48 protein-coding genes (1 of these 48 only partly in view) are annotated in these 43,712 nt (G+C 56.4%); 15 read left to right on the top strand and 33 right to left on the bottom strand.

Annotated features, from left to right (window positions below; all coding sequences use genetic code 11):
• On the bottom strand, positions 1 to 449 hold a 449-nt coding region (locus tag RTU33_RS09745; protein ID WP_312626951.1), incomplete at its 3' end, for an aspartate-semialdehyde dehydrogenase.
• A 198-nt stretch (positions 450 to 647) separates the two neighbouring features.
• Between RTU33_RS09745 and RTU33_RS09740 the strand changes: the two genes are divergently transcribed.
• The 5 genes from RTU33_RS09740 to RTU33_RS09720 all read left to right on the top strand — a co-directional run bounded on the left by RTU33_RS09740 (position 648) and on the right by RTU33_RS09720 (position 4,898).
• Entirely contained in the window at positions 648 to 1,241 is a 594-nt protein-coding gene (locus RTU33_RS09740) for a YhgN family NAAT transporter (protein ID WP_312626949.1), read from the top strand.
• A 292-nt stretch (positions 1,242 to 1,533) separates the two neighbouring features.
• A complete protein-coding gene (locus RTU33_RS09735; protein WP_312626947.1) occupies positions 1,534 to 3,795 on the top strand; it encodes a pesticin C-terminus-like muramidase in 2,262 nt (753 codons plus the stop codon).
• Complete coding sequence (locus RTU33_RS09730; protein ID WP_312626945.1) at positions 3,792 to 4,181, top strand: lysozyme inhibitor LprI family protein; 390 nt, start codon at positions 3,792 to 3,794, stop codon at positions 4,179 to 4,181. Before RTU33_RS09735 ends, RTU33_RS09730 begins: the two co-directional genes overlap by 4 nt.
• 134 nt (positions 4,182 to 4,315) lie before the next feature.
• Positions 4,316 to 4,468, top strand: coding sequence for an N-acetylmuramidase domain-containing protein (locus tag RTU33_RS09725; RefSeq protein WP_312626943.1), 153 nt, complete (start codon positions 4,316 to 4,318; stop codon positions 4,466 to 4,468).
• On the top strand, positions 4,455 to 4,898 hold the full coding sequence (locus RTU33_RS09720) for a hypothetical protein (RefSeq protein WP_312626941.1): 444 nt from the start codon (positions 4,455 to 4,457) through the stop codon (positions 4,896 to 4,898). The genes RTU33_RS09725 and RTU33_RS09720 overlap by 14 nt, the downstream gene beginning before the upstream one ends.
• 132 nt (positions 4,899 to 5,030) lie before the next feature.
• On the opposite strand, the gene acpT is transcribed toward RTU33_RS09720, so the two are convergent.
• The 21 genes from acpT to RTU33_RS09615 all read right to left on the bottom strand — a co-directional run bounded on the left by acpT (position 5,031) and on the right by RTU33_RS09615 (position 22,683).
• On the bottom strand, positions 5,031 to 5,606 hold the full coding sequence (gene acpT / locus RTU33_RS09715) for a 4'-phosphopantetheinyl transferase AcpT (RefSeq protein ID WP_312626939.1): 576 nt from the start codon (positions 5,604 to 5,606) through the stop codon (positions 5,031 to 5,033).
• Between the two features lie 2 nt (positions 5,607 to 5,608).
• A complete protein-coding gene (locus RTU33_RS09710) occupies positions 5,609 to 6,838 on the bottom strand; it encodes a beta-ketoacyl-ACP synthase (RefSeq protein WP_312626937.1) in 1,230 nt (409 codons plus the stop codon).
• Positions 6,835 to 7,566 (bottom strand): 3-ketoacyl-ACP reductase FabG2, encoded by a 732-nt coding sequence (locus RTU33_RS09705; RefSeq protein ID WP_312626935.1) that lies wholly within the window; start codon positions 7,564 to 7,566, stop codon positions 6,835 to 6,837. Before RTU33_RS09705 ends, RTU33_RS09710 begins: the two co-directional genes overlap by 4 nt.
• Positions 7,563 to 8,039 (bottom strand): 3-hydroxy-fatty acyl-ACP dehydratase, encoded by a 477-nt coding sequence (locus RTU33_RS09700; RefSeq protein WP_312626933.1) that lies wholly within the window; start codon positions 8,037 to 8,039, stop codon positions 7,563 to 7,565. Before RTU33_RS09700 ends, RTU33_RS09705 begins: the two co-directional genes overlap by 4 nt.
• Complete coding sequence (locus RTU33_RS09695; protein ID WP_312626931.1) at positions 8,036 to 9,205, bottom strand: beta-ketoacyl-[acyl-carrier-protein] synthase family protein; 1,170 nt, start codon at positions 9,203 to 9,205, stop codon at positions 8,036 to 8,038. The genes RTU33_RS09700 and RTU33_RS09695 overlap by 4 nt, the downstream gene beginning before the upstream one ends.
• Before the next feature lies 1 nt (position 9,206).
• Positions 9,207 to 9,779 (bottom strand): DUF3261 domain-containing protein, encoded by a 573-nt coding sequence (locus tag RTU33_RS09690; protein ID WP_312626929.1) that lies wholly within the window; start codon positions 9,777 to 9,779, stop codon positions 9,207 to 9,209.
• A 122-nt stretch (positions 9,780 to 9,901) separates the two neighbouring features.
• Complete coding sequence (locus RTU33_RS09685) at positions 9,902 to 12,223, bottom strand: MMPL family transporter (RefSeq protein WP_312626927.1); 2,322 nt, start codon at positions 12,221 to 12,223, stop codon at positions 9,902 to 9,904.
• Entirely contained in the window at positions 12,192 to 12,797 is a 606-nt protein-coding gene (locus RTU33_RS09680; protein ID WP_312626925.1) for an outer membrane lipoprotein carrier protein LolA, read from the bottom strand. The genes RTU33_RS09685 and RTU33_RS09680 overlap by 32 nt, the downstream gene beginning before the upstream one ends.
• Positions 12,794 to 13,216, bottom strand: coding sequence for a thioesterase family protein (locus tag RTU33_RS09675; RefSeq protein WP_312626923.1), 423 nt, complete (start codon positions 13,214 to 13,216; stop codon positions 12,794 to 12,796). Before RTU33_RS09675 ends, RTU33_RS09680 begins: the two co-directional genes overlap by 4 nt.
• Before the next feature lie 3 nt (positions 13,217 to 13,219).
• The gene (locus RTU33_RS09670) at positions 13,220 to 14,899 is read right to left on the bottom strand and encodes a glycosyltransferase (RefSeq protein WP_312626921.1); all 1,680 of its coding nucleotides are present in this window, start codon (positions 14,897 to 14,899) and stop codon (positions 13,220 to 13,222) included.
• Entirely contained in the window at positions 14,890 to 15,243 is a 354-nt protein-coding gene (locus RTU33_RS09665) for a hydroxymyristoyl-ACP dehydratase (RefSeq protein ID WP_312626919.1), read from the bottom strand. The genes RTU33_RS09670 and RTU33_RS09665 overlap by 10 nt, the downstream gene beginning before the upstream one ends.
• Complete coding sequence (locus RTU33_RS09660; protein WP_312626917.1) at positions 15,240 to 16,589, bottom strand: AMP-binding protein; 1,350 nt, start codon at positions 16,587 to 16,589, stop codon at positions 15,240 to 15,242. The genes RTU33_RS09665 and RTU33_RS09660 overlap by 4 nt, the downstream gene beginning before the upstream one ends.
• A complete protein-coding gene (locus RTU33_RS09655) occupies positions 16,586 to 17,167 on the bottom strand; it encodes a hypothetical protein (protein WP_312626915.1) in 582 nt (193 codons plus the stop codon). Before RTU33_RS09655 ends, RTU33_RS09660 begins: the two co-directional genes overlap by 4 nt.
• A gap of 5 nt (positions 17,168 to 17,172) precedes the next feature.
• Positions 17,173 to 17,424 (bottom strand): acyl carrier protein, encoded by a 252-nt coding sequence (locus tag RTU33_RS09650; RefSeq protein WP_312626913.1) that lies wholly within the window; start codon positions 17,422 to 17,424, stop codon positions 17,173 to 17,175.
• Between the two features lie 13 nt (positions 17,425 to 17,437).
• Entirely contained in the window at positions 17,438 to 17,695 is a 258-nt protein-coding gene (locus RTU33_RS09645; RefSeq protein ID WP_312626963.1) for a phosphopantetheine-binding protein, read from the bottom strand.
• 32 nt (positions 17,696 to 17,727) lie between these two features.
• Entirely contained in the window at positions 17,728 to 18,531 is an 804-nt protein-coding gene (locus tag RTU33_RS09640) for a lysophospholipid acyltransferase family protein (protein WP_312626962.1), read from the bottom strand.
• Positions 18,510 to 19,232: a beta-ketoacyl synthase chain length factor gene (locus RTU33_RS09635; RefSeq protein ID WP_312626912.1), complete on the bottom strand. Its 723-nt coding sequence runs from the start codon at positions 19,230 to 19,232 to the stop codon at positions 18,510 to 18,512. Before RTU33_RS09635 ends, RTU33_RS09640 begins: the two co-directional genes overlap by 22 nt.
• A gap of 227 nt (positions 19,233 to 19,459) precedes the next feature.
• Positions 19,460 to 19,852: a hypothetical protein gene (locus RTU33_RS09630; RefSeq protein WP_312626911.1), complete on the bottom strand. Its 393-nt coding sequence runs from the start codon at positions 19,850 to 19,852 to the stop codon at positions 19,460 to 19,462.
• A 362-nt stretch (positions 19,853 to 20,214) separates the two neighbouring features.
• Positions 20,215 to 21,264, bottom strand: a complete 1,050-nt coding sequence (locus tag RTU33_RS09625) for an AI-2E family transporter (RefSeq protein ID WP_312626910.1) — start codon at positions 21,262 to 21,264, stop codon at positions 20,215 to 20,217.
• 122 nt (positions 21,265 to 21,386) lie between these two features.
• Positions 21,387 to 21,944 carry a DcrB family lipoprotein gene (locus tag RTU33_RS09620; RefSeq protein WP_312626908.1) on the bottom strand — a complete coding sequence of 186 codons (558 nt, stop codon included), beginning with the start codon at positions 21,942 to 21,944 and terminating at the stop codon, positions 21,387 to 21,389.
• 73 nt (positions 21,945 to 22,017) lie between these two features.
• The gene (locus tag RTU33_RS09615; RefSeq protein WP_312626906.1) at positions 22,018 to 22,683 is read right to left on the bottom strand and encodes a 7-cyano-7-deazaguanine/7-aminomethyl-7-deazaguanine transporter; all 666 of its coding nucleotides are present in this window, start codon (positions 22,681 to 22,683) and stop codon (positions 22,018 to 22,020) included.
• 167 nt (positions 22,684 to 22,850) lie between these two features.
• Between RTU33_RS09615 and tusA the strand changes: the two genes are divergently transcribed.
• The 4 genes from tusA (at position 22,851) to RTU33_RS09595 (ending at position 26,078) form a co-directional block, all read left to right on the top strand.
• Positions 22,851 to 23,096, top strand: coding sequence for a sulfurtransferase TusA (tusA, locus tag RTU33_RS09610; protein ID WP_097163379.1), 246 nt, complete (start codon positions 22,851 to 22,853; stop codon positions 23,094 to 23,096).
• Positions 23,097 to 23,268: 172 nt separating this feature from the next.
• A complete protein-coding gene (locus tag RTU33_RS09605) occupies positions 23,269 to 24,252 on the top strand; it encodes a TRAP transporter substrate-binding protein (RefSeq protein ID WP_312626904.1) in 984 nt (327 codons plus the stop codon).
• Between the two features lie 22 nt (positions 24,253 to 24,274).
• Positions 24,275 to 24,784 carry a TRAP transporter small permease gene (locus RTU33_RS09600; protein WP_312626902.1) on the top strand — a complete coding sequence of 170 codons (510 nt, stop codon included), beginning with the start codon at positions 24,275 to 24,277 and terminating at the stop codon, positions 24,782 to 24,784.
• A 10-nt stretch (positions 24,785 to 24,794) separates the two neighbouring features.
• The gene (locus RTU33_RS09595) at positions 24,795 to 26,078 is read left to right on the top strand and encodes a TRAP transporter large permease (RefSeq protein WP_312626901.1); all 1,284 of its coding nucleotides are present in this window, start codon (positions 24,795 to 24,797) and stop codon (positions 26,076 to 26,078) included.
• A gap of 41 nt (positions 26,079 to 26,119) precedes the next feature.
• Here the strand turns inward: RTU33_RS09595 and zntA are convergent, their stop codons facing one another.
• Both zntA and RTU33_RS09585 read right to left on the bottom strand, forming a co-directional pair.
• Positions 26,120 to 28,318, bottom strand: a complete 2,199-nt coding sequence (gene zntA, locus RTU33_RS09590) for a Zn(II)/Cd(II)/Pb(II) translocating P-type ATPase ZntA (RefSeq protein ID WP_312626900.1) — start codon at positions 28,316 to 28,318, stop codon at positions 26,120 to 26,122.
• 80 nt (positions 28,319 to 28,398) lie between these two features.
• Complete coding sequence (locus RTU33_RS09585; protein WP_312626899.1) at positions 28,399 to 29,025, bottom strand: lysoplasmalogenase; 627 nt, start codon at positions 29,023 to 29,025, stop codon at positions 28,399 to 28,401.
• Positions 29,026 to 29,147: 122 nt separating this feature from the next.
• Here RTU33_RS09585 and RTU33_RS09580 point away from each other — a divergent pair, with 122 nt between their 5' ends.
• Positions 29,148 to 29,501, top strand: a complete 354-nt coding sequence (locus RTU33_RS09580) for a DUF2500 domain-containing protein (RefSeq protein ID WP_312626898.1) — start codon at positions 29,148 to 29,150, stop codon at positions 29,499 to 29,501.
• A gap of 108 nt (positions 29,502 to 29,609) precedes the next feature.
• Here RTU33_RS09580 and RTU33_RS09575 read toward each other — a convergent pair whose 3' ends face one another.
• Positions 29,610 to 29,882 (bottom strand): DUF1145 family protein, encoded by a 273-nt coding sequence (locus RTU33_RS09575; protein ID WP_312626897.1) that lies wholly within the window; start codon positions 29,880 to 29,882, stop codon positions 29,610 to 29,612.
• Positions 29,872 to 30,468: a 16S rRNA (guanine(966)-N(2))-methyltransferase gene (gene rsmD / locus RTU33_RS09570; protein ID WP_312626896.1), complete on the bottom strand. Its 597-nt coding sequence runs from the start codon at positions 30,466 to 30,468 to the stop codon at positions 29,872 to 29,874. Before rsmD ends, RTU33_RS09575 begins: the two co-directional genes overlap by 11 nt.
• Before the next feature lie 146 nt (positions 30,469 to 30,614).
• Here rsmD and ftsY point away from each other — a divergent pair, with 146 nt between their 5' ends.
• From ftsY to rpoH, 4 genes are all read left to right on the top strand, one after another.
• Positions 30,615 to 32,150 (top strand): signal recognition particle-docking protein FtsY, encoded by a 1,536-nt coding sequence (gene ftsY, locus RTU33_RS09565; protein ID WP_312626894.1) that lies wholly within the window; start codon positions 30,615 to 30,617, stop codon positions 32,148 to 32,150.
• A gap of 2 nt (positions 32,151 to 32,152) precedes the next feature.
• Positions 32,153 to 32,818, top strand: coding sequence for a cell division ATP-binding protein FtsE (gene ftsE, locus RTU33_RS09560; protein ID WP_312626892.1), 666 nt, complete (start codon positions 32,153 to 32,155; stop codon positions 32,816 to 32,818).
• Entirely contained in the window at positions 32,811 to 33,869 is a 1,059-nt protein-coding gene (gene ftsX / locus RTU33_RS09555) for a permease-like cell division protein FtsX (RefSeq protein WP_312626891.1), read from the top strand. The genes ftsE and ftsX overlap by 8 nt, the downstream gene beginning before the upstream one ends.
• Before the next feature lie 268 nt (positions 33,870 to 34,137).
• On the top strand, positions 34,138 to 34,992 hold the full coding sequence (gene rpoH / locus RTU33_RS09550; protein WP_312626890.1) for an RNA polymerase sigma factor RpoH: 855 nt from the start codon (positions 34,138 to 34,140) through the stop codon (positions 34,990 to 34,992).
• A 64-nt stretch (positions 34,993 to 35,056) separates the two neighbouring features.
• Here the strand turns inward: rpoH and arnF are convergent, their stop codons facing one another.
• From arnF to arnB, 7 genes are read right to left on the bottom strand one after another with little or no spacing between them, the layout of a single operon-like run.
• Complete coding sequence (gene arnF / locus RTU33_RS09545; protein ID WP_312626889.1) at positions 35,057 to 35,428, bottom strand: 4-amino-4-deoxy-L-arabinose-phosphoundecaprenol flippase subunit ArnF; 372 nt, start codon at positions 35,426 to 35,428, stop codon at positions 35,057 to 35,059.
• On the bottom strand, positions 35,428 to 35,766 hold the full coding sequence (gene arnE / locus RTU33_RS09540) for a 4-amino-4-deoxy-L-arabinose-phosphoundecaprenol flippase subunit ArnE (RefSeq protein ID WP_312626888.1): 339 nt from the start codon (positions 35,764 to 35,766) through the stop codon (positions 35,428 to 35,430). The genes arnF and arnE overlap by 1 nt, the downstream gene beginning before the upstream one ends.
• On the bottom strand, positions 35,763 to 37,418 hold the full coding sequence (gene arnT, locus RTU33_RS09535; protein WP_312626887.1) for a lipid IV(A) 4-amino-4-deoxy-L-arabinosyltransferase: 1,656 nt from the start codon (positions 37,416 to 37,418) through the stop codon (positions 35,763 to 35,765). The genes arnE and arnT overlap by 4 nt, the downstream gene beginning before the upstream one ends.
• Before the next feature lie 6 nt (positions 37,419 to 37,424).
• The gene (gene arnD, locus RTU33_RS09530) at positions 37,425 to 38,318 is read right to left on the bottom strand and encodes a 4-deoxy-4-formamido-L-arabinose-phosphoundecaprenol deformylase (protein WP_312626960.1); all 894 of its coding nucleotides are present in this window, start codon (positions 38,316 to 38,318) and stop codon (positions 37,425 to 37,427) included.
• The gene (arnA, locus tag RTU33_RS09525; protein ID WP_312626886.1) at positions 38,318 to 40,300 is read right to left on the bottom strand and encodes a bifunctional UDP-4-amino-4-deoxy-L-arabinose formyltransferase/UDP-glucuronic acid oxidase ArnA; all 1,983 of its coding nucleotides are present in this window, start codon (positions 40,298 to 40,300) and stop codon (positions 38,318 to 38,320) included. Before arnA ends, arnD begins: the two co-directional genes overlap by 1 nt.
• Positions 40,297 to 41,280 carry an undecaprenyl-phosphate 4-deoxy-4-formamido-L-arabinose transferase gene (gene arnC, locus RTU33_RS09520; RefSeq protein ID WP_312626959.1) on the bottom strand — a complete coding sequence of 328 codons (984 nt, stop codon included), beginning with the start codon at positions 41,278 to 41,280 and terminating at the stop codon, positions 40,297 to 40,299. Before arnC ends, arnA begins: the two co-directional genes overlap by 4 nt.
• A gap of 1 nt (position 41,281) precedes the next feature.
• Positions 41,282 to 42,421 (bottom strand): UDP-4-amino-4-deoxy-L-arabinose aminotransferase, encoded by a 1,140-nt coding sequence (gene arnB / locus RTU33_RS09515; protein WP_312626885.1) that lies wholly within the window; start codon positions 42,419 to 42,421, stop codon positions 41,282 to 41,284.
• Between the two features lie 830 nt (positions 42,422 to 43,251).
• On the opposite strand from arnB, the gene RTU33_RS09510 reads away from it, so the two are divergent.
• On the top strand, positions 43,252 to 43,712 hold the 5' portion of the coding sequence (locus RTU33_RS09510; protein WP_312626883.1) for an NlpC/P60 family protein. 61 nt of this gene lie beyond the right edge of the window; the window shows 461 of its 522 coding nt (coding positions 1-461); its start codon is at positions 43,252 to 43,254; the stop codon falls past the right edge of the window.

Genomic DNA, 43,712 nt, shown 5'->3' with positions numbered 1-43,712 from the left:
GCGAACAGGCCGCCCAGCGACATCAGCATCAGGCTGACGGTGCAGTTGCCGCCGACGAAGGTTTTGACGCCTTTGTTGAGACCGTCGGTAATGACAGCCTGGTTCACCGGATCCAGAATGATGATGGCATCATCTTTCATGCGCAGCGACGAGGCCGCATCAATCCAGTAACCCTGCCAGCCGCTTTCACGCAGCTTTGGATAGATTTCGTTGGTATAATCGCCGCCCTGGCAGGTGACAATAATGTCGAGTGCCTTTAACGCCTCCAGATCGAAGGCGTCCTGCAATGTGCCACCGCTATGGGTGCCAAACGCGGGCGCAGCCTGACCAAGCTGGGAGGTGGAGAAGAAGACCGGGCGGATAGCGTCGAAATCGCGCTCTTCTACCATGCGTTGCATGAGTACAGAGCCGACCATTCCGCGCCAGCCGATAAAACCAACATTTTTCATAACGTGTTTTCCTGCAGAGGTGTGTGCTGTTGTGCTGACCCCGTTTTCCGTCACTGGACGCAGGGGCCTCACCACATTACAAAATGCAGCCAAAGTCGCAAGTGAAAAAATTCAATGATTCGTCATCATTAAGTAAAGCAGCTTATTTAACACGCTCATTATTCGGAGCGTGAAAAGTCATTATCAGGGAACAATGTCATGAGTGAAATTCTTTCTGCCGCGGTTTTATTGATCCTGATTATGGATCCGCTGGGAAATTTGCCGATTTTTATGTCGGTGCTGAAACACACGGAACCCAGGCGCCGCAGGGCGATCATGATACGTGAGCTATTGATCGCACTGGTGATAATGCTCATTTTCCTCTTCGCCGGAGAGAAAATTCTCGCCTTCCTGAATCTGAGCGCGGAGACCGTTTCTATCTCCGGAGGCATTATTCTGTTCCTGATTGCCATAAAGATGATTTTTCCCGGCAATGAGGGCGGCAGCAATGGGTTACCCGCCGGTGAAGAACCTTTTATCGTTCCGCTGGCCATTCCCCTGGTGGCCGGGCCGTCATTGCTGGCAACGTTAATGCTGCTGTCGCACCAGTATCCGAACCAGATGGGGCATTTGATTATCGCGCTGATGCTCGCCTGGGGCGGCACGTTTGTGATACTGCTGCAGTCGGGGCTGTTTTTGCGCCTGCTCGGCGAGAAAGGCGTGAACGCGCTGGAGCGCCTGATGGGGCTGATTCTGGTCATGCTCGCCACCCAGATGTTCCTGGACGGCATTCGGGTGTGGATGAAGGGTTAAGTAAAAGCAAAACGGCAACCTTCTGGTTGCCGTTTTTGTGTCAGACCTCGCATCCTTTTGGAAGATGCTTGTCGATCTCACCCTACCCGCTCAATCACCGCTGTACTCACCGTAAACGGCGTTGGCGTGCATACCGTAAGGTGTAGTTGTCGCATTATCCCAACACCGCTTCTCTGCTCATCCAGATGCGCTAATGGTTTTATCTGTAAATTCAACTACCAGGAACAGTTCCGGTTATCTTCTGTACAGTATATGATGCGCAAATAGCCATCATAAATTCAGGGAGAACAGGATGAAAATGGTGCTGCCGGTTGACGGGTACCGTTCGGCAAAGGAATTCATGGCAGCCATGCAGGGAAGCGAAGGCGATACCCACTGGCTAATGAAGCAGGCAGAGCACTGGCATGGTGGTATTCATCTGTACGGCGACTTTGCCAGAGATGCTGTCTTTAACGCTGACAGCCATGGCCTGAAATGCATGACGGATGGTCAGGTGGTGGCCTGGCGGCTCAATGACGATTATCAGACGGCAGCGTTCGGAAAAAGGATGCTGAAATTCAGCTCCACCTTCGTCCTCATCAAATCCACCTGCACTCCGGATAAAGCCAGCCCTGATAACGCGCTGGATTTTTACACGCTGTGGATGCAGATAGCCCCTCTCGCCGAATACGGCATTACAGACAAATCAACCGCCACAGTGACAGCCCGTGCGCTGAAAATCCGCCAGGACAACACCTCTCCCGGCTGGATACGTAGCGGACTGAGTGAAGGGGTCAACGTTCCCCGAGATGCGCTGCGTCACTATGAGGTGCCGCAGGATACGAAGACCACGCTACCACGCGGTGCAGTGGTTGAAATTAAGCAGGAGGCTTCATTCCTGCTGAACGGCAGGCCAGCTCCGTTTATTTTCGTGTCAGTGATATCGCTACCTGATGGTGCTAAAAGCGGATTATCCGTCGGGGAATCGGGCTGGATCTCCGGACTGGATAAATTTGTGAAGCGGCATGGCAATGCGCTGCCAGCGTGGATGCAGACTGCTCGTGAGCGTGGTGTGTTTAATCAGGTGGTAACGGTTTCCGGCGAGAATTCACCCACGGTGAAAGCCGGGGAGATTATCGGTCACCTGAGCCTGATCGAACGTCCGTCTGGCGGGCCACAACACTTCTGCCATCTGGAGGTGTTCAGCCAGGATGCCCGGATGAAGGATTTTCTGGCAAATAAGGCCGGGGTGACGATCGGTGCGGCAGAGCTGCACACGCTGGCGGATAAAACCCGCTGGAAGCACCGGGAGCAGGATAATACGTTTGTGGTGGCCGGCGTCGGGGGAGACCCTTCCCCCACAACTGCAGAGCGATACACCCCGGAAAGCGAATGCCGCCGTCTGGAAGCTGACGGGAAGACCTGGTACTACATTCCCGACGAGCTGGCTTGGATGGCTGCGGCGGATGTGGAGAGAGCGAACCAGTTCGATCTCGAAAAGCGGGGGTTTATGCCACTGGAGCAGGAAGATGCGCCGCAAAGCATTTTCCAGACGCCGAAAGAGAGCTGGCTGCGGCAGGTGTATGAACAGCTGGAAGCGCTGGCCCGGAGCGAAACGCGGGATATGTATTCATCGAGCTACACCGAGCAGTATCAGAAGCTGCTAAAGCAGATGGATCTGAACCAGGATGGCGTGATTGATGCAGGCGAACTGTGGCGGTTTCTGCATAACAGGCAGCCGCACATTCAGCATCAGGTGCAGCGCTTTGTGGTGAAACACCATAGTGAATGGCTGAAGGATGGCATGTCAGCCCTGTGGCAAGCTGCGCTGGATGAACAGGCGAAGAAATACCCGGCCATGGCGCTGTATAACCGTGACTTCATCAATAAACTGGTGTGGATGAAGGATGTACCGGAGATCCGCAGCAGTGAAGCGCTGTGGCATATGCATCCGATTGTGTTTCTTGATGCTATTAGGTCTCAAAAGAAAAGCTTAGAAGGAAGACTGACCTACAATGCTGAAGGTAATGATATTTCATCGTCTATTTATTATAGCCGGGTAATTCATTGGCCTGGTAATGACCTTTCAGGGGTGACGCTTGGACGAGGTTATGATATGGGAGATCGTTCGGAAGCGAATGTATATAGTGACATGGTCGCATCAGGAATACCTAGTGAGCAAGCGGCTAAAATATCGAAAGGCGCAGGATTAAAAGGAAGTTCAGCGCGTGATTTTGTACTTTCAAATAAGAGTGACGTAGGCGAAATTACATTGCAGCAGCAAAAGTCACTTTTTGCTATCATCTACCCAAAATATGTTGAGCGAGCAATTTCAAACTATATCAAATGGACTAATGGTGTCTCTGGTACTAAACCATGGGAAGAGTTAGACTCTACGATTCAGGAAGTACTGGTTGATTTTGTTTATCAGGGCTTTACGAAAGGACCCAAGCCTATGCTCGCTGGTTCGAATAACAATAAACAAGAACTGATTAGCTATATAAGAAATAGCCCTTCAATTTCTCAGTATGAACCTGGAAGGCATAGAGCGAATTATTTGGAGGATAGTGAATGAAACATGTTATAGCGGTCTTTTTATTCTATTCGGCATTCTCACATGGTGCGGATGTTTGTAACGATATAAAAAATTCTGATCAAGTATATTTGTGTGCCGAAAGCAAAAAGAGTGACGCAGATAAATATTTAAACAAACAATACTCAGAGTTACTAGCTAAAATAAATTCTGACTATATGAATGATGATGCGTTGAAAAAAGAGCTGGTAGATAATGTTAAGACCTCTCAGCGAGATTGGATTAAATTCCGGGACTCTAATTGCAAGTTATATTCTTTCCCAATTGATAGTAACAGCCCAGCACACCAAGCAGCTATTAATGAATGTGTCGCGAGAATGTCAGAAAGTAGAGGAAAGGAGTTAGCTACATTTTCTAATGACATATAGCGATAGTTGGCAGTTTTGAAAGGATCTTCTTAAGATCCTTTCTACCCATAATTTCTCTTCCGAAAACGATAAAACGCTGTGAATGGTTATGAAATTAATTAAGTTAACAAGTATTTTTCTGTTATTCATGCCACTTGCTGTTATGTCAAAATTTCATTGAGGCTGATAGTGTTTTCTTACGCTCCATTCGTGATAAAGACTGGCTCTCATTCGCAAAAAGGTATAACGGACCAAGTCAGAAGGGGTATGATTTAAAAATGGAGAACAATTACAATGCGTCATTATAATCTCTTGTTGTTATTTGTAATGTTTCTGTGCGGTTCATCGTTTGCGAGCGATGAATATTTTTTGTGCAATACTGCAAAAGGAATAATTAAGCTGGACGAAAATAAAGGTGTACTACGTTACACCTTAACGAAAGATCGTAAAATTGAATTTAAATATGAGTCAAAAGGGGATGGTTTTTCAGGGTTTAAATACAATCATTATTCGCGATTTCAAACAGACTACTTCAATGTGTCATTTGTGAATGCAGGATATAAATACACTATATTTAGCTATTATGAATATGAGAATGAAAACCGTGGGGTTAGTGTTACGAATCTAAATAGCAAAAAGGAATCTATTTACAATTGTAAGTCCGTTGGCATCGACTCCCTTAGTAATTTGTCGGAAAAATTGGCCTGTGATAAGGACTCAGCTCTTGGTTGTGGTTAGCTACATTTTCTAATGACATATAGCGATAATTGGCAGTTTTGAAAGGATCGTCTTAAGATCCTTTCTTCTTACCATCGCTGGTTTATGAATATAAAAACCGAAAAGGCAGTTTCTATCTCATTCATTAGCAAATTAAACCCGCTCGATCACCGCTGTACTCACCGTAAACGGCGTTGGCGTACACACCGCTAGGCTTAAACCTTCATGCTGCAAATCGCTCAGGTGCAGATTCAGCGGCGCGGTGCTGTCGTAGCTGACAATCTGCCAGGCGCTGCCGCCGCGCTGTTTGACCATCGCTTCTTTGCGCGTCCAGATGCGCCAGAACGCTGTCAGCCGCTGGTCTTCAGCTTCACGTTCAATCTCAATATGTTCGTTGCCGGTAAACGTCGCGTTGGCTAACTGCTGCCACTGCGGACGCGGGCGGAACGTTTCGATATCGCAGCCTACTTCGCCTTCGTCGCTGAGCAATAAAGCAATGTCATCGCCGCTGTGGCTCAGGTTAAACCACAGCGTATGGTGTTCATCGAACCCCGGCTTGCCCTGTTCACCGAAGTGAATTTCCGGCAGCGGCGACACCGCATGACACAGCAGCGCACGCCCGGCAAGCCAGGCGCTGCGACGCTTTCCTTCCGGCGCCTGTTCAGCAAGCACCTGCGGCAGCGTCGTCAGACTGAGGGTCGAAATTTTCCCGAGGAACAGCCGATACATCGTTACTCCCAGCGTTTAATGACAATCGAAGTGTTGATCCCGCCGAAGGCGAAGTTATTGCTCTGCAAAAACTCACAGTCGATAGCCCGTGACTCTCCCATAATGTAGTCCAGATCGCCACATTGTTCGTCCGGCTGCTGCAGGTTAAGCGTGGGCGCAAACCAGCCTTCACGCAGCATTTGCAGGCTCATCCAGGCTTCTAACGCGCCGCAGGCCCCGAGCGTATGCCCGAAGTAACTTTTCAGCGATGAGATTGGCGTACGGTTACCAAACACCGCAGCCGTGGCCTGACTTTCCGCGATATCACCGCGGTCAGTAGCCGTGCCGTGCGCGGAAATATAACCGATATCCGATGGCGCAAGTCCCGCCTGGCGCAGCGACTGCTCCATGCAAACCTGCATCGTTTCCTTCTGCGGCTGGGTGATATGCGCCGCGTCGCAGTTGGTCGCAAAACCGATGATTTCACCGTAGATTTTCGCCCCGCGCGCTTTCGCATGCTCCAGTTCTTCCAGCACCAGCGTGCCTGCGCCTTCGCCAATCACCAGCCCGTCACGGTTAACGTCAAACGGAGAGGGCGTTGTTGCTGGTGCGTCGTTGCGCTGGCTGGTCGCGAACAGCGTGTCGAACACCGCCGCCTCCGAAGGGCAAAGCTCCTCTGCGCCACCCGCGACCATCACGGTCTGGTAGCCGTGACGAATGGCTTCGTACGCGTAGCCAATCGCCTGACTGCCGGAGGTGCAGGCGCTGGAAGTCGGGATCACGCGCCCGCGCAGGCCGAAGAACAGCCCGGTGTTGACGGCGGTGGTGTGCGGCATCATCTGCACGTAGGTAGTGCCGGTAATGTTGTTGGTGTGCTTTTCGGTCAGCATCGTGGCGAACTCGCTCACCGGCCCGGTGCTGCCGGTTGACGAACCATAGGCAATACCGGTTTCACCGTTGGTCAGTACCGGGTTGTCGATAAGCCCGGCCTGCTCCAGCGCCAGTTCGCTTGCGCGGGTGGACATCAGCGAGACGCGGCCCATCGCGCGGATGCGCTTGCGGGTATAGTGAGCAGGCAGCGTGAAATCATCAATTGGTGCGCCAAGCAGCGTGTGCAGCCCGTCGTAAACCTGCCACTCAGGCATTTTGCGTACCGCATTCTGATAGCTGCGCAGACGCGCGGACACCGCATCCCAGCTTTCGCCAAAGGCGGTCACACCGCCCATGCCGGTAATGACGACGCGACGGGTCATAACATGCCTCCGTTAATGGAAATCACCTGACGGGTGACGTAGCCCGCAATGTCGGACATTAAATAGCTCGCAAGGCCGGCGACTTCATCAGCCTGGCCCATGCGTTTCATCGGAATAATATTCATCGCTTCTTTCAGCGCGGCCTCTTCCATCTCGATCATTCCGGTGTCGATAAGCCCCGGCGCGATGCAATTGACGGTAATTTTGCGCTTCGCAAGCTCAATGGCCAGCGCTTTGGTCGCACCAATAATCCCCGCTTTCGCCGCGCTGTAGTTTACCTGGCCGCGGTTTCCCATCACGCCGGACACCGAGGAGAGCGTAATGATGCGCCCGCCTTTACGGGTTGAAATCATCGGCATAATGCACGGATGAATCACGTTGTAGAAGCTGTCGAGGTTGGTGTGGATCACGCGGTCCCAGTCATCTTCGCTCAGCGCCGGGAACGCGCCGTCGCGGGTGATGCCCGCGTTGCTGACCACGCCATACCACGCGCCGTGCTGTTCGATATCGGCTTCCAGCACTTCGCGGCACTGCTCGCGATTGCCCACGTCGAACTGTAACAGGCGGCCTGTCCCCCCCGCGCGCTCAATGGCGTCAAGGGTATCCTGCGCGCCCTGCCGATCGCTGTGGTAATGCACGCCAACGGTAAAACCATCGGCGGCAAGCTTCAGCGCGATCGCGCGGCCAATGCCTTTACTGGCCCCGGTGACCAGAACTGAACGACTCATGATGACGCTCCCTGTTGAAACAGCGTGGTTAATTCTTCCTGTGAGGGCTGGAAGGTGTTGACGCGACCGCTGGCAAGCGTCTCGCCGCCTGCGGCAATGGCGCACTCAAAGCTGCCGAAACGCTCGTCCTGCATCAGCAGGGTGACGGTGATATCGAGCTGGCTTTCGGCAGCCAGTTCGCCGTTAGCGCACTTCAGCTCGCGCGCACCCAGCACCATGCCAAGGCTAATTTGCGCCTCACCGCGCTGCTGGCGATGCCAGCCGGACCAGACGCCGACGGTCTGCGCCATTAACTCGAGCGCGTACCAGCCCGGCAGGTTGCCGTTGGCGTCGAGGAACGGCGCAAGCACGCCGCGGCGGTTCACTACAACCTGGCAGACGGCCTGCTCTTCGGTAACGCTCAGCACGGTTTCGAGCAGCAGCATCGGCGCGTCGTGGGGCAGATAAGCGCCCGGTGATAAATAGTGGCTCATGCCCTTCTCCCCAGCAGGATGCTGGCGTTGTTGCCGCCAAAGGCGAATGAATTCGACAGAATAACCGGCCGCTCCAGCGGCTGCGGTGCACTAAGAATGCCGCAGGGCGGAAGCTGAGGGTCGGCGGGTGCCTGACTGAAGTCCTGCGCCGGAAGCGGCAGATCACGCGTTAAGATCAGCCAGCTCAGCGCCGCTTCGGTAATGCCCGCCGCGCCCAGCGTGTGCCCGGTCAGATGTTTCGTAGAGCTGCACGGCACGCTTTCGCCAAACAGCGCGTGAACGACGGCAGATTCCACCTGGTCATTCAGCGGCGTTGCGGTGCCATGCAGATTGATATACCCCACATCCTGCGGTTGCAGGTTCGCATCGGCCAGCGCCTGCTGAATGGCGCGAATGGCGCCAGAGCCCTCAGGATGCGGCGCAGAAATATGGTGTGCATCGCTCGATTCGCCCACGCCCAGCAGCGCCACGGGCTGAGGTTCGCGGGTCAGCAGCATCAGCGCAGCGCCTTCGCCAATGGTGATGCCACAGCGGTCGCGGCCAAACGGCTGGCACAGCGTGGTCGAGAGCGACTCTAAACTATTGAAACCGTTAACCGGCATGCGGCTGAGCGTGTCGGCACCGCCGACAAGCGCCACATCGACCAGGCCCGCGTCAATCAGCCGACGACCGCTGATCATTGCGCGCGCACTGGATGAACAGGCAGTGGAAAGCGTATAGGCCGGGCCTTCCAGCTTCAGCCAGTTGCGCAGGAAACGCGACGGGTCGCCAAGCTCCTGCTGTGCGTAGCGCCAGTCAGGGCTCTCTTTGCCGTTCAGCGTCATGTCCGCGTGGATGTCGCCTTCATCGAGTCCGGAGGTGCTGGTGCCCATGATCACCGCCACGCGGTCGCGGCCAAAGCGGGCGATGGCGTCGTCCACCTGCGGCTGAATTTGCGCCAGCGCCGCCAGCAGCAGCTGGTTATTGCGGGAGCGATGCGCGGCAAACTCGTCGGGAATCGCAGGCAGTGCGCCATCCACGCCGCCGAGCACGGCGGTAATGTCGCCCTGTAGCCAGCCTTCGCGCGGGCGCATCCCCGGGGCGATGCCAGTGCTAAGGTTGGCAACAATCTCGTCCGGCGTGTTGCCCAGCGCGTTAATCATGCCTGCGGCAGCTATGTAGATCATCTCAGTCACCCAGGTATTGAATGGTGATGTGGTAGTTAAAGACGAGCTGTTCGATGCTGATCGGCTCACGCTTGCCCTTACGCTGCAGGTAAGTGATTTCGGTCACCAGCTTGCCGCCCGCGTTGCGAAGCTCACGTTTATCCCCACGATCCGTCAGCGTCCAGCCCTTCGGCAACTGCGGCGTCCAGGCGCTCAGCGGCCAGTGACTCAGCATCACGTCGGCCAGCACCTGGCTTGCGGGTGGCAGCTGTGGCACTACGATGGACTGCTCGGTGTGAATCCCCTGTTCATCATAGGTGACGAGGAAGAGACGAATGCCGACGGACGACAGCCCTGCCAGCGTCAGCTTTTTATCATCAGCGTTCAGCATCACCAGCAGCGACTGAGTTTTGCCGTTGAACGTGCCGGTCAGCAGCTGCTGTGAACTGACCGCTGTCGTAATACCGGGCGCAGGCAGCGTGACCTGCGTGCCAGGCTGAAGCCACGCCTGGGGGCGGCCATTTTCATTCCGGGATGAATGGCTACAGCCGGTCAGTATCAACACAGCAGCGAGCCAGAATATACGCATCATCATTAATACCTCAAAATCTGCCGGGTGGTGCGATTGCCGGGTGGCGCTAACGCTTACCCGGCCTACAAGCCCGGTTGACATATGTGTTTGTAGGCCCGTGCAAGCGCAGCGCCGCCGGGCGAGTTTCATGACCTTTTTCTTTTTTTGCCCGACATCGCCAGCGGCGACAGCAGAAACGCGGTGAAAATCCCGCTCACCAGCACGATGCCGAAGCTGCTGATGGCCTGGGTGGCGCTGAACACCAGCATGCCGAGCGTCAGGAGCGTGGTGATCATGGCCAAAGTAATCGCCAATAGCGACGTCAGCGGCGTACCGCGCGGGTTGCTGAAAAACAGGGTGTAGTTGATGCCAATGCCGAGCACCAGAACCAGCGCCAGCAGGGAGAACAGGTTCACCGTGTGGCCGCTAAACGCCAGCACCGCCAGCCCGCAGCCAAGCGACAGCACCGACGGCACCAGGCTTATCAACCCTTTACGCCAGCCCAGGCGCAGCATTGCGCCAACAGCGATCACCACCAGCGCCACGCCGAGCAGCGCCGTTAAAATGGTGCGATACAGCATAAACAGAGCGTCGAATGAGGCTTTACGGTCGTTCCACGCCACGCCTTCAGTGTTATCGGCCAGACGTTGCAGCGCAGCGCTGTCCTTCACGCCGTCTACCGGCACCAGCACGCCACTTTTACCGTCAGGCAGGGTCAGCCAGAGCAGACGCCAGCCTTCGCTGGCCGGGCTCTTCAGCCACGCCTCAACGCTCACCGGCATCGATGATAAATCAGGGGTCACGGTCTGCAATCCGGCGGTGTTCAGCGCTTTTACCACCGCTGGTGCAGCCTGCTTCAGCAGAGCTAAATCCTGCTGCTGGCGCGCGACGGAATTGAGCGGCAGCGTACGGAACTGAGCAAAATCACCGGCGACACGCGCTTTTTCAAGCTGCGGCGTGAAGGCCTCCAGCCGCTCCAGCGTCTGCTGAGCCGTATCGCCGTACACCACGAACCATTTCTGATCGACGCTTTGTCCGGTGAGCGCAGTAATCTTTTTCTCCTGCATCAACAGGTGCTGCGGCAGCGCCTGAAGCTGCGAAATATCGTCATTCACGCGCAGCTGTGAAAGCCCCGCCAGCGCAAACAGCGCCAGCACGAGCGGCAGGCCAACGGAGAGCTTTTTATTGCGCCGCCACGCCGCCAGCCAGCGCAGCATCAGTGCCATCATCGGCACCGGTCGTACCGGCAGGCCGCGGCACAGCCACGGATGCCAGAAAATCACCGTCAGGCAGGAGGCGCTCAGGCCTGCTGCGGCAAATACTGCCATCTGGCGAATACCGGGGAACGGGGCAAGCATCATGATGAGGTAGGCAGCAACCGTGGTCAGCAACGCCAGCAGCAGCGCATTGCGCACCTTGAGCAGGCTTTCCCAGGTTGAGCTTTGCTCACCGTGCACCATCCTTTCAGTCAGGTAGTAAAGCGTGTAGTCGGCGGAAATGCCGATGATGCTCATGCTCATCACCAGCGTCATCAGGTGCAGCTCGCCGAACAGCAGCAGCGTCATCACCGTACCTGCGGCGGCGCCAATGCCGATGGAAATCAGGCACAGCAGCAGCGGCCGCAGCGAGCGGAAGACCAGCACAATCAGCAGGATCACCCCCAGAATCGTCGCCACGCCCAGCGTAGAAACGTCATGCTTCGCCTGCTGGCTGGCGTAGTCGCTGTAGAACATCGTGCCGCGCGACAGCACCTTCGCCTGCGGAAACTGCGCTTTCAGCTCCGCTTCCAGCGCCGCCAGCTGCGTCACACGCTGGTGGGTTTGCTGCATGTCGAACGACGAGCCGTTGAGCTCACCGTGCAGCAGATACCAGTAATTTCCTGCTTCATCTTGCGCCACCAGCCAGCCGTCCATCAGCCGAAGCTTTTGGCCGTTCTGCGCCAGCGCCAGCTGTGAGCCACGCATCAGCATCAGCGGATCGTTATTGAGCTCTTTACCGCTGACGCCAGAAAACGCCGAGTAAAGCTGCGACAAAATCCACTGCGCCTGGGCTTCACCGCCCTGTTGCAGGCGCGCACGCGTCGCCGGGTCGATCAGGCCGTTGCGATGCTGAAAGAAAAATGTGCCCCACGCCTGCTGGCTTTTGGTATCCATCTGGCCTTTGACTTCACTCAGCGCACCGGAGTTTGTCAGCAGCGCCTGCCAGCGTGCCGCGACCGCCGGATCGGCGGTTTTGCCGGGGCTGACCATCCACACCAGTTGGCTATCCAGGCGCTGAATAAAGCCGTCACTCAGCGCAGGCGGAATGGTGCCCAGGCTTTGTGAGGGCAGCATCGCCAGTACGCTGCTGTTCAGTCGCGCACGCGGCAGCATCAGCACCAGGGCGACAAGCAGAATAAGGCACAGTACCAGCCAGCCGAAGGCGGCGCGGCCGGCGTTACTCGGCGGTAAAGCGCTTACGTTCGTCATCGGTCAAAGTCGCTGGCGTCAGGCGTTGGTGGCTTAAAGTGATGTCCGTACGATCGCCCTGCTTATCGTTCAGTTGGATCGTTTCCAGATACGTCTTGCCGCTCAAATCGATGGAAGTAAAAATCTTGTCCAGCGGCGTGACGACGGGCGTCAGCTTCAGCGTCCAGCGGTCGCTGCCCTTGTCCTGAAAATCGATGCGGAAGTTCTGCTCCAGCACTTTGCGGTCGGCCTGAAACAGCGCGCGCAGCAGGTGGTTAAACTGGAACATTTGCGGATTGTTGTCGGCGGTAATGGTCTGCGGCGGCTGGCCGTTGATGATCTGCACCATCCGCGTGTCATTGAGCATCAGGCGCATCGGGAACGGCGAGGTCTGATCCCACAGCAGCCCGGTGTCGCGGGCGATCAGCATTTCACCCTGCGAGCGCAGCGGCTGCGGCATCTCTTTGATGGTACGCGTCTGGTCGAAATGGGCGCGCACCAGCGGCTGTTCGGTAAAGCGCTGCTGGAGTTCGTCCAGCGTGACGGCATGCGTGAACGGGGACAGCAGCAGAATGACGAAAGGCCAGAGCTTCATGATGCCACTCCCATACGTTCAAACAGAACCGCCGGGCTGACGAAGCACAGCTCTTTGCTTTTCTCCTCCACCGCCACCTGAATGGTGTAGCCGGTGGTGGTGCGTTTTCCGCTGGCCGCGTCGAAGATTTCATAGCCGATGCGCAGGCGGTTTTCATACTCTTCGAGCTTCGCGCGTACGCGGATGGTTTGCTCGAAGGTCACCACGTCGCGGTACTTCACGCGCGTATCCACAACGGGCCAGACGTAGCCGGATGCTTTCATCTGGCGATAGCCATAGTCGAACTGGTTGAGCAGCGCCTCGCGTGCGATTTCGAAATAGCGGAAATAGTTGCCGTGCCACACCACGCCCATCATATCGACGTCGTGAAACGGCACGGTGATTTCAACTTCGGTGGTAAAGCGGGGATCGTTGAGCACCCGTTACTCCTTCTCGGTCGCGTCCGGCAGTTGCCAGAAATCAAAAAAGTTAAACCAGTCGAGCGGCGACGAGAGCGCGTAATGCTCCAGGCGCTGCGCGTAGCGGTCGACGGCATTCTGCAAAGCCTGCTGGCGCTCACCGCGCGGCAACACCAGCGGGTCGGCAAAAGGCTCGCAGTGAACGTGCAGTTTGCCCTGCTGCTTAAGAGCAAAAATCATCAGCACCGGGCATTTCAGCACCGAAGCCAGAATAAAGGGCCCCTGCGGGAACGGTGCGGGTTGCCCCATAAACTCGCTCCAGATAACGCGCCAGTCGCCGCCGCGCTGCGGATTGACCGCAATTCTGTCGCCGACGATCGCCACCCATTCGCCCTGATCAAGCTTCTCTTTCAGCAGCATCGCGGTGTCCGGCCCCACGTCGGTAACGGAAATCAGGTTGATGCCCGACTGCGGGGCGTTCTCTTCCATCACCTGCTTGAAGCGCTGAGCGTTCTCATTAAACACCAGCGCGTTGATGGTACGAGTGGAGAGCGCGCGACAGGCTTCGACATCCCCGAGGTGCGAGGCTAACAGCAGCTTGCCTTGCGGCGCTGACATATCCAGCGCGGCCTGTGCTCCGGACGCAAAAACGATATCCCGCCCCGGCTTCAGTTCGCCGCGCCAGCTGGCGATTTTGTCGAGAATGGCGTGACCAAAGCGCATAAAGTGGTGAAAGCTGTTACAGCGGGCGGGCTGCGGCAGGTTACGGGCAGCCAGTTCACGTTTCGTGACGGCAATCCACTGCTGCGACGCACGGCGCGGAGCGCTTGCGGTGAGCCAGAATACGGCGATTACCGGCCACAGCAATAGAGAAAACGCACCACGACCGAAGGTTCTCCACACCCAAATCATCAGGCGCATGCCCCATAAGCCTTTCGCTTCGGGCTGCTTCGCCCAGTGCTGCCTGCGGCGGCGCATCAGCAAAGAGGGGATACGCGGCAGCATGCCGAAGAACAGGCGCGTATGCATCCACGAAATGCGCAGGTTGTCCTTCAGCGCGTCGAAGTGCGACAGACCGTCCTGCGGATAGGTCACACGGGTCGGCACAAAATAGCTGGTGTTGCCCTGCCAGTAGAGGCGCACCATCACTTCGGTATCAAAATCCATGCGATTACCGAGCGGCACGCGGCGGGCGAGCTGCAGCGTCGGTGCTACCGGGTAAACGCGAAAACCGCACATGCTGTCTTTAAGCTGGAGAGAAAGCGTCTCAATCCATACCCAGACGTGCGTGACGTAGCGCCCGTAAAGGCGCGAGCGCGGCACGGAATCATCGTAAACCGGCCGCCCGGAAATCAGCGCGTCCGGGTGTTTTTCGGCAAGTGTGAGCAGGCGAGGAATATCCTCAATGGCGTGCTGACCGTCTGCGTCGACCTGCACCGCATGGCTGAAGCCCGCACGCTGCGCCTCTTCCAGCCCGCGAATGACAGCAGCCCCTTTGCCCGCGTTTTCGGGCAGGCGCACCAGCGTAATGTGTTCATGGTCTGCCGCGAGGGCTTCAAGCACCTCGCGTGTGGCGCTCTCGCTGCCGTCATCCACGATAATGCACGGCATCTGAAACGCAGACAGCCGGGCAAGCACGCTCGCCATCATCGCACCGTGGTTATAGCAGGGGATCAGAATGCAGGGGGTAAAGGTTACCGACATAACCGGATCTTTCCGCTGCTGGCGGTATACCGTGCTTCGCCGTCATGGCGCTCGTAGCTGAAGGTCAGGATCTGCTTTTCCGCCAGCCAGGTAAGCCGGAGCGTAACGGTGGTTTCCGGCAGCAGCGGCGCCTGAAACTTCACGTTCTGAATGCTGTGAAAGCGATAGTCGGGGGCCAAAAGCGTGATGGCGTAATGCATTACCCAGTCCAGCTGCGCCACACCAGGCAGCAGCGGCTGGACGTCAAAATGCCCCTGAAACCAGAACAGCTCCGGGTCCAGATGCAGCGTCAGAGATAACGACTGCGGCTGTGTCTGCTGACGTTCAATTTCGCGAGGCTTCATGAAAACAGCTCCTGCAACTGCGCGTAAACACGCTTGTTCATGCTGTTGACCGGGATGTCATCCACCACGCGCCAGTAGCGCGGCACGGCAACGGATTCCAGCCACGGCTGCAGCGCCCGCCGCCAGGCTTGCTCCTGCGCTTTTCCGCCGGTGGAGAGCCACTGTTCACGTGCGCTTTCGGTGAGCACCAGCACCACGCCGATGCCCTGACGCCCTCCGCGCGAAACGGGGAGCGCGGCCGCATCAACAATGCCTTCAAGCGCCATCAGCCGTCTTTCCACTTCGCTCAGCGACACGCGTTTCTCTTCAATTTTCACCACCCGCCCACGGCGACCCGCAAGGCGAAAACCGTCATCAACCAGCTCAATCATGTCGTCCAGCAGCAGGCCCGCTTCGTCGTGCAGCAGCGGTGAAAGCAAGCGCCACTCCTCACCTTCCGCCCGCAGCGTTACGCCCGGGAAAAGCTGCCAGGAGGTGCCGTTGTCGATGCGCTGACGCCAGGCAACAATGCCGGTTTCCGTGCTGCCGTAGATTTCATCCGGCCAGACGTTGAGCCAGCTCTGCGTCTCTTTCACCTCTTTCCATGGCAGCATACCGCCTGCGGAAAGGATCATCCCGACCGGCGGCGGCGAAAGCTTCGGGTCGAGGCGCTTAAGAAACGCCGGACTGCTGATAAACACATAGCGATGTTCTGGCGGCAACGCACTCAGCTGTTCAGCGTAATAAAGCATCGACGCATGCAAAGGCAGCCCGCAGGCCATCGGTAAAAAGATGCGGAACGTCAGGCCATAGAGATGCTGGGGCACCACAGACGCCACCACCCGACAGCCTTCAAGGCGCGGCTCAAATCGCGCATACAGCATGCACGCTTCGGCATCGAGCAGGGCGACGGGCTTAATGATTTTCTTCGGCAGGCCGGTTGAGCCGGACGTAAAGAGCTCCACGTAGCTGTCCGCAGGAACCGGCGGCAGCGTGATGTTGCTGTGAGAAACGTTTTCAGCGGCAGCGACCACAATCTGTGGGCTGTCGCAGGCAAGCGGATTTTCGCTGAGGATACCGTCGAACAGCTCCTGCTGTTCGCCGAGCAGCGAGGCGCGACAATGGCCTGGAATCACCGGAATTTTGCCCGCGTGCAGCGTCGCCAGCAGCGCCACGACAAACAGATAGCTGTTTTCGAAACAGAGCGCCCAGCGCTCGCCGGGCTGCTTTTCCAGCGCCTGGAACAGCGACCCGACGTCATGTCGCAGGTCGCCTAGCTGCCATTCACGTGCGCCGAGCCACGCGATACGGGTATCGTCAGGGCGTAAAGGATTGAGCCACTGCGACAGCGGAAGGGGGTGTGTCATGGTTGTACTCTTTTCATCAAACGTCGGCGAACCAGCCATTCACCAGCCATCAGGATACCCATCAGCAAATAGGCGATAACGCCATTCCACGCGGTCCACAGCCGCATATCGCCATGCAGAGCGGTGAACAGCGCTACCGAGCCGTTCACGATAAAAAACAGACACCAGATGCGGGTCACCTGTCGGGTATAGCGCACGCCTTCCGGTGGCAGATTCGGTTCACGCAGCCGGGCCAGGCGTTCTACCAGCGGCATAGCGCTCCACAGCGATCCGCCAAACACGGCCAGCATCACCAGGTTCACCACCACCGGATAGAACAGCAGCAGCTGGTGCGCTTTGAGCATGCTGCTGGCAACGCACAGCGCAATGCCTGCCAGCGCCACGCTTTGTAGCACCCGCCGCATTGGCCCGGCCTGCTTACGCACCTGGAACAAACGCAGAAGCAGCAGCACCGCCATCACCGGCAGCAGCCAGTGCAGGCCGTTATGCGCCAGCCCAAACCCGACCAGCAGCGGCCAGGCCAAAACGATGGTACCTGTCGCCAGCCGCATTAACGGCAGCGAACGAAAGCCGGACACGCAGATTACTCGTCGCGCAGCAGACGGCTGACGGCATCGACCACATCCTGAACGGTGCGGACGGACTTAAACTCTTCGGGTTTAATTTTCTTACCGGTTTTTTTCTGCAGGTGGACGACCATGTCGACGGCGTCGATACTGTCCAGCTCCAGATCTTCATACAGGCGGGATTCAGGCGTGATGCCCTGAGGGTCGATTTCAAAGAGCTTGTGCAGAAGTTCGGTGACTTCCTGAAAAATGGTTTCTTGTTCAGTCATAACGGACTCGTCTTTACGCGCGTTGGGCGTGAATAAAGGACGCCAGTGTAGCGACGGAATAGAAATGCTGGCGCATCTCTTCGCTTTCGGCTGAAAGCACCACGCCGTACTGATTTTTTACCGCCAGCCCCAGCTCCAGCGCATCGATGGAATCCAGGCCTAAGCCGTCGCCAAAGAGAGGGGCATCGGTGTCGATATCATCCGCTGATAACTCGTCAAGATTCAGGGTCTGAATAATGAGGTTTTTTATTTCTGAATAAAGGGCTTGCATCATTAATTCCTGCCAAAAGAGATCTTTCCCGGTCAGGTTTCCGGGTGGGACTGCTGTAACTGCGACAAAAATAGCCGGTTGAGCTGGCGTGCGGCCAGTGCCGGTTCTTGTAAGTTTGCATCATAAAAGTCGGTGAAGGCGAGGCGCTGGCCCACATTCACATCGAATATTGGCTTCACCGGCGGCACATCATACCACTTGCTCTGTTTATCAAGCATGCGTTCGCTGCAGCGGATTGTCACAATTCGCACATCGCTTGCGCAACGCACGGCAATATTTGCGGCACCGCGCTGGAGCGTCATGGGCTCACCGTAGCGGGTGCGGGTGCCTTCCGGGAAAATCAGAAGGGTATCGCCGTTTGCCAGACGCTGCTGGCAGGCGGGCAGCAGGCTTTCGGCCTGGCTGTTAATCAGATAATCCGCGCTGCGAATGACGCCGCTCATAAAAGGATTGTGCAGAAGCGACGCTTTGACCATGCAGTCAGTTTCCGGCATGACGGAGGCCAGCATCACGTAATCGAGCAACGACGGGTGGTTGGCAACCACAAGGCAGCCCTTTTCATCGCGTAAGACGGCTTCGCCGTGCACGCGGTAATCCAGCACCCCCATCACGCGGGTGACCCACAGAAAAAAGCGGAAACTTTGCGAGATGCTGCGCCGGGCGATATGACGGCGGCGCGCGGCATTGCGCACGCAAACCAACAAAATATTAAACCAGATGAGCGACAGCAGCAGGCCGCCAATGCCGAACAGCGAGAAGCAGAATCCGGTCGCGAAGATGCGCCACAGGCGGTTGAGTTGCGAACTGGCACGGCTCATTGGCGGCTCCAGCACCAGCGAGCCACTTCGCCGTCGATGGCAAATTCACGGTCGCCATTCAGGTAGTGGCGCAAAAATATCAGGCTTTGCGGCAGACTATTTTCCTCTTCGCTGCCGCCCGGCTGCGTGGTGCAACTGAACGTTGCTCCCGCTTCAAATACCATCGCACAGGCATAGGCCCAGGTTGGCATATCGGCGGGTACGCTGGCGTGATAAAACGCGGGTAAGGAACCGTCAAAATCGACCATCAGCACCCGCTGATAGCCCGCCTGCAGCAGGCTGGTAACTTCGCACAGCCCCTGCTGGAAGGTGTCTTTTCCGGCGGCAAGCGAGGAGGAGACAACAGGCTGCTTCGCCGCGATGGTCAGGTTGCCGACGGCGGAATTGTGCACGGAGAGGGCGAAATCGGTAGGTGAAACGGCCTGCCCGGTGGCCAGCGCTTCGAGAATACGGTAATTACGCTCCAGCTCACCGTGCCGACTGGTGTAGAGCACGGCATCAATGGCGTGTTTTTGCAGCATCGACATTCCGCATTCCACGGCAAGCCTGCTGCCGGAGCTGAGTCGACGCGCGGTCATCATCGGCAACGTCGTGAGTTTCGCCTGCGGGGCTTGCGGGTCAATGGCGCGCGCGTGGTCCGCCCAGTCGAGCCACTGCGTGACGTCGCTAAGGCCAGGCGCGCGGGCCCGCCAGTCGGTAAGGTGTAATGCAAAATTCATCAGTGCAGCCTGGTCTGTCGGGACTTTTAAGACGTTATGCCATCAGTTATCGTTTTATTCACGCGGCAATCGCTGGGGCCGCTGTTTTCGCTCACATCCTACAATGTTGTCGGCAGGCTGGCGAATACCTGTAAGGCAGAGTGCTCTTAAATTGAGACTTTTCTCCCGATGGCGAAAACCGCCGCCGGGATATCAGCCCGTTTCAGGCTAATATCCCGCAACAACGATTACTGCTGGGCCGCGCTGGAAAGGCTAATCTGAATATCTTTATCCAGGTTATGCACCCAACGATTGTAGTTTTTATGAATTTTACCACCGGACGCCATCAGGTTGGTACTGCCATCATATTTGATGATGTAGCTGCTGGCGGAATACTGCACGAGAATATTGGCGATATGGTCGCGTGCCTGCTGGCGGCCTTTAATCACGCCCGGGCCAGCGTCGGTCATAATCCACTGGCGATTCAGGCCAGCTTTTAAAATAGCATTTCGCACCTGAGCTTCGGTGTGACCCGCGGCAACAGGACTCTGAACTGTTTCAATCGGTGCGGTACGGGACACGCACCCGGCCAGCACGCCCACAACGGCAGCGGCGGCAAACCATCTCACTAACTTTTTCATCAATAACTCCATTCAATACGTAAAGCAATGCGTGATTAAAACAAGCGATATTCAAACCGTATATCAACGTAAAGTGAAATTGTTATTCTGGCCACTCGGCCATTCACTTTGCGTTATTTAAACGTTAAAAGTGAACGACGAATTAAGCACAGTTGCTAATAACGACGGTTTGTAAAATGATAAAGGAGTGACGCAATGGCTGCAACTGTAAGCATTGTTAATACGCTGATAATATTTATCGCCATTAATATCGTGTGCATTTCTGAATTATTCTGGCAGAATTTTAGTTAGGCTGATAGTAATATTCTGGCGAATAAAAATAAAACTACCCAAAAGGGTAGTTTTATTCACTGGCAACGGCGCTATCCGGGAAGCCGACTTTTGGGTCGCCCTGGTCCCAGCAGGATCGCCAGCTTGCTGCCGCCTTTGGTGGTTTCCATCCAAATCTTGCAGACGCTGGTGAGCGGCACCGACAGCAGCATCCCGACCGGGCCGAGCAGCCAACCCCAAACCAGTAAAGACAAAAAGACCACCAGCGTCGACATTCCCAGACGATGGCCCATCAGGCGTGGCTCCAGAATATTGCCGAGCACCATATGCACCGCCAGGAACAGGACACCCACCAGCACACACTCGTACCAGCCATTGAACAGCAGCGCCTGAAGCATGGGCGGAATAGCAGAAATCACCGACCCGATATTGGGCACGTAGTTAAGCAGAAACGCCAGCACGCCCCACATCAGCGCAAACTGTACGCCCATCAACAGCAGACCAATCCAGACGATGATGCCGGTCAGCAGGCTGATAAATGTTTTCAGCGCCAGATAATGTGAAACGCCTTTCAGCGCGCGGTGCAGCCCGGCGATATGGATCTGCGGATTGACCAATGCGAAACGCAGTTTGTACGGCACGTGGCGCACTTCAAACAGCATAAACACCACGGTCATCACCAGTAGCACAATGCTGGCCATCGCCCCGGAAAGCCCGGTCATCATCGTGGTGGCGAAGGTCATCATCTTGTCGGAATCCACGCCTTGCAGCATGCGCTCCAGCGACATGTGCATATGTAAAAACGGCAGTGAATCCTGTAAGGCCAGCAGCTTGTGGGTCAGCTCTTTATTGTATTTCGGCAACATGGCGACGAATTCATTGCCCGAGGCTGCCAGCAGGCCAACCAGCGCAGTAAGCACGCAAAGCATCACAAACACCACGATCGAGATGGCTATCGGCCGCTTTACGCCGCGGCGAATAAACCAGGTGACCAGCGGATTGAGAACAATGGCGAAAAAGAGCGCCAGCAGGAGCTGAACGATGATGTCTGCTGCGGCGTGGATCCCGGCAAGAATGATCACCAGAGACGCCAGCTTTAACAGAATGTGTAAACCCGCTTTATCCGCGGCAGGTGTGGTCATGGTATTTTCCTTAATAAGCTATCGGCATTAAGTGTAGTGCGTTGCGGCGGGTTAATCGTCTGAAAGCGGGGCAAAAAAAAGCCCCGGTCGCAAAACCAGAGCTTGTCCGTCAGCGGGCTAATTTAGTTGATGACGATGGTGTTAATAATGTCTTCAGCCTGGGTCTGCGCTTTTTGCTGATTGTCAGCAGGCAGGGTGATTTGCAGGGTCAGCAGTTTGTCATCCACTTTGCCCAGCACCACGGAAGAGTACGCGGTCTGACCTTTTGCAGAGATGATGCTGTCGAGCTGCTGCAGGGTATGACCCTTCAGCTCGATGGATTTGTTGGTTACGACCTGCAGCTGCGGGTCACGGCCGCGCTGCTGCTCTTCCAGACGGGAAGCCAGCACGCCCAGGTCTTCACTGGTGTTGTCGCCCACAATCACGATCACGGCTTTCTGGCCTGTGGCGTCAGAATAAACGTGCATGTTATTGGCCTGAGTTCCCAATTTGCCGCTCTGATCGGTCATATCACCCGGCAGAGAGAAACTGAGTTTGCCGTCCAGTAATTTAACGGACTGGGCAGCCGCGTTGCTTTCGGCGGATGCTCCCTGGGCAGGGGCTTTGCTGTCACTGTTATCACAGGCCGCAAGACCCATTACCAGCAGGCCAATACCGGCGTATTTAACCAATTTGCGCATTGACATCTTCCTTTTGATATACGGCCATTAACGGCACATCCACGTATCTTATCACAACCCGTGAAATGCACGCTTACCCGTGCTGAAAAGCGGGGATTTCAGATTTATCTGCGAGCCTTTTCAACAGCATATTCAGCAATACGCCGTACATCGGCAGGAAGAATACGATACTGATGAGCACCTTGAAGCTGTAGTCGACCAGCGCGATTTCCTGCCAGTGGCTGGCCATAAACGGGTCCGTGCTGCGCCAGAAGGCAATGAAGAAGAAGGCGACGGTATCGCTGATATTGCCAAACAGCGTCGAGGCCGTCGGTGCAAGCCACCAGTGGCGGCTTTTACGCAGGCGGTTAAAGACGCCTACATCGAGGATCTGCCCCAGCGCATAGGCCATAAAGCTGGCGGCGGCGATGCGCGCCACGAACAGGTTGAAGCTGCCGAGGGCGGCGAAGCCCTGCCACTCGCCCATATAAAATAGCGAAGAGATGACATAGGAAATCAGCAAAGCCGGCACCATCACCGCAAAAATAATCCGGCGGGCCAGCGGCGCGCCAAAAATACGCACGGTTAAATCCGTGGCGAGGAAAATAAACGGAAAGCTGAAGGCGCCCCAGGTGGTGTGAAAACCAAAAACGGAGACCGGAAGCTGCACCAGATAGTTGCTGGACGTGATCACCAGCAGATGAAAAAGCGAAAGCCAGAACAACGCTTTTACGCGCTGGGCCTGAGAAAACATCGTCATATTGTGACCTTTTTAGTGGTTGGGGTGAGGGAACCCAATGAAAACCGCCGCATGATACTGCTTTCGGTGCGCTTTGCAACGGCTAATTTTCGCGCAATCGTTAACCTGCCTTGCGTCACAAAAAAGTGCGCGTAAACTAATGCGGTTTTTGACTGACTGAGTGAACCATGAGCGATCTTTTTTCTGCCGCTGACCACACCCTGGACGCACAAGGCCTGCGCTGCCCGGAGCCAGTAATGATGGTGCGTAAAACCGTGCGTACAATGCCCGTGGGCGAAACGCTGCTGATTATCGCCGACGATCCGGCAACCACCCGTGACATCCCCGGCTTCTGCCGCTTTATGGAACATGAGCTGATTGCTCAGCAAACCGAAAGTCTGCCTTATCAGTATTTGATTCGAAAAGGCCATTGATTCCTCAGGGCGGAAATTGTGATCCGCTCTGAAATATTGTTATCAAAACATTAAACCAACGTTTCACAATTGTAGCTTTTGTGAGGCGTCTCACCGTCGTTTTCCTGACACCAGGCTAGTTTTTAAACGCAAAATTAAAACAACGTTTTATTAAATACCCTGGAGACGACCGATGAAAATGACTGTAAGGCCATTTGTGGCCGCCCTTTGCCTGTCCACCGCCACCCTCATTTTTTCCCCTTTTCTTCTCGCACAAACCATCCGTGCCGCCGACGTTCACCCGGAAGGTTATCCGAACGTTGTCGCGGTGCAGCACATGGGGGAAAAGCTCAAACAGCAGACCAACGGCGAACTGGACATTAAAGTCTTCCCGGGCGGTGTGCTGGGCGATGAAAAGCAAATGATCGAGCAGGCGCAGATGGGGGCAATTGATATGATCCGCGTGTCGATGGCTCCCGTGGCGGCGATCCTGCCGGACGTTGAAGCCTTTACTCTGCCCTACGTTTTTCGCGATGAAGATCATATGCACAAGGTTATTGACGGAGATATCGGCAAACAGATTGGCGACAAGCTGACCAGCAACCCAAAATCGAAGCTGGTGTTCCTTGGCTGGATGGACTCCGGCACACGTAACCTCATTACCAAACAGCCGGTGGCGAAACCTGAAGATCTGAAAGGGATGAAAATTCGCGTGCAGGGGAGTCCGGTCGCCATTGATACCCTTAAAGACATGGGCGCAAACGCCGTGGCGATGGGCGTTAGCGAAGTATACAGCGGGATGCAGACCGGGGTGATTGACGGCGCAGAGAACAATCCGCCGACCTTCATCGCACACAACTACATGCCGGTTGCTAAAAACTACACTCTCAGCGGCCACTTCATCACCCCGGAAATGTTGCTCTATTCAAAAGTGAAGTGGGACAAGCTCAGCGCCGACCAGCAGCAAAAAATCCTTACCCTGGCCCGTGAGGCACAGATGGAGCAGCGTCAGCTGTGGAATGCCTACAACCAGCAGGCGCTGGAGAAAATGAAGGCCGGAGGCGTGCAGTTCCACGAAATTGACAAAGCATACTTCGTCCAGGCGACGGAGCCGGTACGTAAAGCCTATGGCGAAAAACATCAGGCTCTGATGAAAGCCATTGCCGACGTGCAGTAACCGTTCCGGAGCAGGAGGCGCTATGTCTGAGTCCTTTCCAAAATTGATGGACAAGCTGTATATGCTGGCGATGTGGGTAGCTGGTCTGTCGCTGCTGCTGATGACCATCGTTATCCCGATTGGGATTTTTTCCCGCTACGTGCTCAACCGGGGCGAGTCCTGGCCCGAGCCGGTGGCCATTCTGTGTATGGTGACCTTCACCTTTATCGGCGCTGCGGTGGGATACCGCGCGGGGTCGCACATTGCGGTCAACATGCTGACGGACCGTCTTCCCACAGGGCTGCAACGTACTGCTGCCCGGCTGGTCGATTTGATGATGCTCCTGATTACCGGGCTGATGCTCTGGTACAGCTACGGACTGTGCCTCGATCTTTGGGAGCAGCCGGTGGCCGAGTTTCCGCTGCTGACCTCCGGGGAGACGTATCTGCCGTTGCCAATCGGCTCGACGGTGCTGATTTTATTCGTCATCGAACGTCTGCTGTTCGGCTCTCAGGAGAATCGTCCGGTGGTGCTAATCGGTAACCACGGTTAAGGGGTGTTCAATGGATGCATTTATTCTGCTTTTTACCCTCGCCATCCTGCTGGCAATTGGCATGCCGGTAGCTTTTGCCGTGGGGTTGAGCGCCGTAGCAGGCGCACTGTGGATAGATTTGCCGCTGGAAGCGCTAATGATCCAGATAACCAGCGGGGTGAATAAATTTACCCTGCTGGCGATCCCGTTCTTTATTCTCGCCGGAGCAATTATGGCGGAAGGCGGCATTGCCCGTCGTCTGGTCAATTTTGCCTATCTGTTCGTCGGCTTTATTCGCGGTGGGCTATCGCTGGTGAACATCGTGGCCTCTACGTTTTTCGGCGCAATTTCCGGCTCTTCCGTGGCGGACACGGCGTCGATCGGCAGCGTAATGATCCCGGAGATGGAAAAAAAGGGTTATCCACGTGAATACGCGGCGGCGGTGACCGCCAGCGGTTCGGTGCAGGCGATACTGATCCCGCCGAGCCATAACTCGGTCATATACTCCCTGGCGGCGGGCGGCACGGTATCTATCGCCACACTGTTTATTGCGGGGGTGCTGCCAGGGCTGCTGCTGGGTCTGAGCCTGATGGTGATGTGTCTCGGCTTTGCCCGTAAGCGTGGCTACCCTAAAGGCGAAACGATCCCGTTCAAACAGGCTGTGAAGATTTTTGTCGATGCGCTGTGGGGGTTGATGACGGTGGTGATCATCCTGGGTGGCATTCTCTCAGGCATTTTTACCGCAACAGAATCAGCGGCAGTAGCCTGCCTTTGGGCCTTCTTCGTCACCATGTTCATCTATCGTGACTACCAGTGGAGCGAGCTGCCAAAGCTAATGTACCGCACGGTGAAAACGGTTAGCATCGTAATGATCCTGATTGGCTTTGCAGCGGCGTTTGGCGCGGTGATGACCTACATGCAGCTGCCTATGCGCATCACGGAATTTTTCACCTCGCTGTCCAGCAACAAATACGTCATTCTGATGTACCTGAATATCATGCTACTGCTGATTGGCACGCTGATGGATATGGCGCCAATCATCCTGATCCTGACGCCGGTGCTGCTGCCGGTAACCAACGCACTGGGGATCGATCCGGTCCATTTCGGGATGATCATGATGGTCAACCTGGGGATCGGCCTGATTACCCCGCCGGTGGGTTCGGTACTGTTCGTTGCCAGCGCGGTGAGCAAGCAGAAGATAGAAACGGTGGTGAAAGCCATGCTGCCGTTCTACGGAATATTGTTGATTGTACTGGCGATGGTGACCTACATTCCGGCCATTTCTCTCTGGCTACCGCATGCGTTAGGTATGTAGCCGTTAATTGCCCGGTAGCGCAGCGCTACCGGGCATTAGCATTATTTCTTATTCAACAGCCGCAAAGCATTCGCCGTCACCAGCACCGTCGCACCCGTATCTGCCAGCACCGCCAGCCACAGGCCGGTAATGCCAAGCAGCGTGGTGATAAGGAAAATCCCCTTCAGGCCCAGCGCCATCGTAATATTCTGGCGAATATTGGCACGCGTGGCGCGGGCCAGGCTAATCATTTGCGCCAGCCCGGTCAGGCGGTTGCCCGTCAGCGCCGCATCAGCAGTTTCCAGCGCTACGTCGGTGCCGCTGCCCATCGCGATGCCAATGGTCGAAGCTTTCATCGCAGGTGCATCGTTAATGCCGTCGCCCACCATTGCCAGCGGCGCTTTAGCATTCAGTGCGGTGACTGCGGTAACTTTGTCTTCAGGCAGCAAACCGGCGCGGTAGTCCAGCCCTAATTCACTTGCGATAGCGGCGGCGGCTCGTGGGTTATCACCCGTCAGGATCACGCCCTGTACGCCCAGCTGATGCAGGGCATCGACGGCTTCGCGGGCGTCTTCCCGCAGCGTGTCGCGCAGGGCGAGAATGCCCAGCAGCTCATCGTTGCGAACGACTAACACGACGGTTTGTCCGGCGCTTTCAAGTTGCTCAATGTGTTCAGCAAACCCTGCCGCCTCAAACTTCCCGGCGGCGCAAATCAGCACACGCTGCCCGTCCACCAGCGCTTCAATACCTGAACCAGCCAGTGCGCGCTGCGAGGTCGCCTGCGGCAGGAGAAGGTTACGGTTTTGCGCCTCCTTCACGATCGCCGTCGCCAGCGGGTGGCTTGAGCCCTGCTCCACCGCCGCGGCGAGCGCGAGCAAAGCGTTTTCCGTTTCACCATTCAGAGGCTGGATAGCGGTGACCCGCGGTTTACCGACGGTCAGCGTGCCGGTTTTATCGAACGCAACATGTTCAATGCTGCCGAGCTGCTCAAGCGCCGCGCCCCCTTTGATCAGCGCACCGCGACGGGCCGCAGCAGCCAGTCCCGACGTAATAGCCGCCGGAGTGGAAATCACCAGCGCACACGGGCAGCCAATCAGCAGCAGCGTCAGGCCTTTGTAGATCCAGGGCTGCCATTCCGCGCCCATCAGCAGCGGCGGCACAACGGCAACCAGCAGCGCCACCAGCATAATGGCGGGCGTGTAAATCCGGCTAAAGCGGTCGATAAAGCGTTCAATCGGCGCGCGGCGCTCTTCGGCATCTTCAATCAGGCGCAGAATACGGTCGATGGCGCTGTCGCCCGGTTCGGAGACCACCCGAAGCTGCACCAGACGGTCAACGCTGGTTGCGCCTGCTGGCACCGCTTCACCTTCGGCCCTTTCAACGGGCACGGATTCCCCGGTAAGCGCGCTTTCATCAAAGCTCGCGAAAGCTGAAATCAGCTGACAGTCAGCGGGCAGGCGGCCTCCGGCGGCAACTTCAATCACGTCGCCGGGACGCAAGTCTCGCTGAGCGACGGTTTCACGCTGACCATCACGCAGGCGAGTTGCGGTATCAGGTTTTAACGCCATCAGCGCACTCACGCCCTGGCGCGCGCGGCTCGCAGCCCAGCCTTCAAGGCGTTCGCCGATGATAAACAGCAGCAGCACCATCGCCGCTTCCGCCGTCGCGCCGATAATGAGCGCGCCGATGGCCGCCACGCTCATTAGCGTTTCAATAGCAAACCAGCTGCCGCTTTTGATGAGTCTGAGCGCCTGGCGGGCAATCGGGAACAGACCGACCAGCGTCGTGGCGATAAACGCGAAATTGCCAAGCGGGTGATTCACGTGCTCCAGCCCCCAGCTTGCGGCCATCAGGACAATCAGCAGGATCAACGGCAGGTTTTCACGCAGGCGGGACGGTTCTTCGGGCTCCGGCGCCTCTTCGCTGCGAAGCGCATAGCCTGCCCTGGTCACGGCAGCTTCCACCTGCGCAGAGATGTCGCTGTCTGCATCCACCAGCAGTTTTTCGGTTGTGAACAGCACCTGCACCTGTTGGACGCCGGCAATCTGACGCACGGCGTTTTCAACTTTTCGCGCGCAGGCGGCGCAGTCCATTCCGCTGACTTTCCAGCTAAAGCGGCTGGCGCTCAGTGATTCGGCAGGCTGTTCAGAGGATGCGCATGCGTCATCGCAACCGCAGGGTGTCGCCTCGTCGTTGGCGGACGTCAGCTGGAACGAGGTGAAGCGTGGGGCTTTTTTGCTGCCGGCGTCTGGAGTCGACATGGCACTCTCCTGTTAATGATAATTTTCTCACTAACGCAGAGCATACACTTTGGAGTCGACTCCAGAGTCAAGACTCTTTTCTAAAGATACAGCGCGCGCACGATTAAAAAATGCCCGGCGAAGTAGCAGGCCGACGAGATGGCGTTATCGGCACGGAAGCGGCGGCGATAGTGGCTGACCAGCCAGACGATATTGCCAAGCAGCAGCAGCGCGGCACCGAGGAAGCCGGACAGCGCGGTACTCACCGGGCGGAAGAACCACAGCTCACCGGCGAGCCAGACCATGACCAGCGTCATCGCAATAAACGTGCACACCGGCAGGCGTAACTCTTCGAGGCGGGACCAGATGACGGCAATCAGCAGCGCGCCAATCACCAGCAGCACCAGCGGCAGCGGCCAGAAGAAAGACAGCGTCATCTGGCTGGCGAACCAAATCGTATACAGCAGGTGAGACAGGAAAAAGGCGCCAATCGCGTAGAGCAGGCGTTCACGCGACAGCAGCGTCAGCGCATCGCCAATCAGGGAGGCGCACAGCCCTGCCAGCACCAGATAGCTGATGGCGTTGAACATCGGTGCCTGCCAGGCAAGCAGCAGCAGCAGGATCAGCGTGACGGGCTTGAAAACCCAGCGTTGCCATGCCGGGCCGCGGTAGGACGCATCGACGTACAACCAACCGGACAGACAGACTGCAATGAACGACCAAAGCATAGTAAATCCTTGTATTGTCTGATAAGCACTCTTTGCTTCAGTGTAGTGGCGCAGGTGGGCAGATGGCAATGCCACGGCGGGCAGGGTATCCTGTTTTGCGCCAATTCTGAGGGGACAGTCCAGTGAGTAAAATGCCGCTTTTCTTCGTGGTGGTGGCGATCATCGTCATTGCCGCCTCGTTTCGCTTCGTCCAGCAGCGCCGCGAAAGGATGGATAATGACGCCGCGCCGTTACAGCAAAAACAGATGGTGGTGAGCAATAAACGTGAATACGTGCCCGGTTTCCGCCCTTCCCCTCAGCGCCAGACGGCACCAGCGGGCAGCGACGTACGCTTCGAAGTGAGCGTTAAGCCGCAGAATGGCGGCATGGAGGTGACTTATCGCGTGGATGAAAAACAGTATCATCAGTTGAGCGTGGGCGATAAAGGCACGCTGAGCTACAAGGGATCGCGGTTCGTCGAGTTTCGTGCCGAATAAGATTGCCGGGCGGCGCGTTCGTTTGCCCGGCCTACAGCTGCGTGACCCGAATTTGTAGGTCGGGTAAGCATCAGCGCTACCCGACAATCAGCACTCCGATACCACAATTTACTTCTTCTTCGGCGTGAGCTTCTTCTGCCAGGCTATCAGCTCAAACACCCCGAACAGGAAAACGCGGATCTGTTCGCTGCGCGTCATCTGTGGCCCATCTTTCGGCAGCGTCGCCTTCAGCAGGGTCATTTGCAGACCGTGCATCAGGATCATGAAAATCAGCGCCACGTTAACGAAGATATTCACCGGGTAGCGGAACGGGTGAATGACGTTCAGCACCAGAAAGGCCCAGACGCAGAGCATCAGCAGACGTCCAATATTAAGCAGCATCGTTATTTCCTTGTGCTTCACGGTGATAGAGGCGATAAGCAACCTGCCCGGCCACCTTTTCGCGGTGTAAATCCCAGTGCGCCGGCACCGGCGGCAGGCCGTTTTCCACTTCGCTTTCGACGTAGATTAGCGCATCGTCCGCCAGCCAACCGTTGTTTTCGAGCAGCGCGAGCGTCTCTTCCAGCAGGCCTTTGCGAAACGGCGGGTCAATAAAGACCACATCATGCGGTGTGCCAGCCTGGGCGAGGAACGTCAGGCTATTGGTGTTCACCACCTGCGCGTTACGGGCGTTGAGCGTGGCGAGGTTTTTTTGCAGCTGTTGAGCGACGTGGCGCTCCATCTCCAGCAGCGTAGCGCTACCTGCATAACGCGACAGCGCCTCAAGCCCCAGCGCGCCGCTTCCGGCGAAACAGTCCAGGCATCTGGCATCCACCATGTGCGGCGCAAGCCAGTTAAACAACGTCTCGCGGACCCGATCGGTGGTCGGCCGCAGGCCCGGGCTGTCGGGCACCGGGAGCTTACGGCCCCGCCACTGCCCGCCTATAATGCGAATTTGACCGCTTCCGGCGTGGTTTGGTTTTTTCATTTCTTTGCTCTGCTCAATGCCGGATTACGCTTCCGGGCGGTGATGCGCGTTAAGTTAAGTGATAGACTATTTCATCATTTTTTTAGCTTCCATGTACATAGCGGCGACGCGGTGCCGGGAATCAACAGCGAAGAGTGTGGTCGCAGATGGCAAAGAACAAAAAGAAGGGCTTTTTTTCCTGGCTTGGCTTCGGTCAGAAAGAGCAGGAACAGCCGCAGCAGGACGTTGAACAGCAGTCAACCGACGTGGAGCAAACGGCCGTAGCGCCGGTTGTTGAAGAGGCCGTTGAGCACATTGCTGAGCCGGAAGCGGAAGCCACCGCACACAGTCACGAAGAGGTGAAAGCCTTTGCCGATGACGTGGTTGAGGTCACCGAAGAGGTGGTGGAAAGCGAAAAACCGCAGCCAGTAGAACCGGAACCCGCAACAGAGACCGTTTCTGAAGCCATCGCCGACGTTGCGCCTGAACCAGACGTTGTCGAAGAAATCCACATCGAAGCTGAGCCGGTTGCTGAAATCGAACATGAAACGCTGCCACTGGCGGAAGAGATTGCAGAAGAAGAGCCTGCGGCAGTCATCGAAGAAGAAGCGGCTGTCGTCCACGTCGAAGCCGCCCAGGAAGACGTTGTTGAAGATATCGCTGAAGACGAACTGACCGACGAAGAGCTCGAAGCCCAGGCGCTGGCCGCCGTCGATGAGCCGGAAGAAATTGCTGAAGAGCCTGAGCAGGATGCCGTCGTTCAGGAGCAGGAAAAGCCAACTAAAGAAGGTTTCTTCGCCCGCCTCAAGCGCAGCCTGCTGAAAACTAAAGAGAATCTGGGTTCCGGATTTATCAGTCTGTTCCGCGGCAAAAAAATTGACGATGATCTGTTTGAAGAGCTGGAAGAGCAACTGCTGATTGCCGACGTCGGTGTGGATACAACCCGCAAAATTATCGCGAGTCTGACCGAAGGCGCGAGCCGCAAACAGCTTCGCGATGCGGAAGCGCTGTACGGCCTGCTGAAGGACGAAATGGGCGATATTCTCGCTAAAGTCGACGAACCGCTTAATATTGAAGGCAAAACCCCGTTCGTTATCCTGATGGTTGGCGTCAATGGCGTCGGCAAAACCACCACCATCGGCAAGCTGGCGCGCCAGTTTGAGCAGCAGGGCAAATCCGTGATGCTGGCGGCAGGTGATACCTTCCGCGCCGCAGCGGTTGAACAGCTTCAGGTGTGGGGCCAGCGTAACGACATTCCGGTGATTGCCCAGCACACGGGCGCGGATTCCGCCTCGGTCATTTTCGATGCAATTCAGGCTGCGAAAGCGCGTAACGTCGACGTGTTGATTGCCGACACCGCAGGACGCTTGCAGAACAAATCGCACCTGATGGAAGAGCTGAAGAAAATTGTCCGCGTAATGAAAAAGCTCGACGAAGACGCCCCGCATGAAATTATGCTGACGATTGACGCCAGCACCGGACAGAACGCCATCAGCCAGGCGAAACTGTTCCATGAAGCCGTTGGGCTGACGGGCATTACATTGACTAAACTGGACGGGACCGCCAAGGGTGGCGTGATCTTCTCGGTGGCCGATCAGTTCGGCATTCCGATCCGCTACATTGGCGTCGGCGAACGTATCGAAGATTTGCGTCCGTTTAAATCGGACGATTTTATTGAGGCACTTTTTGCCCGAGAGGATTAACAATGATTCGCTTTGAACAAGTCAGCAAAGCCTATCTCGGTGGGAGACAAGCGCTGCAGGGGATTAACTTCCAGCTGCAGCCGGGCGAGATGGCCTTTCTGACCGGCCACTCCGGCGCGGGGAAAAGTACCCTGCTCAAGCTCATCTGCGGCATCGAACGCCCGAGCACCGGGAAAATCTGGTTCAGCGGGCACGAAATTAGCCGCCTGAAGAACCGCGAAGTGCCGTTCCTGCGTCGTCAGATCGGCATGATTTTCCAGGATCACCATCTTCTGATGGACAGAACCGTATTTGATAACGTGGCGATCCCGCTGATCATCGCAGGCGCCAGCTTCGATGACATTCGCCGTCGCGTGTCGGCGGCGCTGGATAAGGTCGGGCTGCTCGACAAAGCGAAAAACTTCCCGATTCAGCTCTCCGGCGGTGAACAGCAGCGCGTGGGCATTGCCCGTGCGGTGGTGAACAAACCGGCGGTGCTGCTGGCGGATGAACCGACCGGTAACCTCGACGAAGCGCTGTCGGAAGGTATTCTGCGCCTGTTCGAAGAGTTCAACCGCGTCGGCGTTACGGTGCTGATGGCTACCCACGACCTGGGTCTCATCTCCAGCCGTTCCTACCGGATGCTGACGCTGAGCGACGGTCACTTGCACGGAGGCTACGGTGGATAAACGCGAAGCAATGAATCACATTCGCCAGTTCGGCAACCGCTTTGACCGGCTGCGCAACTCGGCAACCGGCGGTGGAAACGGCGGCGGCAATGCGCCGAAGCGCCCGAAGGCCGCGCCCAAACCGAACTCCCGCAAAACCAACGGTTTTAACGAACAGGTGCGCTACGCCTTTCACGGCGCGCTACAGGATCTCAAAAGCAAACCGCTGGCGACCTTCCTGACGGTGATGGTCATTGCCATTTCACTGACGCTGCCAAGCGTCTGCTACATGGTTTACAAGAACGTCAACACGGCGGCCTCACAGTATTATCCGTCGCCGCAAATCACCGTCTATCTGGAAAAAACGCTGGATGACGACGCCGCGGCAAAAGTCGTCGGGCAGCTTCAGGCGGAGCAGGGCGTGGAGAAGGTGAATTACCTTTCCCGCGATGAAGCGCTGGGCGAGTTCCGCAACTGGTCAGGCTTCGGCGGCGCGCTGGACATGCTGGAAGAGAATCCGCTGCCTGCGGTGGCTATCGTCATTCCGAAGCTCGATTTCCAGGGCACCGATTCGCTGAACACGCTGCGTGACCGCGTGGCGAAAATTCAGGGCGTGGACGAAGTGCGCATGGACGACAGCTGGTTTGCCCGTCTTTCCTCGATTACCGGGTTAGTCGGACGCGTCTCGGCAATGATTGGCGTGCTGATGGTTGCGGCCGTATTCCTCGTCATCGGTAACAGCGTGCGTCTGAGCATTTTTGCCCGTCGCGATACCATCAACGTGCAGAAGCTTATCGGCGCAACGGACGGCTTCATTCTGCGTCCGTTCCTTTACGGCGGCGCGCTGCTCGGATTTTCTGGCGCATTTTTATCATTGATACTTTCTGAGATCCTCGTGCTGCGCCTGTCGTCGGCGGTCACGGAAGTCGCTAAAGTGTTCGGTACCCAGTTTGAGCTCACCGGCCTGGGCCTCGATGAGTGCCTGCTGATGCTGATTGTCTGCTCGATGATTGGCTGGGTGGCCGCCTGGCTTGCCACGGTTCAACATTTACGCCACTTTACGCCGGAATAAAAAAAGTCTGATATACTCTCTCCCTGCTGCAAGATTTCCAGTTCGCAGGGAGAGCTTCAGAAACCTTCTGCCTTCCCTGCCCTCAAGTCATATCATCGTGGTGTCACATTTTGTGCGTAATCTATTCACAGAGTTGCATGGAACTTGTGGATAACATCACTGTCTGATAAAAGAGTGAGTGCTAATCTCGTTGCTCAAAAATTTCTGGCATGCTTGTTGCCTCTGTGAGGGACACGGCAGCGGAAAAGAAAGAATTGAGAGGATTTGAATGACCAAAGACATGCAAACTTTAGCTTTAGCCCCTGTTGGCAACCTGGATTCCTACATCCGGGCGGCAAACGCATGGCCGATGTTATCGGCTGATGAAGAGCGGGCGCTGGCGGAGAAGCTGCATTACCAGGGCGATCTGGAAGCAGCGAAAACGCTGATCCTGTCTCACCTGCGCTTTGTTGTTCACGTTGCTCGTAACTACTCGGGCTACGGCCTGCCGCAGGCGGATTTGATTCAGGAAGGCAACATCGGCCTGATGAAAGCCGTGCGCCGCTTCAACCCGGAAGTGGGCGTGCGCCTTGTCTCCTTCGCCGTGCACTGGATCAAAGCTGAAATCCACGAATACGTGCTGCGCAACTGGCGTATCGTGAAGGTCGCGACCACCAAAGCACAGCGTAAGCTGTTCTTTAACCTGCGTAAAACCAAGCAGCGTCTGGGCTGGTTCAACCAGGACGAAGTCGAAATGGTGGCGCGTGAGCTGGGCGTTTCCAGCAAAGACGTGCGTGAGATGGAATCGCGAATGTCCGCTCAGGATATGGCGTTCGATATGTCTGCCGACGATGACTCGGAAAGCAATACCGTTGCTCCGGTGCTCTATCTTCAGGATAAGTCTTCTAACTTTGCTGACAGCATTGAAGACGACAACTGGGAAGATCAGGCCGCCAACAAGCTGACTCATGCGATGGAAGGCCTGGACGAGCGTAGCCAGGATATCATCCGCGCCCGCTGGCTGGACGAAGACAACAAGTCCACGCTGCAGGAACTCGCCGACCGTTATGGCGTTTCCGCCGAGCGCGTGCGTCAGCTCGAAAAGAACGCGATGAAAAAACTGCGTATGGCGATCGAAGCGTAAGCTTCTCCTCACGCAAGCATAAAAAAGGCAGCCCGATGGCTGCCTTTTTCGTTTCTGTGACTGGCTATCGCCGCACCGGCGCAAAAATGGTCGTCACACCCGCCATCACCAGCAAGACGCCTGCCAGCCCCGTCCAGGAAAACGCTTCATTCTGCAACAGCAGCGCCGCGACCCAGACGGTGATGTAGCTCAGGCTCAGCAGCGCATAGGCTTTTGCCAGTGGAAGGCGCTTCAGGGCAAAAAACCAGCACGCCATGGAAGCGACATAGCCGCACAGCCCAAGGAACAGCAAACCGGTGCCCGGCTTGAACTGAATAAGATGCCAGAATAGCGCCGCAACATCCGCCACCGGCGGCAGCGACAGCATAGCAGCCCGCAGTAGCAGCTGCGCCCCGCTGACCAGCACCACGCTGACCAGCGCCCAGAGAATCCCCATCAGCGGCTCCCTCCGAGTACGATGATGCCAAGAACGATCAGGCCCACGCCCAACCAGTGGCGGCCGGAGACCGGCTCTTTCCAGACAAACTTAGCCGCCAGCGTCACCCAGACAAAGTTCAGGCTGAGCATCGGGTAAGCGATGCCCACGGGCAGACGTTGCAGCACCACCAGCCACAAGGCCATGCCGCAGCCGAGCGCGAGCAACGCAAGCCCCAGCCACAGGCCGATATGCAACCCTCGCCGCCCGGATTTTGCCGGGCGGGTGGCCTGCTTCTGGCACAGCTGCCCGGCGCAGCTCAGCAGGCTGGCCAGCAGCAGCGAGAGCGCGGTGATCATTCCGGCAGGTACTGAACGAAGACCATACGGCTCATCTCATAGACGTTATCGGGTTTCGGCAAACCAAGTTCCTCGAGCTTTTGGCCTTTATTTAACTGTAGCACCAGCGATACCGGGCCTTCTGCACGGTGCGCCGCAAGCCAGCCATCAAACTGATCACTGCCAACGAAGCTCCTCTTCGCGTCGGGGTACGCCAGGCCATACTTCAGCTCGCCCTGCTGGCCGAACATGATAATGTCGCTACGCCTGAGCTCCCACGCCAGTCCCGCGGCTACGCCCACGCTGTTGGTGAGCACATAGCGGCTCGGCGTAAGCTGTTCGCTGACGATATCGGTGATGAACTGCGGCTGTTTGCTGTCAATGACTTTGTCCGGGATAGCAAACCCCACCAACAGCGCCAGCCCGAGCGGGCAGCAGGCCGCCAGCGCCCAACGCTTCATTCCATCGCGAATCGACAGCCAGCCCCCCAGCGCCCAGGCGGCAAACGCCACCGCCGCCAGCAGACACTTATACAGCTCAATGTTGTTCCAAACGGGCTTCTGCATCGGGCCCCACGGCGAAACCACCAGCACCGCCACCAGCCCAATCAGACCGAAGGCGATGTTGATAAACCCGTTGACGCGCAGCGCCTTCGCGCCCTTGTCCGCGGCCTCAATGGCATAGCGCGCCATCAGGATCGCCAGCGGCGCAAAGCACGGCAGAATATAGGTCGGCAGCTTGCCTTTGGCGATACTGAAGAACAGGAACGGCATCACCACCCAGCCCAGCAGGTAAAACGCGCCGCGCTGCTCATCACGCGCTTTCCAGCCCGATGCGAGCGCCCCCGGCAGCAGCCCCAGCCACGGCAGGCTACCGGCAATCAGGAACGGAATGTAGTACCAGAATGGCGCCTTGTGCTGCGCATCGCTCTGCGCGAAGCGCTGGACGTGTTCGACCCAGAAGAAATAACGCCAGAAATCGGGTTCACGATGAGCTATCGCAAGCCCCCACGGCAGCACCGTGAGTACGCACATCAGCACCGCAACCCAGCCCCACAGCAGCACTTCCTTCCAGCGCTTCTGCACAATAACCCAGGGCAGCACGCCAATAACGGGCACCGCCAGCGCAAGAAAACCTTTGGTCATCACGCCCATGCCGCAGACAATACCTAACAGCACATAGCCGCCGAGTTTACCGCTGCTGGTTTTCGCCTGCGTCGCCCCCCAGAAGCTGCACATCGCCAGCATCAGCCACAGAGCAATCATCGGATCGAGCACCGCGTAGGTGCCAATGCCATAGACCAGAAAAGCGGTCATGAAGATAACCGCCGAAAGAATGGCCGTGCGTTTATCCTGCCACAGCTTCCACGCGAGCCAGGCCACCAGCAGCGCGGTACAGGCGGTGGAAAAGACCACTCCAAACCGCACCGAAAAATTGGTATGACCAAAGAGCCATTGTCCGATGCTGTTAAACCAGTATCCGGCAATCGGTTTTTCAAAATAACGCAGGCCGAGGAAATGCGGCACAATCCAGTCGCCAGAGGCCAGCATTTCACGGCTGATCTCCGCATAGCGGGTCTCATCCGGCTGCCATAACAAGCGGAAATTCAAAGGTAAAACATAATAGAGCGCGAACAAAAACAGCAGCGATGCGCTTAAACGTAGGGATTTCATCAGTGTTTAACCCAGTAATTGCTCTTGTCCTAACCAGCCTTCCCGGCCCGCCAGTTCGCCGCGCACCACGTTTCCTTTCGGCAGCGTTCTGAAGTCCTCCGGCAGCAGCTGACTCAGAGGGCAAAAGGTGATGCCCTCCTCTGCCGCCTGCCGCAGCAGGTTGTCAAACTGCTCTGCACCCACAATTCCTTCCACTTCAGCGTGGATGGTGTACACCGGCACGCCTCTGTCTTTGTGGATACGCTCAATCAGCCAATCGTTAAAACCTTCAGCGCTGACGCTGCTGCCCACAGCTTCATCCCAGGTCGGTAAAGTAACCGGAATTTGTACCGTACCCGTAATGCCCTCGCCCAGCACCGGCAGGAACGGGCGCGTGCCGCGACAGTCGCTGTTGTAGAGAAACTCAAAGCGCTCTTTCGCCCGCACGACTCGCCCGTCTGCCCGCCAGCCAGCAACGGCAGAACAGGTGACGGGGGAGCCAATGAGGGCTTCCAGCGCCTGCAACCCCCGGGCTATTTCCGCCTCAAGGTTCGCCTGATCCCAGACGCCGCTCCACATCTGCCAGCGATGATGATCCCAGGCGTGCAGCCCGACCTCGTGCGCTTTCGCCGTAGCGCGGATAATCTCTGCGTTGGCTTCACCGATCATTTTTCCCGGCCAGGCGGTGCCCGCCAGCAAAATATCCCAGCCATACAGCGATGCCGCGCGTGAGCGCAGCATCTTCCACAGAAATTTCGGCTTCAGCAGACGCCACAGGTGGCGCCCCATGTTGTCCGGTCCGACGCTGAAAAAAAAGCTGGCCTGAATATCGTGCTTCTGGAGGATCTCCAGCAGACGCGGCACGCCTTCGCGGGTGCCGCGAAAGGTGTCCACATCCACGCGTAAGCCAACTTTTCTCATCATTTTTTGCTTTCCGTTAACTCAACCGTGCGCAGGAAGAAGTCCAGGGTTTCCTCGACGGTCTGCTGCATCTCTACCGTCGGCTGCCAGTCGAGGCAACGTTTTGCATTCCGGATGCTCGGCTTGCGGTGCTCAACGTCCTGATAGCCTTTACCGTAGTAATCGCTGCTCTCTACGTCGCGGAAACCGGCAAACGGCGGGAACTGGTTACGCAGTGGATGGCGTTCGAAACAGTCGAGCAGCATTTCGGCAAGCTCCTTGATGCTCGCTTCGTTGTCCGGGTTACCGATGTTAACGATCTGCCCGTCGCAGCGGCCTTCTTTATTCTCGATGATGCGGAACAGCGCTTCGATACCGTCGCTGATGTCAGTGAAGCAGCGCTTCTGCTTGCCGCCTTCAATCAGTTTAATCGGTGATCCTTCCACCAGGTTCAGAATCAGCTGCGTAATCGCACGAGAGCTGCCGATACGCGCAGAATTGAGGCTGTCCAGGCGCGGTCCCATCCAGTTAAACGGACGGAACAGGGTGAATTTGAGACCCGCTTTATCGCCGTAGGCCCAGATGACGCGATCCAGAAGCTGTTTGGAAACGGAGTAAATCCAGCGTTGCTTGTTGATCGGCCCGACAACCAGGTTCGAATTGTCTTCATCGAAGTTCTTGTCGGTGCACATGCCGTACACTTCGGAGGTCGACGGGAAGATGATACGCTTGTTGTACTTCACGCAGTCGCGGATGATCTTCAGGTTCTCTTCGAAATCGAGCTCGAACACGCGCAGCGGATTGCGGGTGTATTCGATTGGGGTCGCAATCGCCACCAGCGGCAGCACCACGTCGCACTTCTTGATGTGATATTCGATCCACTCGGAGTGAATGCTGATGTCGCCTTCAACAAAGTGGAAGCGCGGATTATCGAGGAAGCGGCTGATGGCGTCAGAGCCGATATCCAGACCATAAATTTCGTAGTTGTCGTCCTTAAGCAGGCGGTCGGTCAGGTGGTTACCGATAAAACCGTTCACGCCGAGGATCAGCACGCGGGTGCGACGCTTCACCGCCACGAAAGGATAGCTCGACAGCAGCGCGCCAGTGACCAGGCCCAGCGCCTGTGCCAGCTGAGTGCCCTGCATGTAAACGCCTTTGTCGCTCTGGCCGGTGACGATTTCCAGCGCGCCGCTGCCGCAGGCTACGATAAGCGGAGAGGCAGAGATCACCGTGCCCGGCTTCGCCGCCGCCACGTCGTGACGCACGCGGGATTTCCAGACGATAAATTTATTGGTGCCGACAAAGCTAAACGCACCTGGCCACGGATCGGACACCGCGCGCACCAGGTTGTGCAGGGTTTCAGCAGGCTGCTCCCAGATAAGACGACCGTCTTCCGGCGTGCGGCGGCCTACAACGCTCGCCTGGCTTTCGTCCTGCACGGTTTCCGTGGTTTTGCCTGTGGCGATCAGCGGCAGCACATCGCGCAGCAGAGATTGTGCAGAAGTACAGAGTTTACGGTGCAGCGTCAGCGCGATGTCGTTTTCGTCGATAGCGACAGTTGCCTGCGCCACAACGTTGCCGGCATCGGCGCGACTGATCATGCGGTGCAGCGTAACGCCGGTTTCTTTTTCACCGTTCACCAGCACCCAGTTCAGCGGCGCGCGGCCACGGTATTTCGGCAGCAGAGAACCGTGCAGGTTATAAGCGCCATGACGAGCGGCGTTCAGGATCTCTTCGCCCAGCAGGTTGCGATAGTAGAAGGAGAAAATCACGTCCGGATTCATGTCACGAATGCGATCGACCCACAGCGGGTGGTTCACGTCTTCCGGTGCGTAAACGGTAATGCCCTGTTCAGCGGCAAGGCGAGCTACCGAGCCAAAGAAGTGGTTTTCACCAGCATTATCCGGATGGGTGAAGATTGCCGAAATCTCATATCCGGCATCCAGCAAGGCCTGAGTCCCTGTGCACCCCATATCGTGATAGGCAAATACAACAGCTTTCATGAACGATCTTCCTTTTCAGTCGTCAGGCCTTCCTGACGGACAACACGTTGAATAAAGTAGCGGGGACGGGCGCGAACATCGTTATAGATGCGCCCGATATACTCTCCAAGAAGCCCCATACCGACAAACTGCGCGCCGATAAACATAAACAGCACCGCAAACAGCAGGAACAGGCCATCACCGGCCCATTCTGCGCCGAACGCCAGGCGCAAAATCACCAGCAGAATGGCGAAGGCAAAACCGGCCAGCGCCACCACGCTTCCCACGACGCTTAACAGGCGCAGCGGCGTAGTCGTCAGGCAGGTCACCAGGTCGTACATCAGGTTGATGAGACGCATGAAGCTGTATTTGGAATCACCAAACTCACGCTCGGCATGCAGCACGGGGATTTCCACCGCCCGGCGCGCAAAGGTATTGGCGAGAATCGGAATAAAGGTGCTGCGCTCGTGGCAGTTCAGCATCGCGTCAACAATGTGGCGACGGTAGGCGCGAAGCATGCAGCCGTAGTCGCCCATCGCTTTGCCGGTGGTGCGCTGAATCAGGCGGTTAATCATCTTCGACGCCGATTTACGGAAAACGCTGTCCTGGCGGTTCTGGCGCACGGTGCCCACGACGTCGTAGCCTTCATCGGCCTTATCGACCAGGTGCGGGATCTCTTCCGGCGGGTTTTGCAGGTCAGCATCCAGGGTGATGATCAGATCGCCGGTCACGTGGCTGAATCCAGCCATAATCGCTGAGTGCTGGCCGTAGTTGCGGTTCAGCAGCACCGCCACAATGTGGCTGCCCGGCGCTTCGGCAGCCAGCACCAGCATACGGGCGGAATCATCGCTGCTGCCGTCATCGACCAGCAGAATTTCGTAATCACGATTGAGCGTGGCGCAGGCCGCATCGGTGCGGCGAATCAGCTCTGGCAGGCTCTCCTGTTCGTTATAAACAGGGATCACCACCGAAACCTTTTTCACTTTCGGGGCTTCAAACATATCAATGTCCTGCGAGCTGACGGAGCGCAGTAATGACGCGGGTTGTGTCGTCATGGGTCATATCCGGGAAAAGAGGCAGAGAACAGATGCGGGCGCTGTTCCACTCCGTATTCGGTAAGGAGAGGTTTGGGTAGCGTTCGCGGTAATATTTTTGCGTGTGCGCGGCGCGAAAGTGCAGGCCTGTACCAATGCCCTGCGCTTTCAGCTGCTCCATCAGGCCGTCACGGCTGATGCCACAGCGGGCTTCATCAACGCGAATAATAAACAGGTGCCACGCGTGCTGATGCGGCCACTCAGGGATTGCCAGCGGCTGGAAAGGCGTGTTGGCGAGCTCCGTAAGATAACGCTGCGCAATTTCAGCACGCTTCAGATTTGCCTGCGGTAGCTTGCCCAGCTGCACCAGCGCCAGCGCGGCATTGATATCGGCAAGGTTGTATTTAAAGCCAGGAGAGATCACCTCCGCCTGCGGTGCACGGCCATGCGTCTGGCGGTCATAGGCATCGACGCCAAGACCGTGAAACTTCAGGCTGCGAATACGCTGCGCAAGCTGGTCGTTGTCGGTAACAACCAGCCCACCTTCGGCGCTGGTCATGTTTTTGATCGCGTGGAAGGAGAAAATCGCGGTGCCTTTGCCGCCAACGTGGTGGCCTTTGTAATACGTGCCTGCTGCATGGGCGGCATCTTCAATCACCGGAATACCGTGCTGCTGAGCAATGGCATAAATGCCGTCGATGTCGAACGGCGCGCCCGCGTAGTGGACAGGAATAATGGCTTTGGTGCGCGGGGTGATGGCGGCAGCAACAGCTTCAGGTGTGATCATTAACGTGTCGTGGTCAACGTCAATCATGACCGGAGTTGCGCCCAGCAGCTCAATCATATTGAGCGTGGAAACCCAGGTCTGAGAAGGTGTAATCACTTCGTCGCCCGGCCCGATGTCGAGTGCCATCAAAGTGACATGCATTCCGCCCGTTGCGGAGCTGACGGCAATAGCATGACGATTGCCGGTAAGCAGACAGAATGCCTCCTCAAGCTGCGCATTCTTCGGCCCAGTGGTGATCCAGCCGGACTGCAGCACCTCTTTCAGTGCGGCAAACTCCTCATCTCCCATAGACGGGCGTGAGAAAGGCAAAAATTCACTCATTATTTTTCCTTACCCTGAACGTTGGGGTTGCGTCTAAACCATCGTGCGCTCGCAGAGTTAAACGAAGTAATAATCAAAATGACTGGTAGATAAACGCCAGCTCAACACAATTAAAATTAGCCAACGTACATTAGGATAATATTAAGAATGAGGTTAAAGCTTGGAGATTAAATTTAACCATTTGTTTTTAAAAGAATTAAATGCGCACCTCACAGAGTAAGAAAAAACAAATCTTCATCCAGTCTTAATAAAAATGTCACCTCGCCACATTGTTAATAACTTCAATGAAACTTAAACAAAGAATATATCCCCGCAGATTTTCACGACATCCTTCACATTTCAGCGTTTTTATACTTTATCCAGGAAAAATAAGAAGATGGCAAAAGGTAAACATCAAGCCATGTTGTGACTATCCCCCATACCAGCCACTGGTAACTCATTTTTAGACCGACAACATGCCCATTCAATTCAAAATGACCTTTATGTGCATGAGCGGCCATGGAAATGAAATCGAAAAATACGTTAGCAACGTTACATATTAAAACGGCTATTTCCCGCAGCAGCGGCGCTCAGCTACATGGGCTAATCGCCAACCATGGCTAATGACAATTTTCTATACATTTACTTCACAGGGAGGCTATTCTCCCTGCGGCGAATGTTTCCGTTTGTAAATTATTCCACCGTTTCCTCATCGTTTTGACATAAAAATGTGATCGCGGTGAGAGTAGAGCGTAATAATGGTTTTTGTGCATTGCTCATCATCGCCAAAAAACGTAGCATGCCCGCACTTATCATTTTATGCTTATTGACTGCCGCTACCCGAAACGACTATGCCTCTGCGTCTTGCTCTGCTGCTCTGCCTGCTGTTTTCCATCCACTGCACCGCGCAGGCTGCACGTGCTCACCTGACCCATCGCCCGAAGCACAAAGAAGTGGCGGTCAAGCCGATCAAAGCCAGCAGCAATATCAAACGCCGTAAACGCCTGATGCGTGAATACCAGCAGTGGAAAGGGACCCGCTATCGTCTCGGCGCGAATTCCCACAGGGCGATTGATTGCTCCGCGCTGACGCGTCGTCTTTATCAGGAGGCGTTCGCCGTCAGTTTGCCAAGAACCACCGGCGAGCAATTAAGAAGAGGCAAGAGAACAAAACCCGGCACGGCACGCGTTGGCGATCTGGTGTTTTTCAAAACCGGGCGAGCGCAGAAGCACGTCGGTATTTATATTGGCGAAAACCGCTTTATTCATGCCTCACGTCGCAAAGGCGTGACCATCTCGCAGTTAAACGATCC

The sequence above is a fragment of the Scandinavium sp. genome (assembly GCF_032012665.1).
GTDB lineage: Bacteria > Pseudomonadota > Gammaproteobacteria > Enterobacterales > Enterobacteriaceae > Scandinavium.
Note: the sequence above shows the minus strand (reverse complement) of the source record. Positions and strands in the feature narration are given on the sequence as shown.

Excerpts from the sequence above, each read along its gene's own strand:
- RTU33_RS09740 (WP_312626949.1), top strand. The coding sequence starts at position 648 with ATGAGTGAAATTCTTTCTGCCGCGGTTTTATTGATCCTGATTATGGAT.
- RTU33_RS09735 (WP_312626947.1), top strand. The coding sequence starts at position 1,534 with ATGAAAATGGTGCTGCCGGTTGACGGGTACCGTTCGGCAAAGGAATTC.
- RTU33_RS09730 (WP_312626945.1), top strand. The coding sequence starts at position 3,792 with ATGAAACATGTTATAGCGGTCTTTTTATTCTATTCGGCATTCTCACAT.
- RTU33_RS09720 (WP_312626941.1), top strand. The coding sequence starts at position 4,455 with ATGCGTCATTATAATCTCTTGTTGTTATTTGTAATGTTTCTGTGCGGT.
- acpT (WP_312626939.1), bottom strand. The coding sequence starts at position 5,606 with ATGTATCGGCTGTTCCTCGGGAAAATTTCGACCCTCAGTCTGACGACG.
- RTU33_RS09710 (WP_312626937.1), bottom strand. The coding sequence starts at position 6,838 with ATGACCCGTCGCGTCGTCATTACCGGCATGGGCGGTGTGACCGCCTTT.
- RTU33_RS09705 (WP_312626935.1), bottom strand. The coding sequence starts at position 7,566 with ATGAGTCGTTCAGTTCTGGTCACCGGGGCCAGTAAAGGCATTGGCCGC.
- RTU33_RS09700 (WP_312626933.1), bottom strand. The coding sequence starts at position 8,039 with ATGAGCCACTATTTATCACCGGGCGCTTATCTGCCCCACGACGCGCCG.
- RTU33_RS09695 (WP_312626931.1), bottom strand. The coding sequence starts at position 9,205 with ATGATCTACATAGCTGCCGCAGGCATGATTAACGCGCTGGGCAACACG.
- RTU33_RS09690 (WP_312626929.1), bottom strand. The coding sequence starts at position 9,779 with ATGATGATGCGTATATTCTGGCTCGCTGCTGTGTTGATACTGACCGGC.
- RTU33_RS09685 (WP_312626927.1), bottom strand. The coding sequence starts at position 12,223 with ATGACGAACGTAAGCGCTTTACCGCCGAGTAACGCCGGCCGCGCCGCC.
- RTU33_RS09680 (WP_312626925.1), bottom strand. The coding sequence starts at position 12,797 with ATGAAGCTCTGGCCTTTCGTCATTCTGCTGCTGTCCCCGTTCACGCAT.
- RTU33_RS09670 (WP_312626921.1), bottom strand. The coding sequence starts at position 14,899 with ATGTCGGTAACCTTTACCCCCTGCATTCTGATCCCCTGCTATAACCAC.
- RTU33_RS09665 (WP_312626919.1), bottom strand. The coding sequence starts at position 15,243 with ATGAAGCCTCGCGAAATTGAACGTCAGCAGACACAGCCGCAGTCGTTA.
- RTU33_RS09660 (WP_312626917.1), bottom strand. The coding sequence starts at position 16,589 with ATGACACACCCCCTTCCGCTGTCGCAGTGGCTCAATCCTTTACGCCCT.
- RTU33_RS09650 (WP_312626913.1), bottom strand. The coding sequence starts at position 17,424 with ATGACTGAACAAGAAACCATTTTTCAGGAAGTCACCGAACTTCTGCAC.
- RTU33_RS09645 (WP_312626963.1), bottom strand. The coding sequence starts at position 17,695 with ATGCAAGCCCTTTATTCAGAAATAAAAAACCTCATTATTCAGACCCTG.
- RTU33_RS09635 (WP_312626912.1), bottom strand. The coding sequence starts at position 19,232 with ATGAATTTTGCATTACACCTTACCGACTGGCGGGCCCGCGCGCCTGGC.
- RTU33_RS09630 (WP_312626911.1), bottom strand. The coding sequence starts at position 19,852 with ATGAAAAAGTTAGTGAGATGGTTTGCCGCCGCTGCCGTTGTGGGCGTG.
- RTU33_RS09625 (WP_312626910.1), bottom strand. The coding sequence starts at position 21,264 with ATGACCACACCTGCCGCGGATAAAGCGGGTTTACACATTCTGTTAAAG.
- RTU33_RS09620 (WP_312626908.1), bottom strand. The coding sequence starts at position 21,944 with ATGCGCAAATTGGTTAAATACGCCGGTATTGGCCTGCTGGTAATGGGT.
- RTU33_RS09615 (WP_312626906.1), bottom strand. The coding sequence starts at position 22,683 with ATGACGATGTTTTCTCAGGCCCAGCGCGTAAAAGCGTTGTTCTGGCTT.
- tusA (WP_097163379.1), top strand. The coding sequence starts at position 22,851 with ATGAGCGATCTTTTTTCTGCCGCTGACCACACCCTGGACGCACAAGGC.
- RTU33_RS09605 (WP_312626904.1), top strand. The coding sequence starts at position 23,269 with ATGAAAATGACTGTAAGGCCATTTGTGGCCGCCCTTTGCCTGTCCACC.
- RTU33_RS09600 (WP_312626902.1), top strand. The coding sequence starts at position 24,275 with ATGTCTGAGTCCTTTCCAAAATTGATGGACAAGCTGTATATGCTGGCG.
- RTU33_RS09595 (WP_312626901.1), top strand. The coding sequence starts at position 24,795 with ATGGATGCATTTATTCTGCTTTTTACCCTCGCCATCCTGCTGGCAATT.
- zntA (WP_312626900.1), bottom strand. The coding sequence starts at position 28,318 with ATGTCGACTCCAGACGCCGGCAGCAAAAAAGCCCCACGCTTCACCTCG.
- RTU33_RS09585 (WP_312626899.1), bottom strand. The coding sequence starts at position 29,025 with ATGCTTTGGTCGTTCATTGCAGTCTGTCTGTCCGGTTGGTTGTACGTC.
- RTU33_RS09575 (WP_312626897.1), bottom strand. The coding sequence starts at position 29,882 with ATGCTGCTTAATATTGGACGTCTGCTGATGCTCTGCGTCTGGGCCTTT.
- rsmD (WP_312626896.1), bottom strand. The coding sequence starts at position 30,468 with ATGAAAAAACCAAACCACGCCGGAAGCGGTCAAATTCGCATTATAGGC.
- ftsY (WP_312626894.1), top strand. The coding sequence starts at position 30,615 with ATGGCAAAGAACAAAAAGAAGGGCTTTTTTTCCTGGCTTGGCTTCGGT.
- ftsE (WP_312626892.1), top strand. The coding sequence starts at position 32,153 with ATGATTCGCTTTGAACAAGTCAGCAAAGCCTATCTCGGTGGGAGACAA.
- rpoH (WP_312626890.1), top strand. The coding sequence starts at position 34,138 with ATGACCAAAGACATGCAAACTTTAGCTTTAGCCCCTGTTGGCAACCTG.
- arnF (WP_312626889.1), bottom strand. The coding sequence starts at position 35,428 with ATGGGGATTCTCTGGGCGCTGGTCAGCGTGGTGCTGGTCAGCGGGGCG.
- arnE (WP_312626888.1), bottom strand. The coding sequence starts at position 35,766 with ATGATCACCGCGCTCTCGCTGCTGCTGGCCAGCCTGCTGAGCTGCGCC.
- arnT (WP_312626887.1), bottom strand. The coding sequence starts at position 37,418 with ATGAAATCCCTACGTTTAAGCGCATCGCTGCTGTTTTTGTTCGCGCTC.
- arnD (WP_312626960.1), bottom strand. The coding sequence starts at position 38,318 with ATGAGAAAAGTTGGCTTACGCGTGGATGTGGACACCTTTCGCGGCACC.
- arnA (WP_312626886.1), bottom strand. The coding sequence starts at position 40,300 with ATGAAAGCTGTTGTATTTGCCTATCACGATATGGGGTGCACAGGGACT.
- arnC (WP_312626959.1), bottom strand. The coding sequence starts at position 41,280 with ATGTTTGAAGCCCCGAAAGTGAAAAAGGTTTCGGTGGTGATCCCTGTT.
- arnB (WP_312626885.1), bottom strand. The coding sequence starts at position 42,421 with ATGAGTGAATTTTTGCCTTTCTCACGCCCGTCTATGGGAGATGAGGAG.